The organism is Romboutsia maritimum, assembly GCF_002251085.2.
GTDB classification, from domain to species: Bacteria; Bacillota; Clostridia; order Peptostreptococcales; family Peptostreptococcaceae; genus Romboutsia_B; species Romboutsia_B maritimum.
In genome coordinates this window covers 1-46,869 of the sequence record NZ_NOJZ02000020.1, presented here as the reverse complement: position 1 = coordinate 46,869, position 46,869 = coordinate 1, and the positions used below count along the sequence as shown (strand labels likewise).

At 28.8% G+C, this 46,869-nt stretch carries 46 protein-coding genes, 1 rRNA gene and 1 pseudogene; 40 read left to right on the top strand and 8 right to left on the bottom strand.

The annotated features are described in order from the left end of the window. The 3 genes and pseudogenes from CHF27_RS10340 to CHF27_RS10330 form a co-directional block, all read left to right on the top strand. Window positions 1-225 (top strand): annotated as a pseudogene (locus tag CHF27_RS10340) (hypothetical protein); the annotation flags it as partial. A 158-nt stretch (window positions 226-383) separates the two neighbouring features. Next, window positions 384-1,934 (top strand): ABC-F family ATP-binding cassette domain-containing protein, encoded by a 1,551-nt coding sequence (locus CHF27_RS10335; protein ID WP_095406830.1) that lies wholly within the window; start codon window positions 384-386, stop codon window positions 1,932-1,934. A 143-nt stretch (window positions 1,935-2,077) separates the two neighbouring features. Then, window positions 2,078-2,713, top strand: a complete 636-nt coding sequence (locus CHF27_RS10330) for a TIGR01906 family membrane protein (RefSeq protein WP_095406829.1) — start codon at window positions 2,078-2,080, stop codon at window positions 2,711-2,713. A 126-nt stretch (window positions 2,714-2,839) separates the two neighbouring features. Here the strand turns inward: CHF27_RS10330 and CHF27_RS10325 are convergent, their stop codons facing one another. Continuing rightward, window positions 2,840-3,103, bottom strand: a complete 264-nt coding sequence (locus CHF27_RS10325; RefSeq protein WP_095406828.1) for a cysteine-rich small domain-containing protein — start codon at window positions 3,101-3,103, stop codon at window positions 2,840-2,842. Between the two features lie 160 nt (window positions 3,104-3,263). Here CHF27_RS10325 and hflX point away from each other — a divergent pair, with 160 nt between their 5' ends. The 4 genes from hflX to CHF27_RS10305 all read left to right on the top strand — a co-directional run bounded on the left by hflX (window position 3,264) and on the right by CHF27_RS10305 (window position 6,494). Then, window positions 3,264-4,547: a GTPase HflX gene (hflX, locus tag CHF27_RS10320; protein WP_095406827.1), complete on the top strand. Its 1,284-nt coding sequence runs from the start codon at window positions 3,264-3,266 to the stop codon at window positions 4,545-4,547. An 8-nt stretch (window positions 4,548-4,555) separates the two neighbouring features. Beyond that, on the top strand, window positions 4,556-5,221 hold the full coding sequence (locus CHF27_RS10315) for a HEAT repeat domain-containing protein (protein WP_095406826.1): 666 nt from the start codon (window positions 4,556-4,558) through the stop codon (window positions 5,219-5,221). 107 nt (window positions 5,222-5,328) lie between these two features. Continuing rightward, the gene (locus CHF27_RS10310) at window positions 5,329-5,766 is read left to right on the top strand and encodes an NUDIX domain-containing protein (RefSeq protein WP_095406825.1); all 438 of its coding nucleotides are present in this window, start codon (window positions 5,329-5,331) and stop codon (window positions 5,764-5,766) included. A gap of 83 nt (window positions 5,767-5,849) precedes the next feature. Beyond that, window positions 5,850-6,494 (top strand): YigZ family protein, encoded by a 645-nt coding sequence (locus CHF27_RS10305; protein WP_095406824.1) that lies wholly within the window; start codon window positions 5,850-5,852, stop codon window positions 6,492-6,494. Between the two features lie 134 nt (window positions 6,495-6,628). Here CHF27_RS10305 and CHF27_RS10300 read toward each other — a convergent pair whose 3' ends face one another. Together CHF27_RS10300 and CHF27_RS10295 are read right to left on the bottom strand one after the other, a co-directional pair. Beyond that, window positions 6,629-7,000 carry a sulfite exporter TauE/SafE family protein gene (locus tag CHF27_RS10300; RefSeq protein WP_095406823.1) on the bottom strand — a complete coding sequence of 124 codons (372 nt, stop codon included), beginning with the start codon at window positions 6,998-7,000 and terminating at the stop codon, window positions 6,629-6,631. Continuing rightward, the gene (locus CHF27_RS10295) at window positions 7,000-7,377 is read right to left on the bottom strand and encodes a sulfite exporter TauE/SafE family protein (RefSeq protein ID WP_095406822.1); all 378 of its coding nucleotides are present in this window, start codon (window positions 7,375-7,377) and stop codon (window positions 7,000-7,002) included. Before CHF27_RS10295 ends, CHF27_RS10300 begins: the two co-directional genes overlap by 1 nt. Before the next feature lie 117 nt (window positions 7,378-7,494). Here CHF27_RS10295 and nadE point away from each other — a divergent pair, with 117 nt between their 5' ends. The 3 genes from nadE to CHF27_RS10280 all read left to right on the top strand — a co-directional run bounded on the left by nadE (window position 7,495) and on the right by CHF27_RS10280 (window position 13,430). Next, entirely contained in the window at window positions 7,495-8,250 is a 756-nt protein-coding gene (gene nadE, locus CHF27_RS10290) for an NAD(+) synthase (RefSeq protein ID WP_095406821.1), read from the top strand. Window positions 8,251-8,392: 142 nt separating this feature from the next. Further along, on the top strand, window positions 8,393-9,115 hold the full coding sequence (locus CHF27_RS10285) for a YebC/PmpR family DNA-binding transcriptional regulator (protein WP_095406820.1): 723 nt from the start codon (window positions 8,393-8,395) through the stop codon (window positions 9,113-9,115). A 457-nt stretch (window positions 9,116-9,572) separates the two neighbouring features. Beyond that, complete coding sequence (locus CHF27_RS10280; RefSeq protein WP_095406819.1) at window positions 9,573-13,430, top strand: cell wall-binding repeat-containing protein; 3,858 nt, start codon at window positions 9,573-9,575, stop codon at window positions 13,428-13,430. 92 nt (window positions 13,431-13,522) lie between these two features. On the opposite strand, the gene CHF27_RS10275 is transcribed toward CHF27_RS10280, so the two are convergent. Further along, the gene (locus CHF27_RS10275) at window positions 13,523-13,873 is read right to left on the bottom strand and encodes a DUF1540 domain-containing protein (RefSeq protein ID WP_330409784.1); all 351 of its coding nucleotides are present in this window, start codon (window positions 13,871-13,873) and stop codon (window positions 13,523-13,525) included. Between the two features lie 133 nt (window positions 13,874-14,006). Continuing rightward, entirely contained in the window at window positions 14,007-14,327 is a 321-nt protein-coding gene (locus tag CHF27_RS10270; protein WP_095406817.1) for a hypothetical protein, read from the bottom strand. Between the two features lie 168 nt (window positions 14,328-14,495). Between CHF27_RS10270 and CHF27_RS10265 the strand changes: the two genes are divergently transcribed. From CHF27_RS10265 to CHF27_RS10130, 28 genes are all read left to right on the top strand, one after another. After that, window positions 14,496-15,092 (top strand): hypothetical protein, encoded by a 597-nt coding sequence (locus tag CHF27_RS10265; protein ID WP_095406816.1) that lies wholly within the window; start codon window positions 14,496-14,498, stop codon window positions 15,090-15,092. Between the two features lie 147 nt (window positions 15,093-15,239). Beyond that, window positions 15,240-15,749, top strand: a complete 510-nt coding sequence (gene ruvC, locus CHF27_RS10260; RefSeq protein WP_095406815.1) for a crossover junction endodeoxyribonuclease RuvC — start codon at window positions 15,240-15,242, stop codon at window positions 15,747-15,749. After that, on the top strand, window positions 15,742-16,344 hold the full coding sequence (gene ruvA / locus CHF27_RS10255; RefSeq protein ID WP_095406814.1) for a Holliday junction branch migration protein RuvA: 603 nt from the start codon (window positions 15,742-15,744) through the stop codon (window positions 16,342-16,344). The genes ruvC and ruvA overlap by 8 nt, the downstream gene beginning before the upstream one ends. A gap of 21 nt (window positions 16,345-16,365) precedes the next feature. After that, on the top strand, window positions 16,366-17,382 hold the full coding sequence (gene ruvB / locus CHF27_RS10250) for a Holliday junction branch migration DNA helicase RuvB (protein ID WP_095406813.1): 1,017 nt from the start codon (window positions 16,366-16,368) through the stop codon (window positions 17,380-17,382). A 134-nt stretch (window positions 17,383-17,516) separates the two neighbouring features. Further along, entirely contained in the window at window positions 17,517-18,542 is a 1,026-nt protein-coding gene (gene queA, locus CHF27_RS10245; RefSeq protein WP_095406812.1) for a tRNA preQ1(34) S-adenosylmethionine ribosyltransferase-isomerase QueA, read from the top strand. A 9-nt stretch (window positions 18,543-18,551) separates the two neighbouring features. Beyond that, window positions 18,552-19,022 carry a phosphate-starvation-inducible PsiE family protein gene (locus tag CHF27_RS10240; RefSeq protein ID WP_095406811.1) on the top strand — a complete coding sequence of 157 codons (471 nt, stop codon included), beginning with the start codon at window positions 18,552-18,554 and terminating at the stop codon, window positions 19,020-19,022. 19 nt (window positions 19,023-19,041) lie between these two features. Next, complete coding sequence (tgt, locus tag CHF27_RS10235; protein WP_115976162.1) at window positions 19,042-20,163, top strand: tRNA guanosine(34) transglycosylase Tgt; 1,122 nt, start codon at window positions 19,042-19,044, stop codon at window positions 20,161-20,163. Window positions 20,164-20,250: 87 nt separating this feature from the next. After that, entirely contained in the window at window positions 20,251-20,541 is a 291-nt protein-coding gene (yajC, locus tag CHF27_RS10230) for a preprotein translocase subunit YajC (RefSeq protein ID WP_115976158.1), read from the top strand. Between the two features lie 57 nt (window positions 20,542-20,598). Then, window positions 20,599-20,961: a TIGR04086 family membrane protein gene (locus CHF27_RS10225; RefSeq protein WP_115976156.1), complete on the top strand. Its 363-nt coding sequence runs from the start codon at window positions 20,599-20,601 to the stop codon at window positions 20,959-20,961. A 66-nt stretch (window positions 20,962-21,027) separates the two neighbouring features. Further along, window positions 21,028-21,171: a six-cysteine ranthipeptide SCIFF gene (scfA, locus tag CHF27_RS10220; RefSeq protein ID WP_092726719.1), complete on the top strand. Its 144-nt coding sequence runs from the start codon at window positions 21,028-21,030 to the stop codon at window positions 21,169-21,171. 183 nt (window positions 21,172-21,354) lie between these two features. After that, window positions 21,355-22,728: a thioether cross-link-forming SCIFF peptide maturase gene (scfB, locus tag CHF27_RS10215; RefSeq protein ID WP_115976153.1), complete on the top strand. Its 1,374-nt coding sequence runs from the start codon at window positions 21,355-21,357 to the stop codon at window positions 22,726-22,728. Between the two features lie 2 nt (window positions 22,729-22,730). Then, window positions 22,731-23,231 carry a gamma carbonic anhydrase family protein gene (locus CHF27_RS10210; RefSeq protein ID WP_115976150.1) on the top strand — a complete coding sequence of 167 codons (501 nt, stop codon included), beginning with the start codon at window positions 22,731-22,733 and terminating at the stop codon, window positions 23,229-23,231. A 75-nt stretch (window positions 23,232-23,306) separates the two neighbouring features. Continuing rightward, on the top strand, window positions 23,307-24,968 hold the full coding sequence (locus tag CHF27_RS10205; protein ID WP_243444999.1) for an ABC1 kinase family protein: 1,662 nt from the start codon (window positions 23,307-23,309) through the stop codon (window positions 24,966-24,968). Window positions 24,969-24,979: 11 nt separating this feature from the next. Beyond that, on the top strand, window positions 24,980-27,454 hold the full coding sequence (gene recJ, locus CHF27_RS10200; protein ID WP_115976143.1) for a single-stranded-DNA-specific exonuclease RecJ: 2,475 nt from the start codon (window positions 24,980-24,982) through the stop codon (window positions 27,452-27,454). Window positions 27,455-27,466: 12 nt separating this feature from the next. Next, window positions 27,467-27,979 (top strand): adenine phosphoribosyltransferase, encoded by a 513-nt coding sequence (locus CHF27_RS10195; protein ID WP_115976140.1) that lies wholly within the window; start codon window positions 27,467-27,469, stop codon window positions 27,977-27,979. 75 nt (window positions 27,980-28,054) lie between these two features. Beyond that, a complete protein-coding gene (locus CHF27_RS10190; protein WP_115976136.1) occupies window positions 28,055-30,262 on the top strand; it encodes a RelA/SpoT family protein in 2,208 nt (735 codons plus the stop codon). Between the two features lie 11 nt (window positions 30,263-30,273). Continuing rightward, entirely contained in the window at window positions 30,274-30,723 is a 450-nt protein-coding gene (dtd, locus tag CHF27_RS10185; RefSeq protein WP_115976133.1) for a D-aminoacyl-tRNA deacylase, read from the top strand. Between the two features lie 12 nt (window positions 30,724-30,735). Further along, window positions 30,736-31,350 (top strand): MBL fold metallo-hydrolase, encoded by a 615-nt coding sequence (locus tag CHF27_RS10180; RefSeq protein WP_115976130.1) that lies wholly within the window; start codon window positions 30,736-30,738, stop codon window positions 31,348-31,350. 51 nt (window positions 31,351-31,401) lie between these two features. Further along, window positions 31,402-32,874, top strand: a complete 1,473-nt coding sequence (gene hemZ, locus CHF27_RS10175; RefSeq protein ID WP_115976127.1) for a coproporphyrinogen dehydrogenase HemZ — start codon at window positions 31,402-31,404, stop codon at window positions 32,872-32,874. Then, window positions 32,864-34,126: a histidine--tRNA ligase gene (hisS, locus tag CHF27_RS10170; protein WP_115976124.1), complete on the top strand. Its 1,263-nt coding sequence runs from the start codon at window positions 32,864-32,866 to the stop codon at window positions 34,124-34,126. The genes hemZ and hisS overlap by 11 nt, the downstream gene beginning before the upstream one ends. 187 nt (window positions 34,127-34,313) lie before the next feature. Continuing rightward, the gene (aspS, locus tag CHF27_RS10165) at window positions 34,314-36,101 is read left to right on the top strand and encodes an aspartate--tRNA ligase (protein ID WP_115976120.1); all 1,788 of its coding nucleotides are present in this window, start codon (window positions 34,314-34,316) and stop codon (window positions 36,099-36,101) included. Between the two features lie 321 nt (window positions 36,102-36,422). Continuing rightward, window positions 36,423-36,752, top strand: a complete 330-nt coding sequence (locus CHF27_RS10160) for a DUF2325 domain-containing protein (RefSeq protein ID WP_095406758.1) — start codon at window positions 36,423-36,425, stop codon at window positions 36,750-36,752. Between the two features lie 322 nt (window positions 36,753-37,074). Then, a complete protein-coding gene (locus CHF27_RS10155; RefSeq protein WP_095406757.1) occupies window positions 37,075-38,013 on the top strand; it encodes a polysaccharide deacetylase family protein in 939 nt (312 codons plus the stop codon). A gap of 221 nt (window positions 38,014-38,234) precedes the next feature. Beyond that, window positions 38,235-39,005, top strand: a complete 771-nt coding sequence (locus tag CHF27_RS10150; protein WP_095406756.1) for a hypothetical protein — start codon at window positions 38,235-38,237, stop codon at window positions 39,003-39,005. A 75-nt stretch (window positions 39,006-39,080) separates the two neighbouring features. Then, window positions 39,081-40,580, top strand: coding sequence for a cell wall-binding repeat-containing protein (locus CHF27_RS10145; RefSeq protein ID WP_095406755.1), 1,500 nt, complete (start codon window positions 39,081-39,083; stop codon window positions 40,578-40,580). Between the two features lie 330 nt (window positions 40,581-40,910). Continuing rightward, a complete protein-coding gene (locus CHF27_RS10140) occupies window positions 40,911-41,120 on the top strand; it encodes a hypothetical protein (protein ID WP_095406754.1) in 210 nt (69 codons plus the stop codon). A 221-nt stretch (window positions 41,121-41,341) separates the two neighbouring features. After that, window positions 41,342-41,635, top strand: a complete 294-nt coding sequence (locus CHF27_RS10135; protein WP_095406753.1) for a metal-sensitive transcriptional regulator — start codon at window positions 41,342-41,344, stop codon at window positions 41,633-41,635. A gap of 12 nt (window positions 41,636-41,647) precedes the next feature. Beyond that, window positions 41,648-42,076 (top strand): SoxR reducing system RseC family protein, encoded by a 429-nt coding sequence (locus tag CHF27_RS10130; RefSeq protein ID WP_095406752.1) that lies wholly within the window; start codon window positions 41,648-41,650, stop codon window positions 42,074-42,076. A 101-nt stretch (window positions 42,077-42,177) separates the two neighbouring features. Here CHF27_RS10130 and CHF27_RS10125 read toward each other — a convergent pair whose 3' ends face one another. Continuing rightward, window positions 42,178-42,651, bottom strand: coding sequence for a threonine/serine exporter family protein (locus tag CHF27_RS10125; RefSeq protein WP_095406751.1), 474 nt, complete (start codon window positions 42,649-42,651; stop codon window positions 42,178-42,180). A gap of 18 nt (window positions 42,652-42,669) precedes the next feature. Beyond that, window positions 42,670-43,452, bottom strand: coding sequence for a threonine/serine exporter family protein (locus CHF27_RS10120; RefSeq protein WP_095406750.1), 783 nt, complete (start codon window positions 43,450-43,452; stop codon window positions 42,670-42,672). Window positions 43,453-43,821: 369 nt separating this feature from the next. On the opposite strand from CHF27_RS10120, the gene CHF27_RS10115 reads away from it, so the two are divergent. Then, window positions 43,822-45,192 (top strand): hypothetical protein, encoded by a 1,371-nt coding sequence (locus CHF27_RS10115; protein WP_095406749.1) that lies wholly within the window; start codon window positions 43,822-43,824, stop codon window positions 45,190-45,192. Between the two features lie 149 nt (window positions 45,193-45,341). On the opposite strand, the gene pdaA is transcribed toward CHF27_RS10115, so the two are convergent. Further along, window positions 45,342-46,265, bottom strand: a complete 924-nt coding sequence (pdaA, locus tag CHF27_RS10110; RefSeq protein WP_095406748.1) for a delta-lactam-biosynthetic de-N-acetylase — start codon at window positions 46,263-46,265, stop codon at window positions 45,342-45,344. Between the two features lie 354 nt (window positions 46,266-46,619). On the opposite strand from pdaA, the gene CHF27_RS10105 reads away from it, so the two are divergent. Continuing rightward, window positions 46,620-46,869 (top strand): 16S ribosomal RNA (locus CHF27_RS10105); the annotation flags it as partial.

Here is a 46,869-nt window from a genome sequence, read left to right as displayed (position 1 = left end):
ATACAAAAAAGATTTGTATCTCATGATTTACCTATAATGTTAAACAGTATAGATGAATATGTTGATTATAATTCAGAACAAGCATTGAAAATAGACTATATGTATAGAAATTTAACTGATTTAACTAGTAAATTTTATTTAACTGCAATTAAAAGTATAACATTGTCTCAAAAAAGTACGGCTGGTTGTATGATAATGTTTTTTAAAGACTTATTATATATGTAAAAATATTTTAATAATATAGCTGGGGTTGTCTCAAAATTATTTTGATTCATCCGCAGCTATATTAATTTGTAAGTATATAATAGGATACTTGATTTAAGTTAAAAAAGAATATATTATAGTATAGAATATAGACAATAAATTTATAAAGAGGTGTTAAGATGCTAGTAGTTGAAAATGTTAGTCATGGTTTCGGATCGAGAACAATACTAGAGAATGTTTCATTCAGGCTTAGAAGGGGTGAACATATAGCTTTAGTTGGAGCAAATGGAGAAGGAAAATCAACTTTTTTAAATATAGTAACAAAAAAACTTATGCCAGATGCAGGTGATATAAAGTGGTCTTCTAGAGCGACTGTTGGATATTTAGACCAACACACAGTGCTTAGTAAAGGTAAAACTATAAAAGATATATTAAGAGACGCATTTAAGTATATGTTTGATTTAGAGCAAGAAATGATAGGTATGTACGATAAAATGGGAGAAGCTGAAGAAGAAGAAATGAATAAACTTCTTGAAGAAACTGCCCAAATACAAACGATATTAGAAAATAGTGGGTTTTATATGATAGATGCTAAAATCCAAGAGGTAGCTAACGGATTAGGCCTTGGGGAAATAGGATTAGATAAAGATGTAACTGATTTAAGTGGAGGACAAAGAACAAAAGTACTTCTTACTAAATTATTACTTGAAAACCCTACTATACTTATACTGGACGAGCCTACAAACTATTTAGATGAAGAACATATAAATTGGTTAACTAGATATCTTCAAGAATACGAAAATAGTTTTATATTAGTATCACATGATATAGATTTCATAAACAATACTTGTAATGTAATATATCATATGGAAAATGGAGAATTAAATAGGTATAAAGGAAATTATGATGAATTTGTTAGACTTAACGATATAAAGAAACGTCAAGAAGAGCAAGCTTATGATAAGCAAGTAGAAGAAAGAAAGAAACTTGAAGATTTCGTGGCTAGAAATAAAGCAAGAGTTGCAACTCGTGGAATGGCAAACAGTAGACAAAAAATATTAGATAAGATGGAAATATTAGAAAGACCTAAAGAAAAAATAAAACCTACTTTTGGATTTAAAGAAGCTAGAGCAGCAAGTAGAATAATATTTGAAACAGAAGATTTAATATTAGGATACGATGAAGCTTTAACTAAGCCACTTAATTTCCAATTAGAAAGAGGTCAAAAAATAGCTTTAAAAGGTATGAATGGTATAGGAAAATCTACGCTATTAAGAACTTTACTTGGGATAATCAAGCCTTTTGGTGGAAAAGTTCATATGGGAGATTATTTAGAAGTAGGATATTTTGAACAAGAAAGTTCAAGAGATAACTATAATACTCCAATGGATGAAGTATGGGCAGAGTTCCCTGGACTTTCAAACTTTGAAGTAAGACAACACCTTGCTAAATGTGGACTTACTAATGAGCATATAACAAGTCAGATGAGGGTTTTAAGTGGAGGAGAAGCTGCGAAGGTTAGATTATGTAAAGTTATGCTTAAGAATATAAATCTATTAGTACTTGATGAGCCTACAAACCATTTAGACGTAGAAGCTAAAGATGAGCTTAAAAAAGCTATAAAAGAATTCAAAGGAACTGTACTTTTAGTATCACATGAACCTGAATTTTATAGTGATATAGTTGATAATGTATGGAATATAGAAGATTTCACTACTAAGATAGTATAGGATATATGTGGCATCTAATATTGTGAATCGTGTTTGTACTCATGCAAGATAAAGTGTATCTTGCAAATGAGTACTGAACTACGATGTCACAATATTGTATGCCTAGTCTTATAGATTTAGTTAGGGGTAGGAGAAAAGTTGATATGAAGAGGTTTTTGAATATTTTATTTTCTTTTTGTCTTAGTATTTTAATTATTGCTGGGGCGGTTAGGTTTACTATGGAGTTTAGAGAGCTTTATTATTTTGATATTGATTATTTGAATATACCTAGTTTTACGGGGATGTCTAGAGAAGATATAGTTCTTAATTATGACTATTTAATTGATTATAATTTGAGATGTGATGATTCTGAATTTAAAATGCCTACATTAAAGTCTTCTCCTAAGGGAAAAATTCATTTTGAAGAGGTAAGAAATATTTTTCAAAATGTTAACAAGGTATTATTTATTTTCTTTGTAATTTCTATAATTGGCATATTTGTAAGTTTTAAGAATAGGAATATAAAAATCTTAAGTTTAACTTCAAAAGTGTTACTTGTCATTCCTTTAGTTTTGTCGATTCCTATTATTTTAAATTTTGAAAAGAGCTTTATAGTTTTTCATAAGTTACTTTTTGAAAATGATTATTGGATTTTTGATCCTAATTTAGACCCAGTTATAAATATGTTACCAGAAGAGTTTTTTTTTCATTCAGGAATTATGATAATTATATTAATTTTATTATCTAGCGGTATTATTTATAGCATATATAGAATTTTAAATAAAAATAAGTTTTATTAATAGAAGGTCATTTATTAAAAATTAAAAAGTATAAACGATTCAAGTTATAAAAATAGTGGGAATATTTTATTTTTTATGTCAAAAAAGTTGTGTCAATATAGAAGTTATATTAACACAACTTTTTTATTATTCATTATTACTTGCAATTTTAACTATATCCTGGAATTTACTGATTATATATTCAAAGTTATTTTTATTATGAGGAAGGAAACAATTAGAACAATCCTTGATGCCTTTATCAGTATATCTAAAATTTCCACCACAATTTTTTCCTAAAGCATATAAAGGACAGTAACAGAATAAACAGTTGAATTCATCAGGTTTGTTTGTCTTATGACATGGAAAGTATTCACAAGATTTGTGATTAAAAAATTTATAATTTTCACTCATATGATTATCTCCTATTTTTTTAGTAATAATATAATTATACTAAAGATTTACATTAATGGTATAATAAAAAAAATAGTGAAGTAGTATACTCTAAACAGAGTTGAGTTATTTTATTAAAGAGGTTTAAATTAAAAAAAGTATTTAAAACGAGGTGTTAATAATGGAAGAAAAAAGAGAGAGAGCTTTCCTTGTAGGACTTAATATAACTTCTACAGCAAGAAGAATTGATGATATAGACATAAATGATTCAATGGAAGAATTAAAAGAATTAGCAAAGGCAGCAGGAGCAGAGGTTGTAGGAAGTATAGTTCAAAATAAACAAACTAGAGATGCAGCTTATTATTTAGGAAAAGGTAAGATTGAAGAAATAAAAGCATATTGTGCTTCGTTAGATGCTACTATGGTAATTTTTAATGATGAATTATCAGGAGCTCATATAAGGAATATAGAAGAAGTAGTTGGAATTAAAATTATAGATAGAACTACTTTAATATTAGATATATTTGCTCAAAGGGCATTAAGTAAAGAAGGTAAGTTACAGGTTGAGCTTGCCCAGTTGAAATATAGATTACCTAGATTATACGGTATGGGTGGAGCAATGAGTAGAACTGGTGCAGGTATCGGTACTAGAGGCCCAGGGGAACAAAAACTAGAAGTAGATAAAAGACATATACTTAATAAAGCAGCTGATATTAGACAAGAGCTTAGAGAAGTTAAAAAAAATAGAGAAACACAAAGGGTTCAACGTTTAAAATCTAATATACCAATAGTTGCACTTGTTGGGTATACAAATGCAGGAAAATCTACTTTATTGAACGAATTAATAAAGACACATAAAGATTATGATATACAAAAAGAAGTAATGGCAAAAGATATGTTGTTTGCTACATTAGATGTAACTTTAAGAAAAGCACTTTTACCAAATAAAAAAGAATTCTTAGTTGTAGATACTGTTGGGTTTGTAAGTAAGCTTCCTCATGACTTAGTAGAGGCATTTAAGGCTACGTTGGAAGAAGTTCAGTATGCAGATTTAATTTTACATGTAATAGATGCGACTAATGATAGTTATGAGTTACAAAAAAATACTACGGAAACTGTACTTAAAGAGCTAGGGGCACACGACAAAAATACTATACTTGTATACAATAAAATAGACAGATTAGAATTAGATATATACCCTAAAGATCAAGAAGATAAGATATATATATCTGCTAAAAAAGGCATAAACATGGATAAATTGTTAAACATGATACAAGATGCCATAATGGAAAGTACTTATCCAGTAAGTCTTTTATTACCTTATGATAAAGGTTATATATTTAGCAAAATTAAAGACAAATATAACGTAGAAAATTTTGAATATGGAGAAATTGGAATAACAGTTGATGTAAATTTAGACGAAGAAGATTATAATATATATAAAGAGTATATATTAGAGAAGTAGGTAATAATATGAATATAAATTGGGATAACATAGAACAATTAGAGGATTATTTTATAACCTATATTCTTTATAAAGAATCTAAAACAGTATCTCAAATCAGTAAAATAAGAAATTTATCAATCTCAGAAGTTAATGACCAATTAATAAAAGCAAAACTAGAAATAAAGTCAATGCTAAAAGATAAACTAGAAGCATCTAAAGATATTTTAGATAAGTTTTTAGAGCTAGACAAATCTAGAAGGCTTGAATTTATGGAAGGTTTACATGCAGAAAGGATGGTAGATTTTAAGAGGAAAATTTACAGAAGAATACTTACCGAAAAAAATGCAGAAGATTTAATGATTTTAATATGGGCAACAGGTGAGTTAAAAGATGATAGGTTTTTAAATTTATTACATCCTCTCACAGGTCATAGACATTCCGATGTAAGACGTATAACTTACTCAGCGCTTCGCAAAATAGAATCACCAAAGAGTAGAGATTATTTACAACGAGGACTATATGACACAAATGCTCAGACTAGACAATACTGTGCAAAAGCACTTGCAAAAATAGGAAATAAAAATAGCTTAAAGATGTTGATACAGTTAAAAAATAAAAAACAATTTGAAAAAGATTATGTATTGAGGGCATATAATGAAGCTATTGATACATTAGAAAAGGCAGATAAATAACATAAAGGATTTTAACTTAACATATAATTCAATAAACTAATTATTTACCTATAAATGTATCTCCAGAAGTTAACATAAAAAAAATAGTTAATAGGAGGGGTTTAAAAATGATATTAAGACATTGTGCAGGTGGAGTAGTATTTTATGCAAATAAGGTTCTTTTATTAAAAAATGATAGAAATGAATGGACGCTACCACAAGGAAGAATAACTGATGGTGGTCTTCCAAATGACAGTGCTGTTTTAACGGTAAAAGAAGAAACGGGTATAGATGCGAATGTTATAGAAGTAGCAGGCGATACTATGTATGAATTTTTCTCAAGAACTAGACAAAAACAAGTAACGAATGCTATTATATGGTATATTATGGACACAAAAGATACTAACTACATACTTAAAGATGAATTTATTGATGGTGGATTTTATAAAGTTAAAGATGCATTAGATATGTTAACACACAATAAGGAAAAATCATTAGTTGAAATATCTTATAAAAAATATAAAGATTTAAAGAAAAAGAGTTTAGAAGGCGAAATGTCTATATAAATTAGAAAATAACAAGGAGCTGTTTCAAGATATAAATTATTATTTTGAGGCAGCCCCTTTTTAGGGTATACAGGAGGATGAAAATGGGTAGCTATAAGACAGTACATGAGTTTAATAAAGATGAAATTATAATAGAAAAATCAACTTTTATTGGATATGCAAAACCTATAAAAACAGAAGAAGAAGCAGTAGCATTTGTAAATGAGATAAAGAAAAAGCATAAAGATGCTACTCATAATGTGTGGGCGTACACTGTTGGTCAAAATATGAATATTCAAAGATATAGTGACGATGGAGAGCCTCAAGGAACGGCGGGAATTCCTACATTAGAGGTTATAAAGAAAGAAGATTTAAGAGATATTGTAGTAGTTGTAACTAGATATTTTGGAGGAGTAAAATTAGGTGCAGGTGGTTTAGTTAGAGCATATACAAAGGGAGCTAAGGTAGGTATAGAAGCGGCTAAAGTAATTGAAAAAGTAATGTACCAAGAAGTTAGAATAAAAATAGACTACAATCAATTAGGGAAAATTCAAAATGAGATAATGAATATGGGATATTTTGTAAAAGATACTATTTATGAAGATAATGTTGAGATGATAGTTTATTCTAGATTAGAAGAAGTAGAAAATTTAACTTCTAGAATGACAGATATAACTAGCGCTACAGCAGTTATATCTTTAGGTGAGGAGTTTTATCTTTCAGAGCAAAATGGACAAATTTTAATATAAAGAATTTAACCAATAGTTAATATTTTGTAACTAATGTTTAACTATATCTCCATTGTTTGAGTGATAATGAGAAATAACCTAGCGAAGGGATGAAAATCTATATTCATCCCAAGCGGTAGGATAACCTTTTAAATTCACTTTTCTTTTTTACAAGGTTCACAGAATCCTTTTTTTATTTCAAATCCTCCAACAATAAGTAAAAATACACCAAATACTTTTCTTAATACTTCAGAAGAAATAAAATTAGCTAAGAATGAACCAAAAATTGCACCAAATATACCAAATAAAGCTATGGGTATAACTAATTTAAAGACTACATTTTTATTTTTCATATGAACAATAAGAGCTACTAAAGTCATGGGAATTGATGAAAGTAGGTTTACACTTTGAGCTATTTTAGGGTCTATACCTGCAAATAAAATTAAGGCAGGAATGAGTATAGTTCCTCCACCCATGCCCATTCCTCCAATTATACCAGCAAAAAATCCTATTAAAGCAAATAACATTAAAACACCATCCTTAACGCTGCGATAATCATTATAGTTCCAAAAGATAGCCTAAGAAATTTACCAGTTACTTTGCTTAGTAATTTAGCCCCAACAATGCCTCCAATGATACTTCCAATAGCTACTTTGATGGTTAGAGAAATATCATATGTACCTTTTGATATATAAATTACAGAACTTGCACTAGTTAAGAAGACTATTACAGCAAGGGCAGTTGCATGAGATTTATGTTCTTCTACCTTTAGAATATTATTTAATATTGGAACTAATATATTTCCTCCTCCAGAACCAAATAATCCATTTATAAATCCTGTGAAGGAACCAATTATTGTATTTTTTATATTAAAATCAAAATACTTATTTTTCAAATTAATCACCTTCTAGAAGTAGTGTTAACAGAAAGGATAAATTATATTTATAGAACTCATTAAAATTAAATTAATATGCTATAATAAACCTATAAAAACATGAAATCAAATAGAAAGGGGAAAAATATGACAGATATAAATGCAAAAATAGATAAAACAGTGAATTGGCTTAGAGAAAAAGTAAAAGAATCTAATACAAAGGGATTAGTTGTAGGGGTTTCAGGTGGAATTGATTCTGCTGTAGTTTGTTATTTAATAAAAAAGGCGTTTCCTAATAATTCTATGGGTGTGATTATGGAAATTAAGAGCAATCCAAAAGATAGGGAAGATGCTCTTAAAGTTATAAATGGATGTAATATAGAGTATCTTGATTTAGACTTAACTAAACCACAAGAAGATATATTAGATATAGTTACAAATGCTATGAAAAATAAAAATTTATATAAAGAAGAATATTTAAAAATGACAGATGCAAATTTAAGAGCGAGAGTAAGAATGAGCACTATTTATACAGTTGCTAATAATTTAGGATATTTAGTTGTAGGAACTGATAATGCAGCTGAAATACATACAGGATATTTTACTAAATATGGTGATGGAGGAGTAGATCTTGTGCCTCTTGCAAATCTTACGAAAAAAGAAGTTTATGAATGGGCAAAAGTACTAGGAGTTCATGATACTGTTATAAATAAAGCTCCATCAGCAGGTCTTTGGGAAGGACAAACTGATGAAAATGAAATGGGAACTACATACAATATGATTGATGCTGTTGTAGAAGGAAAATTAGAAGAAGTTCCTCAAAAAGATAAAGATATAATTGATAGACTTCACAGAATTAGTGAACATAAAAGACAAACACCTTCAAAGCCTCCTAAGTTCTAATTTACTAATTTTAAAATTTATGCTAAAATCTACGAGTGACGATAAATTTTCAAGTACTTTTAAATTAAATGGTTATATATGTAAAGTGATATAAACTTTAATATAATATATAAACTAATTATACGTATTAAGGAGTGGAATTATGGGACGTATAGGAAATATAATCAATAAAAAAGGTAAACAAGATGCCAAAAGAGCTAAAGTATTCACTAAACATGCAAGAGCAATAGCAGTTGCAGCTAAAGAAGGTGGAGGAAATCCAGAATACAATGCAGCATTAAAAACTGCTATAGACAAAGCTAAGGCAGATAATATGCCAAATGATAATATAGATAGAGCAGTAGCTAAAGGTGCAGGAGCTGGAGCTAATGAAAACTACGAAACTATAGTTTATGAAGGATATGGACCAGGAGGAGTTGCAGTTATAGTTGAGACTTTAACTGATAATAAAAACAGAACTGCTGGAAATGTAAGATACTACTTCGATAAAAATGGTGGTAACTTAGGAACTAGTGGATGTGTATCTTTCATGTTCGATAACAAAGGACAAATATTAATAGAAGCAGGAAACGGTGTTTCTGAAGAGGAATTAATGGATGCAGCTTTAGAAGCTGGAGCAGAAGATTTCATAACTGAAGAAGATGGATATGAAGTAGTAACTGCACCAGAAGATTTTGCAGCAGTTCGTGATGAATTACAAGCTAAGGGATATGAGTTTATATCAGCAAGCGTTAAGTTAATACCTCAAACTACTACAGAATTAACTGATGAAGAACAATTAAAGTTTATGAACAGATTAGTTGATATGTTAGAAGATGATGATGACGTTCAAAACGTAGCTCATAACTGGGAAATAGCTGAATAATAACTTAGTATAATATAAAAATGAGAAAAACCCCTTTATATAAATAATCAAATTTATATAAAGGGGTTTATTTTTATTAAAATAAATAAATCTTTTTATTTAGGGTTCCATCAAAGATAACAGAGCTCCTTTGCTTAGATTCAGGCGGATGGGGATGTGTAATAATAGGAATAATAGTACTTTACATAATGAATAGGATAGGGATACTTTTTATATAATGATTTTTATAAAGTAAGGAATAATGAATTAATGTGTGAAGTGAAAATAAAAAGTATTTTGATGTAGAAATTACCTAGTTTATTGACGAATGAAAATAATAGACAAGTTATACCAATTAAAATACTATTATTATATAGAATAATCCAGAAATACAGGAAAATAAATTTCAACATAGGATAATCAAGTTGGCTTTGTTAATCATTTGACTAAATTAATCTTAATATTGGAGGGGTATGAGATGAGTTTAAAGAAAAATAAAAGAAAAATGATTATAACATCGGTGATGTCAAGTGCTTTAGTAGTGAGTGCTACACCTGTTCAACTATTTGCAGAGGAACAAAAAAGCACAGATGTACAAGTAAATTCAGAGGAGATAAAAAGTGTAGAAGAAACACAAGAAGTTAAAGAGCCTCAAGAATCTATAGTACCTATAAGTCAAGAAGTAGAGGATGATAAACAAGTAGAATCAAAATTAAAAGTTAGCAAATCAACTTTATCTATGACAGCAGAAGATACTATAGAAATAGAAGCTACATTTGACCATGAAGTTAATAAAGATGATTTGAAAATTACTTTAGGTGATAAATCATTAGATGAATGGAAAACTTATGTCATAGATGATAAAGATTATACTGGAGAACCTTTTATAAAGATAGATGATACGATTGGAGAATGTGGATTCAAGATAGAAAATAAAGATGGAAAAAGCACAGTAAAAGCAACTCTTAAAGCAGGTCTTTTATATGGAAAAGAGGATTTGAGTGATAGAAAAATACGCGTTAAATTCCCTGAAAAATTAGGAAAATATGTATTAAAATTAAGTGATAAAAAAAGTAGTTTTGAAACAACTATGAAACTTAATGTTTATGATAGTTATAGAACTTACAATGAATTAAAACCAGAGATAGATAGAATATTTAAGGAAAATAAGAATAAAATACATTTATCTTATGAATCAATAGGTAAATCTATAGAAGGCAGAGATTTACACTTTGTAACTGTGGCAAAGGATAAAAAATCTGTAGATGAATATCTTAAAATGGTTCCTACTATGCTAGAAAATCCTAAATCACTTCAAGAAAAAATCAAAAATAATCAAATGGGAGATTACAAGGTACCAATATTTATAAATAATATACATCCAGATGAATCTCCAGGAATAGATGCACAATTAGATTTCTTAGAAAAATTAACAACTCAAAAACAGATTACATACAAAACTACAGATGAATCGAATAAGGAAATAGAGAAAACATTAGATGTTGAAGAACTTTTAGATCATGTAATATTCTTAATGGATATAACTGAAAATCCAGATGGTAGATATTATAATACAAGACCAAATGCTCTTGGATTTGATGTAAACCGTGATAATGCATATCAAACACAAAGAGAATCACAATCACTAACAGCGCAAATAGCTAAGTGGAACCCGATTTCATTTTTAGATTTACATGGGTTTGTGGAAAAATTTTTAATAGAACCTTGTTCACCACCTCATGACCCAAATTACGAATATGATTTAATTGCAAAAAATGTAAGTGCAGAGGCTCATGCAATGGGAAAAGCAGCTATAGCAAATAGTAAATATAAAAGCTATCAAATTCCATACGAGGATCAAGATGAATTTAAATATGGTGGATGGGATGATGCTGCACCAGCATATACAGCTACATATGCACTTCATCATGGAGCACTTTCACATACTATTGAAATGCCACAGTTAAATCAAGAATCTAATGATGCAGTAGTTCATGCTATATTAGGAGCATCATCTTTTGTATTAGAAAATAAAGATAAATTATTTAATGATCAATTAGAATATTTTAGACGTGGAGTAGAAGGTATAGACGATAGAAATATAGATAAATTTTTAGTGAATGGAGAATTAAAACAAGTAGGAAGACCAAGAGGACAAAATGAAAATTTCTTCCCAGAATATTATGTACTTCCTATAAATGAAGAATTACAAAAAAATAAAGCTCAAGTGTATGATACAGTAGAGTATCTTATAAGAAATGGAGTAAAAGTAAGTCAACTTAAATCTAATACAAACGTAGATGGTAAAACATATGCTAAGGGAAGTTATGTAATTGATATGCATCAAGCTAAAAGAGGATATGCAAATGCAATATTATATCAAGGTTCTGATGAATCTACATTTAGTCAGATGTATTCAGAGATAGTTTTAAATTTCCCAGATGTAAGAGGATTTAATGAATATGAAATAAGAAAAGCTAATGAATTTAAAGATCAGCTTACAGATGTTAAATCAGTTAAAAGAGATGGAACAGAAGTAGGAAGTTATAGAGAATATGTGATAAAAAACACTAATAATGATGCAATAAAAGCAGTAAATAAGTTACTAAAAGATAATAAAAAAGTACAAGTTTTAACTAAAGCAAATAAAGATTATGAAGAAGGAGATTTCTTAGTATCAGCAAACGATCTTAAATCAGTTTCAAGAGATTATTCCTTAAAAATAGTACCTTTAAAAGAAGCTGTAAATGCAAAAAAACTTGAAACTCCAAAAGTATATGTAAAAGGAACATACAGTGATTTTATATTAAAACAGCTAGGATTTAATATTGTAAATAATATAAATGAAAGTGATATAGTAGTAGATGAAAGTTGGGAAGATATAAATCCAAAAGATATAAAAGATGGAATAGATTATTTAGGTATAGGATATGGAGCTTTACAAAATGTTGGAACTAATTTAATAGAAGGATTAAAATTAGGAATACAAGAATCAAATAAATGGTGTATGTATGAAGGGCTTTTAAAAGCTGAATATGATAAAGAAGATATAAATACTAGTGGTTATGATGATGAACAATACATTTACACAGCAGAGGGAAGTTGGATAGAATCTGTACCTAAAGGTGTAAAGACTATTGCTACGGTTTCAAATAAAGATGATTATTATGTATCTGGATGGTGGCCAGAAAATAAAGTTGTAAAAGGTAAGGCAATGGGTGTAACTAAAGAAATAGGCGATACAAATGTTACATTATATGCAAATACAATAACAAATAAAGCTCATACTCAAGCATCATATAGATTACTTTCAAATCCTATTTATAACTCTATAGAAAGTAAAGAAGAAATCATTAAACCTTCATCAAAACCAAGTGGAGGAAGTTCAAGTAGTCATAGCTCAAGTAGTAGCTCTAAAGAGTTAAAAGTTATATCACTTGAAGGTAGTGATAGATATGATACAGCTATAAAATTAAGTAAATCTAAATTTGATAAATCAGATACTGTTATATTATCAAACTCAAAATCATTAGCAGATGGATTGACAGTTAGTCCACTTGCAACATATAAAAAAGCACCGATATTATTGACAGATGGAGTTAATTTAAGTAAACAAACAAAAGAAGAAATAGCTAGATTAGATGCTAAAAATGTAATAGTTATTGGTGGAAATGAAGTAATAAAAGATAGTGTTATAAATCAACTTAAATCTGAAGGTATAAGTAAAATAGAAAGATTAGGTGGACAAGATAGATATGAAACTTCATTACAAATAGCTAAATATATAGATGAAAATTGTTACAAAGTAAAAGATATAGTAGTTAGTGGAGGGGAAGGACAAGCAGATGCGTTATCTATATCATCAGTGGCAGGAAAACAAAAAATGCCTATAATATTAGTTGAAAAAAATAAAGTTACAGATAAAACATATGAATGGTTAGAATCTAAAAATTTACAAAATGCATACGTAATGGGTGGATTAAATGTAGTGGGAGAAAAAGCATTTAATGATATAAATAAAATAACATCTAAGGATATAAAAGATAACAGAATAGGTGGACAAGATAGATATGAAACAAATGCAAAAGTAATAGAAAAATTCTATGAAAAAGATTTAGATAAAGTATATGTAACAAAAGGTAGAGAACTAATAGATGCATTAACAGCAGGACCAGTAGCATCATTAGATGAAGCACCAGTAGTAATAACAGATAAAGAATTAAGTTCTCAACAAACAAAAGCATTAGAAAATAAAGAAGCAAATACTTTAGTAAGAGTTGGAGGTGGAATAGTACAAAAAGTCATTGATTCATTAAAATCATGCTTAAACAAATAGTTTATGTAAAAAATATTTAATATTAAAAAGGGTGTAAATTATAATTTACACCCTTTTGTTAGTAGTAACTATGTAATTATTATTAAAAAATATTATTTACATTTAAAACTAGAACAATATGTTTCAGAATAAAGATTAGCTTTGCCTACATTAGATGTTACAGCGATATTGTTAAGTGCACAGATGTTACCAGCATTGTGAGTACAAGTTTTAACATTGCAATTTACGATATTACAAGAACCCTCACCGTTAGTATTATTAGTTAAATTACTGTAGTTAGATTCATCTAAAAAAGAACCACAACAAGTATGGTTACTAGTACGAGCTTTTTTTCCACTTACATTTATTTTATTCGCAAAACAGATGCCACTGTCATTGTGAGAACAATTAATTACATTACAACTTATTTTTTCCATAATTTTACCTCCTAATAATATATTCATTAAGGAGTATTTCCATTTTAACAAAAAATATAGCCCTTTAAAAAAGAAAAGGAAAATTCGCTTTGCTTATAACGCTAACTAAAAAAGAAAAAGAAATTTGTTGGCGAAAACTTCTAAGCTAAGCGACTAAAATTTAATTTGAATATTTAAATAACGAATTAAAAATATCTTCATTTAAGAGAGCTTTTGCAACTAATTTGGAGGAACTAGGAAAAGATTTTATAGGAGCATATACTTCAAATAGTTCTTTTTCATAATCTGAAATACTAAGTTTTTCGCCAGCTTCTATTCTTAATTGAAAGTCATTAGTAAAATTACGTATATTTAAAAAATCTTCAAGTTCAATATTAATAAATACAGTAGCCTTATGTTGAGGCTCTTTAAGAAAAAGAATTTTTTGTTTGAATTCTAAAAAATCTAATTTATCGTAAATTAATCTTATATATGCACTCAAACTAAAACCTCCCTTCTATGGATTTTAAAATATACTCTATAATATGTATTAAATGAAAGAATGGCACAAAAAAATTACTTATATCTTATATAAAGTTACTAAATTTTACCTAAGTTGTATAAAAAAATATACTATGGCGAAAATAATGTGTAAAAGGAGGTAACTACTATGTTTGAAAAAAAAGATTCATTCCCTTGGAAAATACCAGTGTTAATTTTAACCGGGTTACTTGTATTAAGCAGTGGAATTTATATAGGAGTTAAGACTAGAGGAAATAACCAAGTGAAAGCTAGAACGAATATAGCGCAAACTAATGAAAAAACTAAAGAAGCACTTGGATTAAATAAAAACTGTGAAATATGGCTTCACCAAAAAAGTGAAGATGGAAGTGATCTAGCAACAGGACCATCCATGATAGGCGTAGTTCCAGAGTCATTATTAACAAAAACAGAAGGCGAAATAGTAAAATATTTTAAAGAAAAATATCCTAAAAGAACAGTAGAAAGTATTAATAAATATCAAATAATATTATCTGAAAAAGTTTCATTAAATGACCCTTCTAAAGCTAATAAATATTCAATTGAGAGTAATGAAGGAATTATAGGTCTTTATAAATACAATAATAAAGGAGATAGAGAATTGGTAGAACAAACACAAACAAAATTAGAATCTCTACCAAAGACTGTTCAAGATGAAATTAAAAAAGGTGTTTTAATAGAAACAGAAGATGAAGCATATTCTAGATTAGAGGATTTTGGAAGCTAAAAAACTGTCTCAAAATAATAGTTTGATTTTTATAAAAACTACTATTTTGAGACTTTTTAATTTCCAACAACTCATATATTCCCCACCAGAATAATTATTAATGATATAATAATACAGAACATAAGTTTTCTGAAAGGGTAGGTAAATATGATCATATTAGGCATAGACCCAGGAATAGCAATTGTGGGTTACGGAATAATAGAATATAAAAATAATAAATTTAGAGTCATAGATTATGGCGCAGTTACAACTCCTGCACATATGGATATGTTAAAAAGATTAGAACTTGTATATAAAGGAATTGACCTTCTTATAAAAAACTATAATATAGATGAAGTAGGAATTGAAGAATTATTCTTTAATAAAAATGTAAAGACAGCAATTACAGTTGCGCAAGCTAGAGGTGTTACCATGCTTGCTTGTGCTCATAATGATAAGCCAGTATATGAATATACACCTCTTCAAGTAAAACAAGGCGTGGTTGGATACGGTAGGGCTCAAAAAGCACAGGTACAGCAAATGGTAACATCATTTTTAAACTTAAAGCAAGTACCAAAGCCAGATGATGTAGCTGATGCATTAGCTGTAGCAATTTGTCATGCTCATGCAAATAAATTAGAAAAAACTTTAAAAAACATAGGGGGCAGATATGTATAGTTATATAAAAGGAACAATAGAAGAAATTCGTTTAGATAGTATAGTAATTGAAAATAATAACATAGGATATAAAATAAATGTATCTTCAAATACAATACAAGACTTACAAATGGGAAAATTGGCTAAAATATATACTAAGTTAATAGTAAGAGAAGATGATATGAGTCTTTGTGGATTTTTTAGTCAAGAAGAACTACAGATGTTTGAATTACTTACTTCAGTATCAAAAATAGGACCCAAAGTAGGACTAGGAATATTATCGTTTGCAAAACCAAAGCAACTAGGGGCATTTATATTAAGTGAAGATATAGCAAAATTATCAAAAGCTCCAGGTGTGGGTAAAAAAACAGCAGAAAGAATAATACTAGAATTAAAAGATAAAATAGATAAGCATAATGTGGAATTTGAACCAACATTATTAAGTAAGTCTCCAATAGGAGTATCACAAGATGAGGCAATAGATGCTTTAGCTGCATTAGGATATTCACTACAAGAAGCTAAAGAAGCAGTAGATAAATGTAAAAAAGATAATTTAAATACAGAGGATATAATCAAGAAGTCCTTAACATATATAATGAGTAAATCATTAAGATAATAAAAAGTAAGGGGGACAAGTATGTTTGATTTTGAAGATGAAAATAGAATAATAACATCTACAATGCAAAATGAAGATGTTGACATAGAAAATAATTTAAGACCTAAAACATTAGAAGATTATTTAGGACAAGAAAAGGCTAAAGAACAATTAAGCATTTTTATAGAAGCAGCAAAATCTAGAAATGAACCTTTAGACCATGTTTTATTATATGGACCTCCAGGACTTGGTAAGACTACATTATCAAGTATAATAGCTAATGAAATGGGTGTGAATTTAAGAATCACATCAGGACCAGCAATTGAAAGAGCAGGAGATTTAGCAGCGATACTTACAAATTTAAATGAAAATGATGTTTTATTTATAGATGAAATTCATCGTATAAATAGAAGTGTAGAAGAAGTTTTATATCCAGCTATGGAAGATTACTGTTTGGATATAATAATAGGTAAAGGGCCTTCAGCAAGAAGTATAAGACTAGATTTGCCTAAGTTCACATTAATAGGAGCTACTACTAGAGCAGGAATGCTTACTAACCCTTTAAGAGATAGATTTGGAGTTATATGCAAGTTAGATTATTATACAGTAGATGAACTAGCTCAAATAGTAATAAGATCAGCAAGTATTTTGGGAGCTGAAATTCAAGCTGGTGGAGCCATGGAAATTGCAAAACGTTCTAGAGGAACACCAAGAATTGCAAATAGATTATTAAAAAGAGTAAGAGATTATGCACAAGTAAGAGCTGATGGAAATATAACAGACGAAGTTGCAGACAAAGCGTTAGAACTTATAGGTGTGGACAGTTTAGGTCTTGATTATGTAGATGAAAAACTATTACTTACAATAATAGAAAAATTTAGAGGTGGACCTGTTGGACTAGATACATTAGCAGCATCTATAGGGGAAGACAGAAATACAATAGAAGATGTATATGAGCCATATTTGCTTCAATTAGGATTTTTAAATAGAAGTCCAAGGGGTAGAATTGCTATGCCATTAGCTTATGAACACTTGAATATACCTTATGAAAATAAGTAATTAAATAAAAATAAAAAATATAAAAACATTAAATATACAGTGGTACACATGTATTTATATACATATTGTATAGAAAAAAATTTGTTTTTTTGTTATCATTGTATTTGAATAATTTTTTGAAAGGGAGTTTAACATTGAAGACGAGTGACTTTTATTTCGATTTACCAGATGAATTAATAGCTCAAGTTCCCATTGAAGACAGATCTAGTTCAAAATTAATGGTTCTAGATAAAAATACAGGAGAAATAGAGCACAAGATATTTAAAGATGTAATAGAATACTTAAATCCAGGAGATTGCTTAGTACTTAATAATACTAGGGTTATACCAGCTAGATTAATAGGTGAAAAGGTAGATACTGGAGGAAAGATAGAATTTTTATTATTAAAAAGAACAGAAGAAGATACATGGCAAGCATTAGTTAAGCCAGGAAAAAGAGCAAAAGTTGGAACTAAGTTTTCTTTTGGAGAAGGAAAATTAATTGGAGAAGTAGTAGGACTTGCAGAGGAAGGGTCTAGAATTATAAAGTTCCATTACGAAGGAATTTTTGAACAAGTTTTAGATGAATTAGGAAACATGCCCCTACCTCCATATATAACAGCAAGATTAGAAGAAAAAGAAAGATACCAAACAGTTTATTCTAAGCATAACGGATCAGCAGCAGCTCCAACAGCAGGTCTTCATTTTACAGAAGAATTACTACAAAAAATAAAAGATAAGGGTGTAGAAATTGCTTTTGTAACATTACATGTAGGTCTTGGAACATTTAGACCAGTAAAAGTTGATGATGTTTTAAATCATGAAATGCATTCAGAATATTATATGGTTCATAAAGAAGCAGCTGATAAAATTAATACAGCAAAACAAAATGGTAATAAAGTAATTTGTGTAGGGACTACTAGTTGTAGAACGGTAGAATCTGCATGTGATGAAGATGGATTTGTAAAAGAAACTAGTGGATGGACAAATATATTTATATACCCAGGATATAAGTTTAAAGTAGTAGATAACCTTATAACTAATTTCCATTTACCAGAGTCTACTCTAATAATGTTAGTTAGTGCATTAGTAAACAAAGAAGCTGTTCTTAATGCTTATGATGTAGCAGTAAAAGAAAGATACAGATTCTTTAGCTTTGGAGATGCTATGATAATAAAATAGGGGGAATTCATGAAAAATATAGACAAAAGAAGCATATCGTTAAAAGTAGCATATATTTTTGAATCGGTTCTTGCAATAGTAGTTTTAATTGCAGTATTTTTAGGAACGATTGATGTTCTAAGAATGATATGGCAAGCCTATATTGTAGAATTTAAAACACCTGTACAATATAGTCAATTAAATGACTTATTAGGTCAGATACTACTTTTAGTTATAGCTGTTGAGCTTGTAGTAATGCTATCATTACATCTACCAGGTGCTGTACTGGAAGTCCTTTTATATGCTATAGCAAGGAAATTACTATTACTTCCTAAAAACTCAGGAATGGGAGATTTATTATTAGGTATAATCGCAATAGCAGGATTATTTGCAATTAAAAAATACTTATTAAGTAATGACAATAATACCATGAATGCAACCAGTATACACTATAATGGTGAAGGTGAAAATAATTTAGATGTTCAACATGAGAAACACTAAAGTTAAGGAGAAAAACAATATGTACGCAGTAAGATACGAACTTATAAAAACTTGTAAGCAAAGTGGAGCTAGACTAGGAAGATTACATACTCCACATGGAGTTATAGAAACACCTATATTTATGCCGGTTGGGACGCAAGCTACAGTAAAAGCTATGACACCAGAAGAGCTAAAAGAAATAGGTTCACAAATAATACTAAGTAATACTTATCATTTATACATGAGACCAGGTCATGACCTTGTAAAAGAAGCTGGTGGTCTTCATAAATTTATGAACTGGGATAAACCAATACTTACAGATAGTGGAGGATTCCAAGTATTCAGCTTAGGACCACTTAGAAAGATAACTGAAGAAGGTGTTAACTTTAGATCACATATAGATGGATCAAAACATTTTATAAGTCCAGAGAAAGCTATGGAAATTCAAAATGCATTAGGTTCAGATATAATGATGGCATTTGATGAGTGTGCTCCATATCCAGCTGATAGAGAATACGTAAAGAACTCTTTAGAGAGAACTACTAGATGGTTAAAGAGATGTAAAGAAGCTCATAAAAATACAGAAAATCAAGCATTATTTGGAATAATTCAAGGTGGAATGTACAAAGATTTAAGAGAGCAATCTGCTAAAGAAGTACTAGCTGTAGATTTACCTGGATATGCAATAGGAGGACTTAGTGTTGGAGAACCTAAGAAATTAATGTATGAAGTATTAGAATATACAACTCCATTAATGCCTGTAGATAAACCAAGATATTTAATGGGAGTAGGTAGCCCAGATGATCTTATAGAAGGAGTTATAAGAGGAGTAGACATGTTTGACTGTGTTTTACCAACTCGTATAGCTAGAAATGGTACAGCAATGACAAGTGAAGGGAAAGTAGTAGTTAGAAATGCAAAATATGCAAGAGACTTTACGCCTTTAGATCCTGAGTGTGACTGTTACTGCTGTAAGAATTACACAAGAGCATATATAAGACACTTAGTTAAAGCTAATGAAATATTAGCATCTAGACTTATATCTACTCACAACTTACATTTCCTATTAAAATTAATGGAACAAGTAAGACAAGCTATAATGGAAGATAGATTATTAGATTTTAGAGCAGAATTTTTCCAAAAGTATGGATATGAATTATAAGATTTAGACTATTATTTGTATTTATTTTAATATATAATAATTATGATACTTAAATGAAATATTAAACATATTAAAGGAGTGAAAATTATGCCAGGTGGACAATCAATGATAACAGTAGTACTTATGTATGTTGCTATATTTGCTATCTTTTATTTCTTATTTATAAGACCTCAAAAGAAAAAAGATAAGGCTTTAAAAGAAATGAGAGCAAACATATCTGTAGGGGATAAGGTTAGTACTATAGGTGGAATAGTTGCAAATGTAGCTAAAGTTGAAGAAGATGTAATAATATTAGAATTAGGACCAAACAGAACTAAAGTACCATTTGAAAAATGGGCTATAGGAACAGTTCAATCTAAAAAACAAGAAGTTGAATAAGTTGTAATGTAAGTACCTTTCCTAGAATATATATATTTCGAGGGGAGGTATTTTTTTATGGAAAAATCCAATTACGTTTTAAAAGGCTTAGGATATGCCTACATAATAACTTTAGCAACTTTACTTATATATAATTTGATACTTACTTTTACAAGTGTATCAGGTACATCAATAGCAATGGCAACATCATTTATAACTACTATATCATCAGCATTTGGGGGATTTTATGCATCCAAGCATATAAAAGAGAAGGGACTTATATATGGTCTTTTAGTAGGTGTTTTGTACATAGTATGTTTAATATTAATAGTTTATTTAGCTAAAGAAACTTTTGCATTTGAGATTGATGTACTGTATAAAATTTTATTAACATCTTTAGCTGGAGGCATTGGTGGAGTTCTAGGAGTGAACTTCAAATAAAGTTTCATATATGGAAATTTTATGATATAATCAATGGAGATTAATTAGAAATGGGAGGTAGTAAAAATGGAAAAGAAGCATATAAAAACTTTATCTAAAGCTACTTTAAAAAACAGCGCTGCTAAAGGTGGATGTGGAGAATGTCAAACTTCTTGTCAATCAGCTTGCAAAACTTCTTGTACAGTTGCTAACCAAGAATGCGAAAGATAGTTTAGTATTTCAAATGAAATTCTAATAGAGAATATGTAAATAAGGCGCCTTTAAGGCGCCTTATTTTATTAGGTTATTGCCTAGAATTTAAATAGACGATATAATGAAGAGTGGTATTTGATTACATTTTGGGAAAATGTATTGATATATATATAGATTATAAAATTTTTAGGAGGACATATTATGAGTATGATACATAAATTTTCTATGAACGGATATAATATCGTTTTAGACGTGAATGGGGGATCTGTTCATGTTGTAGATGACGTTGCTTATAGAGTGTTAGATTTGTATGAAGATAAAAATAAAGAAGAGATATTAAATGAGTTATCTAATGAGTACACGAAAGAACAATTAATAGAGGCTTATGAAGAAATATCTACTTTAGAAAAGGAAGGACTTTTATTTACTGAAGATACGTATCAGTTCCATCCAGCTTTTGTAAACAGAAAACCTGTTGTTAAGGCTTTATGCTTACATGTTGCTCATGACTGTAATTTAAAGTGTAAATACTGTTTTGCTGCACAAGGCGACTTTGGTGGAGAAAAAAAATTAATGAGTTATGAAGTTGGTAAGGCGGGAATAGATTACTTAATAGCTAATTCAGGAACTAGAAAAAATTTAGAAATAGATTTCTTTGGTGGAGAGCCTTTAATGAACTTTGAGGTAGTTAAACAATTAGTATCTTATGGAAGAAGCATAGAAAAAGAAAATAATAAAAATATAAGATTTACTATAACTACTAATGGAATATTATTAGATGATGAAAAGATAAAATATATAAATGAAAACATGCATAATGCAGTTTTAAGTTTAGATGGTAGAAAATCTGTAAATGATAATATGAGACTTACTTTAAATGATAAAGGAAGTTATGACATAATATTACCTAAATTTAAAAAGCTTGTAGAATCTAGACCAAAAGATAAGTACTATTATGTAAGAGGAACATTTACAAGGGATAACTTAGATTTTGCTAAGGATGTTATTCATTTTGCCGATCAAGGATTCAAACTTACTTCAGTAGAACCTGTTGTAGGAGAAGAAAGTAATACTTATGCACTTAGAAAAGAAGATATGCCAAGGGTATTTGAAGAATATGAAAAGTTAGCTATAGAATATGCGAATAAAAAAGTAAAAGGTGATGATTTTAAATTCTTCCATTTCATGATAGATTTAGATCAAGGACCTTGTGTAATAAAGAGAATTACAGGATGTGGAGCAGGTAATGAATACCTTTCTATAACTCCAGAGGGAGATATATATCCTTGTCACCAATTTGTTGGAAATGAAGAATACAAAATGGCTAATATATTAGATGAAGAAGTTATACTTCCAAGTGAAATGAGAGAAACATTTAGAAATGCTCATGTATACACTAAAGAAGATTGTAAAAAATGTTGGAATAAATTCTATTGTTCAGGTGGATGTCATGCAAATGCAATTAACTTTAATAATGATATAAAAAAACCATACGAGCTTGGATGCGAAATGCAAAAAAAACGTACAGAATGTTCAATAATGATACAAGCGAAAGTAATGTTAGAAGGTGAATAATAATGATTAAGGCATATCAAGGAATTGAGCCTAAAATTGATGAAACAGCGTTTATTGCACCATCAGCTGATATAATAGGTGAAGTTATCATAGAAAAAAATGCAAATATATGGTATAACGTAGTTATAAGATCAGAAGAACAAAAAATAGTAATTGGAGAAAATACTAACATTCAAGATGGTTCAGTTGTTCATATAGGATATGGATTTGATACCATAGTTGGTAAGAATGTGACAGTAGGTCATAAAGCAATTATACATGGATGTAAAATAGGAGATAATACTTTAATAGGTATGGGAGCTGTAGTGCTTGATGGAGCAGAAGTTGGAGAATTTACTTTGCTAGGAGCAGCAAGTTTAGTACCTCCAGGTAAAAAAATACCATCTGGAGTATTAGCAATGGGATCTCCTGCAAAAGTAGTAAGAGAACTTACAGAAGAAGAGAAAAAAAATCTTACTAATTCAGCAATGAAATACATCGAAACTGCAAATAATCATAGATAATAAAATTAAAGGGGGCGATATAATATATTGCCCCTTTGCTTTTTTTTCTAATAACTTCAGCAAGGAGGGATGGTTATGATAAGCTATAAAAATTTAAAAAGATACAGAGATATAGCTCATATATTAATAAAATATGGATTTAGCTTTATTGTAGAAAAACTTAATATAGAGGGTGTAGCCTATAGAATACCTATAACTAATCCTCCTGAAGAAATAAAGGCAATGTCTACAGGTGAAAAAATAAGGAGAGTTTTTGAAGAGTTAGGTCCTACATATGTAAAATTAGGTCAGATTTTAAGTACAAGAAAAGATTTATTAGATCAAGATATAATAGACGAACTTTCTAAACTTAGAGATAGTGTAGAAGAATTTAGTACATATACAGCAAGAGAAATATTTATAGAAGAATTAGGATTAAGTGTAGATGATGTATTTGCAGAGTTTAATAATGAGCCTATGGCAGCTGCATCAATTGGACAAGTATATGAAGCAGTTCTAAAATCAGGAGAGCAAGTAATTGTAAAAATACAAAGACCTAATATAGAAGAAACTATAAAGTCAGACTTAGAAATACTTCGAACAATAGTTAAAGGATTAAAAGATTTAAAAAAAGATATAGATATAGATTTAGGGCAAATAATAGAGGAATTTCAAATACAATTACTTAGAGAGTTAGATTATAATTTTGAAGCTATTAATGCTATAAAATTTAAACAGATGTTTAAAGATAGTGAAATGGTATATATACCACAAGTTTATTCACAGTTTACTACAAGAAGAGTTTTAGTAATGGAAAAAATAATAGGCGTTAAACTAAGTGATATTGATAAAATAAATAAAATGGGATGGGATACTAAGGCAATTAGTGAAATTGGTGTAAAATCATTTTTTAAACAAGTTTTTGAACATGGATTTTTTCATGCAGATCCTCATCCAGGGAATATTTTTGTCTTAAATAATAGATGTATATCATATATCGACTTTGGAATGATTGGAATTATTGATAAAAAAACCTTAAATATATTAAATGAAGTTGCATTAGCTGTAATAGATAAGAATGTTGATAAGATAATGTATCTTATGATGGAGATAGATGCAATTGATACGGAGGATGAAATAGCAGGGATTAGACAAGACTTGCTATATTTAATACATTATTATTATGATGTACCCCTAGAAAAAATAAGTATAGGTGATATACTAAATGAGATATTTAGATTCTTTAGAACTTATAAAGTAACAATGCCTTCTCAGTTAGCAACACTTGCAAAAACAGTTATTACGTTAGAAGGAACAGCTAGAGAATTAAACCCAGAGTTTTCCGTAAGCTCTATGGGAAAAGAATATATTAGGTATTATTATGTAAATAAATTTAGTCCAGAGAGAATATTTTTAAATTCTAAAAATAGCATGGAAGAAATTTTATTAGACTTAAAAACAATTCCGAGACAATTAAGAGTTATTTTAAGAAATTTAGAAAAAAACAAAGTGAAAATAAATATAGAAGATATAGAAGTTCCAAGGTTAGAAACTCGTATAGCTGACTTAGCAACACAGCTATCGTTAAGTTTAGTGTTAGCATCAATAGTTGTAGGATCTTCGTTAATAATTGCATCTCCAAATATAGAAAAAAATGTTTGGATAAAATACATGGCTATCATTGGTTTTTCTATTTCTTTTATAATAGGTATTTTATTAGTAATAAAAATCTTTAGAACTCAGTATAAGAAGAAATAGGGGGTTAAAGGATGCTATTTAACAAAAAATGGAAGTTAAAACATGCAGGAAAAATAGAAAAAACTGAATTAAGCAATAAAATTAAAATTTCCCCGGAAATTGGTCAAATTCTACAAAATAGAGATATATATACTGAAAAAGATGCAGAAATATTTATGAATCCATCATTAGAGTACCTTAGAGACCCATTTTTAATGAAGGATATGCAAAAGGCTGTAGATAGAATAAATTTAGCGATGAAAAATAATGAAAAGATATGTATTTATGGGGATTATGATGTAGATGGAGTATCTTCAACATCTGTATTATGTCTATATTTTGATTCTATTGATTATCCTGTGGATTATTATATACCAAATAGGCTAGAAGAAGGCTATGGAATAAATGAAGAAGCCATAAGAAAAATACATGAACAAGATACAAATTTAATTATAAGTGTTGACTGCGGGATTACGTCATTAAAAGAAGTTGAACTAGTAAATAAGCTAGATATGGACATTATAATAACAGATCATCATGAAGTTCAAGATGAAGTTCCAAATGCTTTTGCAGTTATAAACTGTAAGCAAGAAGAATGTAATTATCCATTTAAAGAACTATGTGGATGTGGAGTAGCATTTAAACTTATACAAGCATTAACACCAAAAGAAATTTTTAAGACTACTATGTATAATTATTTAGAAATAGTAACTTTGGCTACCATTTGTGATATTGTGCCATTAAAGGATGAAAACCGAATTATTGTAAAAAATGGTTTAAAATTAATGAAAGAAGGCAAAAATTTAGGATTAAAGGAACTTATAAAGGTTTGTGGAATTGAAAGTGAGAAAATAGGTTCATCGCATATAGGTTTTGCAATAGGTCCTAGAATTAATGCTTCTGGAAGATTAGGATTTTCATACTTAGGAGTTCAGCTTTTTACAACTAATGATTATTCAGAAGCACGTGAAATAGCGAATTTATTAGAAGAAAAAAATAATGAAAGACAGATGATAGAAGCTAAAATGTATCATGAAGCAGAAGAAATCATCCAGTCTAATGATAGATATAATAAAGATAAAGTGTTAGTAATAGCAAAAGAAGGATGGCAACACGGAATAATAGGAATAGTAGCTTCTAAATTAACAGAAAAATATTATAAGCCAACAATACTTTTAACTATAGAAGATGGTGAAGCTACAGGTTCTGCAAGGTCAATTAAAGGATTTAGTATATTTAAGTCCCTTACAAAGTGTAAGGATTTGTTGAATAAATTTGGAGGACATGATCAGGCAGCAGGTCTAGGGATAGATGCAGATAAAGTAGAAGATTTAGCAAATAGAATAAATGAAATTGCAGATTATAATTTAACTGATGAGGATATGGTAGAAATAGTTAATGTTGAATTTGAATTAGATGAAGAATCTGCAAATTTAGATTTAGTAAATGAATTACATAAATTAGAGCCTTTTGGTTTAAGTAATCCGAATCCAAGGTTTGTGATGAGAAACTTAAGCATAAGAGATATCAGAAAAATAGGCAAAAACCAACAGCATTTAAAATTGTCTTTGGAAAAAAATTCAATTTATGACAATATAGGATTTAATATGGCTTATTTAAAAGAAGGATATAATATAGGGGATAAGGTAGATGTATTATTTCAATTAGATGAAAATAATTATATGGGAAATAAAAAAGTTCAATTTTTATTAAAAGATATAAGACTAGCTCATCCTAAAAATGCTAGTAATGATAAAATTTCTATAGAATTATTTTCAAAAATAGTTCCTAAAGATATACATAGTTTATATACTATTAATGATGTAGATAAAAATGAGTATGATTTAGAGGTAGTAAAAGGAAATAAAGATATAAATATTTTTGAGTATATAAAAGAAGACACATTAATAATAGCAAATACAATAAATGGATTTTATAGAGCAATATCGGACATTTATCTTACAGAGTACGAAATTAATATAAATTATAATATTGTAGAAAAAATAAATTCAAAATGTGGTAAAGTTCAACTTATATTCTCACCTAATATTGATAAAATAGACTTAAAAAGATATAATAATATTATTCTTTATGATTATTTATATAATATGAGGGAATATTTATATCTAAACGAAAATACTGATGAAGATAATTTTATTATCAAGTATTATAATGAAATAGATTTATTATACTTAAAGAATATAATGGATAATATAATTCCAGAGAGAGATGAATTTATAACAGTTTATAAATGGGCATTAGTAAATAAAAAAATGCAGATTAAAATTGTATATATAAAAAAAGTGTTTAATTTAATACCTATAAAGCTATTTACTATATTAAATGTTTTTAGGGAATTATCACTACTTGACTTTAATATAGACTATGAAAATGAAGAGATTTTTATAAGTTTATTACCAAAGCCAGATAAAAAATTAAATTTAGATGAAAGTATGATACTTAATAATCTAAAAAAATTAAAAAAAGAATATTTGAATAGCTACTAGGAGGAGTTCTAAATGGATTTAAGAAAAACAATAAGAGAAATTGAAAATTTTCCAAAGCCAGGTATAAATTTTAAAGATATAACAACTTTAATGAAAGATGGCGATGCTTTTAGATATACAATTGATGAATTTATAAAAGCATTAAAGGATAAAAATGTTGATGTAATAGTAGGACCAGAAGCAAGAGGGTTTTTAATGGGAACACCAGTTGCCTATGGACTAGGAGTGGGATTTGTTCCAGTTAGAAAGCCAGGAAAATTACCAGCAGAGGTAGAGAGTTATGAATATGGATTAGAGTATGGAAGTGATACTTTAGAAATACATAAAGATGCGATAAAGCCAGGACAACGTGTAGCAATAGTGGATGATTTATTAGCTACTGGAGGAACTATGGAGGCTGCGGCTAAACTTATAGAAAATTTAGGTGGAGAAGTGGTTTCTATGCAATTTTTAATAGAGCTAGAATTTTTAGAGGGTAGAGATAAGTTAACTAAATATGAAGTTAATTCTCTTATAAAATACTAGTATTTTTCACAATAGTTGGTATAGAGCCAACTATTTTCATATATATTAAATTTCGTACTTAAAATAGGTGGTATTATGCATGACAAGGAATTGCAAGAAATAATTGAAAAAATAAAAGACTATGCTCCAAATGCAGAAACTAGTATAGTTGAAAAAGCTTATAACTTTGGTAAAAATGCACATGATGGGCAATTTAGAAAATCTGGAGAACCATATTTTATACATCCAGTAGCTGTTGCAAATATTCTTATCGACATGGAATTAGATATAGAAACTATATCAGCGGGATTTTTACATGATGTTGTTGAGGATACAGAGTATACTTATGAAGATATACAACACGAATTTGGAACAGAAATAGCAGATTTAGTAGATGGGGTAACAAAACTTGGACAGATTAAGTATCAATCTAAAGAAGAAACACAAGCCGAAAATTTAAGAAAAATGTTTTTAGCAATGGCTAAGGATATAAGGGTTATACTTATAAAACTAGCAGATAGATTGCATAATATGAGAACTCTAAAATATATGTCTCCAGAAAAAGCAAAAGCAAAAGCAAAAGAAACACTTGAAATTTATGGTGGAATTGCTCATAGGCTAGGTATATCTAAGATTAAATGGGAACTAGAAGATTTAGCTTTAAGATATATAGACCCAGAGGGATATTATGATTTAGTAGACAAGGTTGCTAAAAAAAGAAGTCAAAGAGAAGCTTATATAGAGCAAATAGTTAATTTACTTAGATATAAGTTTGAAGGTGTTCATATAAAATGTGAAGTATATGGAAGACCAAAACATTTCTTTAGTATTTATAGTAAGATGCAAAATAAACACAAAAATTTTGAAGAAATTTTTGATTTAACTGCTGTTAGAATTATAGTTGATACAGTTAAAGACTGTTATGCAGTTCTTGGTATGGTTCATACTTTATGGAAGCCAATACCAGGTAGATTTAAAGACTATATAGCAATGCCAAAACCTAATATGTATCAATCTCTTCACACTACTGTTATAGGACCAGATGGAGAGCCTTTGGAAATACAAATAAGAACAAAGGAAATGCATAACATCGCTGAATATGGTATAGCAGCCCACTGGAAGTATAAAGAAGGTAATGCTGATTTAAAAGAGAGTAAAGTAGAAGAAAAACTTCAATGGTTAAGACAAATGATGGAATGGGAAAAAGATTTAAAAGATCCTCAGGAGTTTATGAATGCCTTGAAGGAAGATGTATTTAGCAGTCAGGTTTATGTATTTACTCCAAAAGGTGATGTAATAGAAATGCCAGCAGGTGCAAGTACTATAGATTTTGCATACAGAGTTCATACTAATGTAGGGAATAAGTGTGTAGGAGCTAAGATAGATGGGAGAATAGTTCCTATTGATTATAAGCTTCAAAATGGAAATATAGTAGAGATATTAACATCGGTAAACTCTAATGGACCAAGTAGAGACTGGCTAGGCATAGTAAAAACGCCTAACGCTAAAAGTAGAATTAGACAGTGGTTTAAGAAGGAAAGAAGAGAAGAAAATGTTGAGCGTGGCAGTTTGATTTTAGAAAAAGAATTTAAAAAATATAATTTGCCTCAAAAAGATACTCTTATTGATAAATACATGTTGCAAATAGCTAAACAATTTAATCAACCAACAGTTGAAGATTTAATTGCTACTATTGGATATGGTGGAATAATGTCTTCGCAAGTGGTTTCTAAAGTAAGAGATTTATATGAAAAAGAAATTAAAAAAGTTAAAAAAGAACAACATCAAAATGAAGAGTTTGAAAAGCATAGTTTAACAGATGCAGAGTATACAAAAAAGAGAAAGAAAAATAATTCTCAGGGAATTACAGTAAAAGGATTAGATAATATACTAATTAGATTTGCTAAGTGTTGTAATCCTCTTCCAGGGGATGATATAGTAGGTTATATTACAAAAGGTAGAGGAGTAGCAATCCATAGAACAGACTGTCCAAATGCTAACTTAAATGGAGACTTTTTCAAAAATAGATTAGTTGATGTATCTTGGGGTATATCTAATAAATCTAAATTCGAAGCAGAGATACAAATAAAAGCAGCTGATAGAAAAGGAATTATAAATGATGTAACGCATATAGTAGCAATAGACAAGACAGGTTTAAATGGTATAAATGCTAGAAAAGGAAAAGAACAAATAGTAAGCATAAATCTACTAGTAGAAGTTAACGATATAGAAGAATTAAATGACTTAATGAAAAGAATAAAATCAATACCAGGTGTTGAGGATATTTTCAGAGTTATAAATTAAGGAGGAAGACCATGAGAGCAGTAGTACAAAGGGTGGCTTCTTCTAGAGTTACGGTAGATGAGTCTATTACAGGTCAAATAAACAAAGGACTACTTGTTTTACTTGGAGTAACTCATGAAGATACATCTAAAGATGTTGATTATATGATAGATAAAGTATTAAATTTAAGAATTTTTGAAGATGAAAATGAAAAAATGAATTTATCTTTAAAAGATGTAGGTGGAGAATTATTAGTGGTATCACAGTTTACTTTATATGGAGACTGTAGAAAGGGAAGAAGACCAAATTTCTCAAATGCAGCTAAGCCAGATATGGCAAACATTTTATATGAAGAATTTGTTGATAAAGCTAAATCTCATGGTATTAATGTAGGAACTGGAAAATTTGGAGCTCATATGATGGTTGATTTGACTAATGACGGTCCAGTTACAATATTATTAGAATCAAGTAAAACTTTCTAGGGGGTAAAATTTATGATTATAGAGAAAATAGTTGATGGATATTTTGGAGTTAACACATATGTGTTAGGGGATCTAAAGACTAGAAAATGTGCGATTATAGACCCTGGTGCAAGTATGATAGATATTTTAAGCGTTGTAAAAGACAAAGGTTTAAAGGTTGAGTATATAATACTTACACATGGTCATGGTGATCATATAGGTTCTGTTAAAAAAATAAAAGCAGAAACTAATGCTAAAGTGATAGCTCATAGTGATGAAAAAGAAATTTTATTAGATAAAAGAAAAAATTTAAGTGCTAGTATGCATTGTGGACCACAAGAGTTTGAAGCTGATATATATGTAAATGATAAAGATAAAATGTCTTTAGGAGATTTAAGATTAAGCTTTATACACACACCAGGTCATACTAAGGGATGTATGTGTATAAGAGTTGGAAATCATATGTTTACAGGAGATACATTATTTGCAGGAAGTATAGGAAGAACGGATCTTTATAGTGGTGACTATAAACAAATAGAAAAATCTCTTAAGAGAATATCTAAATTCGAGGATAATGTAGCTATTTATCCTGGACATGGACCAAACTCAACTATGGGCATAGAAAAATTAACTAATCCTTATATGTAAGGATTAGTTAATTAATTTGCAAGCTAGGTAAGTTAAGAAGGAGTAGTTGTAATGATAGGTATTATTTTAAAAGGTCATGATTATAAGTACGAAGTGGCCGAATTATTAAAGTTGTTTACTACTCAATTTAAGTTTATTGATGGTAAAGATGTTGGTATGATTATAGAAAATAGAGTCGTCTATTATAATGATAATGTATTTGCTAAGAGTGTATATTGTGAAAATTATCAAGCTAAATTTGACTGTTTAGACCATAGATCTATAAAAGGATTATCTGAGCAAGAAATAAGAAAAGTTACTAAGGAAACTATAAAGAGAAGTATGTTTAATGTACTTATGAAAAAATTTAATTCATATGTTCCTTGGGGAATTCTTACAGGTATAAGACCTGTTAAGATAGTTCATAATTTATTAGATAAAGGATTGTCTGATGAAATAATAAGAGAAAATTTAAAAGAAAATTATTTTATAAGTGATGAAAAGATAGATTTAGCTCTTGATATAGCAAAAAGAGAAAGGGTATTCATATATCCTATTGATAAAAATAAAATTTCTTTATATGTTAGTATACCATTTTGCCCAACAAGATGCTTATATTGCTCATTCCCAGCAAATCCTATAAAACAGTTCGGTCATTTAAAGAGAGAATATGTTTATAAATTAATAGAAGAAGTTAAGGGGCTTGCTAAATTACTTAAGGAAACTAATAAAGAAATAGAAACTCTTTATATAGGAGGGGGAACTCCTACAACTTTAGATGAAGAAGAATTAGATATACTTATAACTGCTTTATTTAAAGAATTAGACTTGACTAAGATAAAAGAGTTTACTGTAGAAGCTGGTAGACCAGATTCTATAACTAGAGGAAAGCTAGAGGTTTTAAAGAGACATAATGTAGGTAGAATTAGTATAAATCCTCAAACTATGAATGATGAAACTTTATCTAAAATAGGTAGAGACCATAAAGTATCAGAGATTGTTGATTGCTTCAATATGGCAAGAGAATTAGGATTTGATAATATAAATATGGACATTATACTTGGACTTATGGATGAAAATTTAGATATGGTTAGAAATACCTTAGAAGAAATTAAAAAACTTTCTCCAGAGAGTTTAACTGTTCATACTTTAGCGATAAAAAGAGCATCTAGTTTAAAAGAGAATATTGATAAATATCATTTGACTCAATACGAAGAAATGATTAAAATGATAGATTTATCAATGCAGTATGCGCATGATATGGGACTTAATCCATATTATATGTACAGACAAAAGCATATGCTAGGAAACTTAGAAAATATAGGTTATGCTAAAGAAGGATATGAATGTATATACAATATTCAAATCATGGAAGAAAAACAAAGTAACTATGCATTAGGTGCTGGTGCAATATCTAAGTTTGTATATGTTGATGAAGATAGAATAGAGAGAGTAGACAACGTCAAAAACGTTGAACAATACATAGACAGAGTAGACGAAATGATAAATAGAAAGGTAGAGGAGGTACATAAAAATGTTAACTAAAGCTCCTAGAGGAACAAAGGATATAACTCCAAAAGATGTATATAAATGGAATTACATAGAAAATAAATTTAAAGAAATGTGTGCGTTATTTGGATATGAAGAAATGAGAACACCAGTATTTGAACATACTGAACTTTTCAAAAGAAGCGTTGGAGATACTACAGACATAGTTCAAAAAGAAATGTACTCATTCCAAGATAAAGGTAAAAGAGATATAACTTTAAAACCAGAAGGAACTGCTGGTGCAGTTAGAGCATTTATAGAAAATAAATTATATGCTGATACTCAACCAACAAAGTTATTTTATATAACACCTTGCTTTAGATATGAAAGACCTCAAGCTGGAAGACAAAGACAATTCCACCAATTTGGTATAGAAGCATTAGGAAGTGATAGTCCTTCTATAGATGCAGAGGTTATAGCTTTAGCTGTTCAATTTTTTAATGAAGTTGGACTAAAAGAATTAGCTGTAAGTATAAATTCAGTTGGATGCCCAACTTGTAGAGCGGAGTATAATGCAAAATTAAAAGAATATCTTGATTCAAAAGTAGAAGTATTATGCGAAACTTGTTTAGAAAGAAAAGATAAAAATCCAATGAGAGTTATAGATTGTAAAAATCCTAATTGTCAAGAGAATCTAAAAGATGTACCATTAATGGCAGACTTCTTATGTGATGATTGTAAAAATCACTTTGAAAAATTACAACAATACCTAAAAGAAATGGATATAAACTTTGTGGTTGATAAAACTATAGTTAGAGGACTTGACTACTATAAAAAGACTGCTTTTGAAATAATATCTACTGATATAGGATCACAAAGCACAGTTTGTGGTGGTGGAAGATATGATGGACTAGTAGAACAACTAGGAGGGCCTAAAGGGGTTAGTGGTATAGGATTTGCACTAGGAGCTGAAAGACTATTATTAACTTTAGAAAACAATAACATAGAAATAGAAAATCCTAAAGCTACAGATATATTTATAGTAACAATAGGAGAAGAAGCAAATACAAAGAGCTTTAAATTATTAAATGACTTAAGAACAAACCACATAAGTGCAGACAAAGACCACTTAGATAGAAGTGTAAAAGCACAATTTAAATATTCAGATAAAATAAATGCGAAATTCACAGTAGTAATAGGTGATGATGAATTAGCAAATGATAGTGCAACACTTAAAAATATGAAAACATCAGAGCAAACAACAGTAAAACTAAGTGAATTAGTAGGAGAATTAAAAAATAGATTATAAAAAGTATAAGTTAACAAATAATAAAGAATATAATTTGATATAAATAGTGATAAATATTATAATTATTTAGTATGATAACAATTAGTTCTAAATAAGGACTATAAAATAAAATAGTGAAGACCCTATTAAAGTGAATTTTAACATATGTATGATTCACTAATTAAATAAAGGACCTGGAGGGAGAAATATGGAGACTCTAAATGGATTAAAGAGAACTCATTATTGTGGTGATTTAAGAGAATCAAACATTGATGAAGAAGTTGTACTTATGGGATGGGTACAAAAGAAAAGAAACTTAGGTGGATTAGTATTTGTTGACTTAAGAGATAGAAGCGGAATATGCCAAATAATATTTGACACAGACGTTAATGCAGAGGCTTTTGCAAAAGCTGAAAAATTAGGTTCTGAATTTGTTATAGCAGTAAAAGGTAAAGTAGCAGAAAGATCTTCTAAAAATCCTAACTTACCAACTGGAGATATAGAAATATTTGCAACTGAACTTAGAATATTAAACAAATCTGAAACACCACCAATCTACATAAAAGATGATGATAATGTTTCAGAAGAATTAAGATTAAAGTATAGATACTTAGATTTAAGAAAACCATCTATGCAAAAGAATTTAATATTAAGAAGTAAGGTAGCTAGTATAGTTAGAAATTATTTATCACAAAATAATTTCTGTGAAATAGAAACACCTTTCTTAATAAAACCAACTCCAGAAGGAGCAAGAGATTACCTTGTTCCAAGTAGAGTTAATGAAGGTAAATTCTACGCATTACCACAATCACCACAACTATTTAAACAATTATTAATGGTAAGTGGAATGGATAGATATTTCCAAATTGTTAAGTGTTTCAGAGATGAAGACTTAAGAGCTGACCGTCAACCAGAGTTTACACAAATAGACTGCGAAATGTCATTTGTTGAGCAAGAAGATGTTATGGAAATAATGGAAAAAATGGTACAAACTATATTTAAAGAAATATTAAATGTAGAAGTATCACTTCCACTTCCAAAAATGACTTATGCAGAAGCTATGGAAAGATATGGTTCAGATAAGCCAGATACTAGATTTGGATATGAACTTACTAATATATCAGATATAGTAGCAAACTGTGGATTTGGAGTATTTGCTAATGCTACAAAGGCAGGAATGAGTGTTAGGGGTATAAATGTAGAAGGTAAGGCTGATGACTTTACTAGAAAGCAAATAACACACTTAGAGGACCATGCTAAAACTTATAGAGCTAAAGGTTTAGCTTGGATGAAAGTTGGAGCAGATAGAGAAGTAACTTCTCCAATAGCTAAGTTCTTCACACCAGAAGAATTAACATCAATACTTGATAGAATGAATGCTAAAGAAGGCGACTTACTATTATTCGTAGCTGATAAAGATACAGTAGTATTTGATGCATTAGGACAAGTTAGACTTGAAGTTGCTAGAAGATTAGATTTATTAGATAACAGTACATACAAGATGCTATGGGTAACTGAATTCCCAGTATTTGAAGAAGATGAAGAAAATGGAAGATTCATAGCTAAGCATCACCCATTCACATCTCCTATGGATGAAGATATAGATAAATTAGAAAGTGGAGATAAGGCTTCTTTAAGAGCTAAAGCTTATGATATAGTTATAAATGGTTATGAAGTAGGTGGAGGAAGTGTTAGAATATTTAATGCTGATGTTCAACAAAAAATGTTTAAAGCATTAGGAATGACTGAAGAAGAAGCTAATGAAAAATTTGGTTTCTTAATAGATGCGTTTAAATACGGAACACCACCACATGCAGGGATAGCATTTGGTCTTGATAGACTTATAATGATACTTGCTGGAACTACTAACATTAAAGATGTTATAGCATTCCCTAAAAACCAAAGTGCAGTTTGTCCTATGACAAATGCTCCTGCACCAGCTGATGATACTCAATTACAAGAATTAAGTATAAGAGTAGCGTTAGAAGAAAAATAGTATACTAAAAATAATTAAATTAAATAAGCTACATAATCAAGTTAAATATAGACTTGATTATGTAGCTTATTTTAATTTAATCATTATTTAAATTAAAATAATAATTAAAAATGATAATTAATATCAATAAGTTCTTGACTATATATACTTAAAATAATATCATTTAAATATAAAGACGCAATTATTAGAATTAAAAAAGAATTATTTACATATTAAAAACTTAACTTAATTATAACGATTATTAATTCATAATTGAATTGAATACAAAGGGGTAGGCTTAAAGATTATTAGAAAAAGAGTTTATAGAAAGGAGAAGTAGTGATGAATTTAGTAGTTGTTGGTGGTAATGAAAAGATGAAAAGAGACTATATTAGTTTAGGTAAAGAAAGGGGGTATAAAACAAAGGTATTTTCTAATATGTCATCAAAAATGAATAAATCAATGGGGAATCCAGATGCAATAGTTATATTTACATCAGCAGTTTCACATAAGATGACTATTGCAGCTGAAACACATGCAAAGAAGTTAGACATTCCTATTATAAGACATAAAAGTAGCAGTAAGTTTGCGTTCAATCAATGTTTAGAAAAGATTGATGAATGTACAGGAAATTGTAAGGACTGCAAGTATAATAAATTAGAAAAGATATAATATATATTAATTTTTAATAGAAATTTAATATAATGAGATATAAAATAAAATTATAAAAAATAATCTTAGTTATTATTTGTGAGATTGATTTTTATGATTTAAATATCAAAATATTGCTATTTATGTCAAAAAGCAACTGTATTTAACATACAATAAATAACAATTTAGTAAAAATTATTACAATAAGTAATAAATTAACACGTATATGTAACTAATTTGTAATACCTATTCTCCTTTTTTTTCTAGTATAATTTATATGGCGATAAGATAATTGAAATTATATGACACATATAATTAAAATAGACGGTTAGGAGATAGGCTTATGAATAAAAGAAGAAAACCTACGTTTTACATAGGTAAGAAGAAAAAGAGATTAAATTTAAAAAAAGTAGCTATAGTAGCTATTATAGGGGTAGTTTGTATTGGTGGTTCTGTTAAAGCATGGTCGTTTGTTTCAGAGCAAAGACAGATAAAGCTAGAGCAAAAGAAACTTGAAGAGAAAAAAAGAATTGAAGAAGAAAAAAGACGTAAAGAAGAAGAAGAAAAGAAAAAATATATGATAGGGGTTAGTCATGAAGCTAAAAAAGATTCTTATGATGCAAAAATAATATCTGATAAGCTAAGTAAATATGATTATTCTAACGGTGGAAAAAAGGTAGTATTTTTAACTTTTGATGATGGGACATCTACGACAGTTACACCTAAAGTATTAAAAACATTAAAAGATGAAGGTGTAAAGGCAACATTCTTCTTAATGGGAAAAAATATAGAAGCTGGAGGAGATAGGGCAAAAGAACTTGTTAAACAAGAATTTAAAGAAGGACATGCAATAGCTAATCATTCATATAGTCATGATTATAAGTTATTATATCCTCAAAGAACAGTAAATTTAGATTCATTTAAGTCTGATTTTGAAAAGACAGATGGAATACTTAAAGAATTATTAGGAAAATACTTCTCAACAAGAGTATTAAGATGTCCAGGAGGCCATATGTCTTGGAAGGGTATGGATAAATTAGATGTTTATTTAAAAGAAAGTGGAAAAGCATCTATAGACTGGAATGCATTAAGTGCCGATGCACAAGGTAAAAAGAAAAACGCTCAAGAATTAGCTGAATATGCAATAAAAACATCTCAAGGTAAGGAAATGGTAGTTTTATTAATGCATGATACTTACGGAAAAGAAGAGACAGCAAAATCTCTTCCGCTAATAATAAAATACTTCAAAGATAATGGATATGCTTTTAAAACATTAGCATAGTTAAAAATAATTATTTAAGAAACTGTCTAAATGTAAAGCTTTAGTTTAAAGTTTTATAATTAAAGACAGTTTTTTTATATCAAAATATTATGAAAAATTAGGAATAAATATCAATATAAAAATATTAACCCAAAAATGGAGATTTAAGTTTATTTTTGGAGTATAATATGAAAATAGATTAAAAATTGCAAATAATTAGCGAAATATTGGGAGGGACTTGAATGAATGGCAATAGACAGCAAAAAAAATCTAATCCGATTAAGACTATTTTTTTACTTTTAAGCCTTATAGCATTAGGTTTGCAAATATTTACTTATTCAGGAGTATTATTAAAGACATTTAAAGTTATAAGTAAAGAGGAAGTACAAAGGTACTATATGGTATTAGGAATATACTTAATGACACTTGCTATTTTACTAGTAGGTTGGAGTATGTCTAATAAATCAAAATTATTTTGTAAGATAGGGATTATTTCATCTTGGATACCGTTAATGGTAGTTCCTTTTGTTATAGACTTAAACATTATAAAATCAATGTTTCCGAACAATCAGATTATTCAAGTCATATCTTTAATATCTTTAAGCCAAGGGGCTTTAAGTACAATAGGATATTTGATAGGAATTATCCATATAAATAAGAATTTAACTGATATAGAAAAGAAAATGTTAGAGCAGAAAAAAGCTAAAAAGCAAGCTAAAAAAGCAAATAAGAAGAAAAAGAAAGCTGAAAACAAAGTAAATAGAAAGAAAAAGAAAGCTGAAAATAAGGTTTCTAGAAAAGCTAAAAAAGAAACAAGAAAAGAAACTAAAAAAGAGAAGAAAAAAAATAAAAAATCAAATAAAGAAAAAAAGAAGGTAGAAAATAGAAAGAAAAAGGCAGCTAAGAAAAAGTCTAAACAAGTAGAAAAGCAAGCACAAAAAAATGCTAAAAAATCAGAAAAAACAAATAGCAAAAAAGGAAAAAATAAAAATAGCAATGCAAGAAGAAGGTAATACATTTATAATAAAAGAATAGGACAATAGAGAATAGATACAATTAAAAGCTAATTAATATTAAGGGGGAAAATTATGAAAAAATCAAAACTAATGACATCGGCATTATGTTTGACTATGGCATTTTCAGCAAGTAGTTTAGTATATGCTAATGAAGATGTTGATGTAGTTAAAGAAGAAAAGTTAGTTGGTTCAGACAGATATCAAACTGCTGTTGAGGTTAGTAAAAAAGGGTGGAGTACTGCAACGGATGCGATATTAGTAAAAAGTGATTCTATAGTAGATGCTTTATCAGTTACACCATTTGCAAAATTAATTAATGCACCAATATTATTGACTGATAAAGATAGTCTAAATGATAAAACAAAAACGGAGTTAGGAAGATTAGGGGTAAAGACCGTACATATAATTGGTTTAGAAGGTGCAATATCAGAAAATGTAAACGCACAGTTAGGAGCTATGGGTATAACTACAAATAGGATAGGCGGAAATGATAGATATCTGACTGCATTGAGTATAGCACAGAGAATTAATGAAAAGCAGAACATAACTGAAATAGCTGTCGTAAATGGACAAACAGGGTTAGCTGATGCAGTAAGTATTGCATCTGTAGCAGCAAATAGAGGGATGGCTATACTTCCTGCATCTAGTACTTTAGGTATAGCTCCTTTTGAAAGTTTTATAGCATCTAAAGATATACAAAAATCATTCGTAATTGGTTCAACAAAAGCTATACCAGAGAGTATTGCTAGTAAACTACCAAAATCAGAAAGACTTGGTGGTGTTGATAGAAATGATACTAATGCAAAAGTTATAGAGAAATTTTATTCATCAAATTCTTTAGAAAATGTTTTTGTAGCTAAAAATGGGATGACAAATTCAGATAAGCTTATAGATGCTTTATCTGTTGGAGTTTTAGCAGCTAAGGAAAATGCACCAGTTCTTATAGTAGGAGAAAATTTAGGAAAATCTCAAAAGAATATATTTGCAAATAAAAAGGCTAAAACTATAACTCAAGTAGGTAGTAGCGGAAATGAAAATGCGTTTAGTGAATTAAAGAAATTACACAGTAACAATATTAATAAGCCAGAAACTAATAAGCCCGAAACAAAACCGGAGACTAAACCTGAAACAAAACCTGAAACTAAGCCTGAAACTTCAAAACATATAATGTATGTAACAAATACACCATCTGTGAGAGTAAGAAGTGAAGCATCGGTGTTATCTGAACAAATAGGATCTTTGAAAAAAGGAGAATCAATAGAAGTTTTAGATATGGTTAATGGATGGGCAAAGATAAAATATAAAGGAAAAACTGGGTATGTTAGTAGTTCATATTTAACATCAAAGAGCCCAAATGACATAACTGAAAAGATCAATATAAAATATGTGAACTGTCAAGATGGACTAAAGGTTAGAAAAGGTCCAAGTACTGACGATGACGTAATAGGAAAACTTACTGATAAAACTAAAGTAGAGCAGGTTGAAATAACTATAACTGGATGGGTAAAGATAAAATATAATGGATCATATGGATACGTAAGTAATAAGTATTTAAGTAATAAAGCTATTTAATCAAAAATATATGAAATAAATAATTTATTTAAGAACTGTCTCAAATATAAATTTTGAGATAGTTCTTTTTTAAATTTCAAACCTTTAATCTTGAGCAATGGGCATACTTCTAAAGGTCGTTGTCGATATGAAGTGAATTTTTATTTTGAATGATTTATTGCAAAAATATTAAAAAAGACTATCAGAAAACTAATTTTTTAGATATACTATAAGTAGAAGGATATTTATATACTTCTATAGGTATAGACCTTTTAAAAATATCATCTAGGAAAACGTTATTCGAGTTTTAAGTACAGCAACATAGATAACCAAAGATGGGGGATGCTTGTTATGTATTTAAGTGGAATATTGGTTTTAGTATCTAGCATTAATATTTTTACTAATGAGAATAAAAATAAGTTGTTCAAATTCATAAATGTAATAATATTATTGCTAAATATAATAATATTATTATCTGGATTAAAAATTGCGGGGAATACAATACTGGATGTTACATTGCTTTTTTCAGCTTTAGGATTAATGTCATCTTATTTTATTTAAAATAAGAATGAGAAAAAAGTTACATATTATAAATAAATAAAAATTGAAAATAAATTTTGAGAGGTAAGATAATTGTCTTATCTCTTTTGTTATTATAGATAGAATATTTTATAGAGTTTGTAAAAAATATTGCAAATTTTTAAAACAAATATTTAACTACTATGTAAGAAGGTCCAAAAATAAGATATAATATATATATCATATAATATGAGGTGTACTTTATGGAAGAAAAAAAGTTATCTAAATCTAACGATAAAGATGCTCTTAATAGAAGACTTAAGAGAATAGAAGGACAAGTAAAAGGTATACAAAAGATGATAGACGAAGATCGTTATTGTGTAGATATTTTAGTTCAAGTTTCTGCAATTAGATCTGCTATAAATAAAGTGGGGTCGATTATTTTAGAAAATCATATAAAGGGATGTGTCTCAGAAAGCTTAAAACATGATGATGAACAAACATCACAAGAGATGATAGCTGAACTTATGGACACAGTAAATAAGTTTACTAAATAGGGGGAAATAAAAATGAATCAACAAGGATATATAGTTGAAATTGTTGATAAGAGAACTGCAAAGCTAAAAATGCAACGTCACTCTGCATGTGCAGCTTGTGGTAAATGTGTAACATCTTCTGAAAAAAAGGACATATTAGTAGAGGTTGACAATTCAATAGGGGCAAAAATTGGAGATCATGTAGAAGTTAATATGGAAAATGTAAATGTTTTAAAAGCAACAGCTATAGCATATATAATTCCATTGATAGGGTTGCTTGTGGGAACTATAATAACTTATTTTATATTAGATAAGCTATCAATAACATCAAATATAGAAGTTATAAGTGCAGTAGTAGGATTTATTTTAATGTCTTTAGTGTTTTTAGTAATTAAGAAAAATGATAAAAAATTTAGAGACAGTAGAAATTATATCCCAGTAGTAACAAAAATAATAATTTAAATAAAAAGTTAATATTAAAATAAAAAATTAGAGATTAAATTTAAATAATCTCTAATTTTTATTTGTATAAAGTTAACTTAAATAACTTTTTTAGAATTTAGTTATTTTTTAAATCCTTGTAGTTTTATTTGTTTTCTAAGTTGAACGATATTGAAAGTTTTAGATAGAGAAGTTATAACTAAAACTCCAAGTGATATAGATGCACTTATGAACAAAGTATCTGCACCTGTAGATATTGCTAAATTATAATCCTTTTGAACCATATATAACATGGTGTTATACATTCCAAGTCCAGGAACTAAAGGTAATATACCTGGTATTACAAATAATATAGCAGGCTGTTTCATCTTTCTAGCTAGAATTTCTCCCATTATAGAGACTAAGGCAGCTGCAATAAAGTTTGCAAATATCGAATTATAGCTGAGTTTAAATAGTAATACATATATAGTCCAACCTAGACCTCCGGTTATTCCAGCTGGAATAAGAGCACGTTTAGGAGAATTATAAAATACTGCAAATCCTATTGTAGCTAAGAAAGAAAATAAAAAACTTAGAGGAATAGGTATATCTATCATTAAAAAACACCTCCGAATTTAAACTATAAATCTATACCATAAATCTAATACAAAACCAACTCCAGATGCTATAGCAACAGCAGTCATACCTGCATCAAATGCAAGAGCAACTCCAGCTATTAAATCACCAGAAATTAAATCACGAAGTCCTTTAATAAAGGAAACTCCAGGAAGTAATGGCATTATAGAACCGACAATAAGCATTTTAGGAGTATCTAATATATTAAACTCAGCTAATAAAACTCCGAATACAGCAATGAAAAATGATGAAACTAAACTTGAAAAAGCAGGAATCGAACTTATTTTCATTGTTTTATCAAAAATAATTACCGCCAAAATAGCTATTATAAATGTAAATATAAAATCTAATACATGAGTCGCTCCAAGTAGACAACCGAATGAAGCTGAAGCAATACCTGTAGAACCGTAAATAAACCACTGAGGATAAGGCTTTAAATTACTTATATCTTTTAGTTCTTTAATAGCATCGTCAATAGATAAATCGGGATTATTTACGAACTCTCTAGAGAAGTTGTTAAGTAAAGCTATTTTATTTAAATTCATAGATCTGCTTTTAAGAGTTTTCATAAATGATAGACCATCGAACCTTTCATCAGAGATGATTATTACGGTAGGTGATGTAAAAACATTTATATGTTTAAACCCTCTAGATCTACAAATTCTAAGAATGCTGTCTTCTACACGATAAGTTTCAGCACCATTAGCAAGCATAAGTTCCCCTATAAATAAAGCTAATCTTAAAACATCTTTTTTATAATTTTGATTATATTCTAGATTCATAATACACACCTCCTGAAGAAATAATTAGTATAGACATTATATCAAATTTTCAGGGTAAAGTTTGTTATATATGTAAAATTTAAACAATACTTAACATTTAGGAAATTATGATATTTTTAACAGATAATAAATATGAAAATATATGCTTTCTACTTAATTATTATTATAGTAAAATAATCTATTTTGAAATCAAAAATGTATAAATTATATTTGTTTTTTTAAAATACATAAAGTTTTAAATATAACTTAGTTTACCTAAAAAATTTTCTTTTATTAATTAAATTAATGATACAAAAATGGTTAAGTAACAATTACATATAAAGATTCATATAATACAAGTATCTTACAAAAATAAAGGGGAAATAGAATATGGTTTTGACAGGAGCGCATTACATCTATATTTTATTTATGATCATTATTTTGATAACTATGATTATGAAAAAAGATACTATAGTACCGTGCATGTTAGGGGTATTCTGTTTAGGAATATTTTTCAAACATAGCTTATCAGGAGCAATAGTATCGGTATTTAATTCTCTGATTATTTCATTAAATGAATTAGGGCCTATTATTTTAATTATTGCCATAATGGTGGCACTATCAAAAGCTCTAGAAGAAAATAATTCTATACACTATATGGTTAAACCATTCTCTAGAATTATTAAAAACCCTACAACAGCATTCTTTGTAATAGGTATAGTTATGTTATTGCTTTCATGGTTCTTTTGGCCAACACCAGCAGTTGCATTAGTTGGAGCAATATTTTTACCAGTTGCAGCAGAAGTTGGATTACCAGCAATAGGAGTTGCAGTAGCACTTAATTTATTTGGGCATGGTCTTGCTTTATCTACAGACTTTGTAATTCAAGGAGCACCGAGTATAACAGCAGGAGCAGCGGGTATTGAAGTATCTCAAGTGATAAGTGATGGTATGATTTTATTCTGGGTAATGGCATTAGTAACTATTAGTATGGCATTTTATACATTAAGAAAAGATATGAAAAAGGGATTGTTTAGAGATGAAATTTTAGATAAAAAACATGTAAGAATTAAAACTTTTAATAAAAAAGCAAAGATAGCTACACTATTAGTAATACTAGGATTTTTTCTAGATATAGTAGCAATGTATAAATTTAATCTTAAAGGTTCAGATGCATCAGCACTTTTAGGTGGAACAGCAATATTCTTGATAATTATAATAGACATAATGAATTATAAAAAACACAGTCTAGATAAAATATGTGAAAATATAATCGATGGATTTGTATTTGGTATAAAAATATTTGGACCAATCATACCAATAGCAGCATTTTTCTATATGGGTGATGCACCAGTAACAGCTGTATTTGGAGAAGTTTTAGCTCCTAATTCACAAGGATTGTTAGCTGATATAGGTATGGCTTTATCTCAGGCAGTTCCATTTAATAATTTTGCAGCAGCAAGTATTGAAACCATAGTCGGAGCTATAACAGGTCTTGATGGCTCAGGATTTTCAGGAATGGCACTTGCAGGTTCTCTAGCTTCAGTATTTGGAAATGCTTTAAATGCAAGCATAGGTGCACTTTCAGCACTTGGTCAAATTGCAGCAATTTGGGTAGGTGGCGGATGTTTAGTTCCATGGGCACTAATTTCAGCAGCGGCAATTTGTGGAGTAAGTCCACTAGAATTAGCTAAAAGAAATTTAAAACCTGTAATAACAGGATTAATAGTGACAACAATAGTTGCGATGTTTATTATTTAAATAATTTTGTGGTTAACCTATCGCTGGGCTGAGTATAAATTCTCCTCCATGCAGGTAAAAACCATACCTGCAAATGTCGGTGGAATTTATATCTCACCCCTTCGCTAGGTCACTTCACAAAATTATTATACTTTTGAGAGCAAATTCCTTTAGCTTAAGAGCTTAAACTTATAGCCAGAATTTATAGCACTATCGATAACATCACTTAGAATCTTTGTGTTTGTTTTTGAAACTGCATGTAATAATAATATAGAACCATCATGGAAATTGCTTGTAATTTTTTCTTTAGCAAAATTGCACTCTGGTTGTTTATCTTGATCCCAATCTTGGTATGCAAAACTCCAAAATACAGATTTATATCCTAGATTTTTAGTCATAGCTAAACTTTTTTCAGAGTATTTGCCCATAGGAGGTCTAAACAGCTTAATCATAGTTTTATTAGTTAGCTTTTTATATTCATTTTCTACATATAAAAATTCATTATCAAAATCTTCTTGAGAAGATGTTTTATCAGGCATAGAAGGGTGGTTTTTACTATGATTGCCAACTATATGACCTTCATTTACTATTCTTTTTATAAGTTCTGGATTTGATTTTATGTAAGGTGCCGTTACAAAGAAGACTGCATTAACCTTTTTTTCTTTTAATATATCTAGTATTTTAGATGTATATCCATTTTCATAACCTTCATCAAAAGTTAGATATAAAGATTTTGATTTTCTATTTGTATTACCATTATAAATAGCATCATAATCGTTTAGATTGAAGTTAAGTTTGGTATTTACTTCAGGCGTTTTATGTTCTTTGTTAGGTTTAAAAAACCACTCTATAATTGTGTTATCTAAACTATTAGTATTTATAATGTTATTTTTTGAATTAGTAGAATTGATTTGATTATTATTTGTATTTTTTTTATTATGATCTGATGAATTATCAATTGATGCTTTTTTTAGGGGATTATCAGTAGAAGCTACTTCTTTACACTCATTAGAAGTTTCTTTAAAAATAGAACACCCTATAATCGATACAGATAATAAAACTAAAGATGAAAAATAAATTAATTTTCTTTGCATAATTTTATATCTCCTCTCATATAATATATATGTTATTAATTTTCAAACGAAATATACTATACATACATTATATACATTTTGAATAAGGTATAGTTTGAAATTTTGAAAAAATTATTGGTTATAAATTTGATGTAAAGTAAGAAATAATATTATAAAATGTAATTAAATACGAAAAAAAGTAAAAAAATGAAAAAAGTAGTTGACCAAATAAATTTTAAATGATAATATTATAAATGTGCTCGAGAGAGAACAATAAAAAATGAACTTTGAAAATTAAACAGTAGGTTAATTTATAGAATTTGAAACAACCAAACAAAGCCAGATATATAACAGTATCTGAGCCCATCAAAACTTTTATTTGAGAGTTTGATCCTGGCTCAGGATGAACGCTGGCGGCGTGCCTAACACATGCAAGTCGAGCGATTTCCTTCGGGAAAGAGCGGCGGACGGGTGAGTAACGCGTGGGTAACCTGCCCTGTACACACGGATAACATACCGAAAGGTATGCTAATACGAGATAAAGTGCTATGAAGACATCTTCGAAGCACCAAAGCTTTAGCGGTACAGGATGGACCCGCGTCTGATTAGCTAGTTGGTAAGGTAA

Coding starts and splice junctions, on each gene's coding strand:
- dtd (WP_115976133.1), top strand. CDS start 30,274: ATGAGAGCAGTAGTACAAAGGGTGGCTTCTTCTAGAGTTACGGTAGAT.
- hisS (WP_115976124.1), top strand. CDS start 32,864: ATGTTAACTAAAGCTCCTAGAGGAACAAAGGATATAACTCCAAAAGAT.
- CHF27_RS10125 (WP_095406751.1), bottom strand. CDS start 42,651: ATGATAGATATACCTATTCCTCTAAGTTTTTTATTTTCTTTCTTAGCT.
- ruvB (WP_095406813.1), top strand. CDS start 16,366: ATGTTTGATTTTGAAGATGAAAATAGAATAATAACATCTACAATGCAA.
- CHF27_RS10240 (WP_095406811.1), top strand. CDS start 18,552: ATGAAAAATATAGACAAAAGAAGCATATCGTTAAAAGTAGCATATATT.
- aspS (WP_115976120.1), top strand. CDS start 34,314: ATGGAGACTCTAAATGGATTAAAGAGAACTCATTATTGTGGTGATTTA.
- tgt (WP_115976162.1), top strand. CDS start 19,042: ATGTACGCAGTAAGATACGAACTTATAAAAACTTGTAAGCAAAGTGGA.
- CHF27_RS10335 (WP_095406830.1), top strand. CDS start 384: ATGCTAGTAGTTGAAAATGTTAGTCATGGTTTCGGATCGAGAACAATA.
- CHF27_RS10130 (WP_095406752.1), top strand. CDS start 41,648: ATGAATCAACAAGGATATATAGTTGAAATTGTTGATAAGAGAACTGCA.
- scfA (WP_092726719.1), top strand. CDS start 21,028: ATGGAAAAGAAGCATATAAAAACTTTATCTAAAGCTACTTTAAAAAAC.
- CHF27_RS10310 (WP_095406825.1), top strand. CDS start 5,329: ATGATATTAAGACATTGTGCAGGTGGAGTAGTATTTTATGCAAATAAG.
- CHF27_RS10305 (WP_095406824.1), top strand. CDS start 5,850: ATGGGTAGCTATAAGACAGTACATGAGTTTAATAAAGATGAAATTATA.
- CHF27_RS10150 (WP_095406756.1), top strand. CDS start 38,235: ATGAATGGCAATAGACAGCAAAAAAAATCTAATCCGATTAAGACTATT.
- CHF27_RS10135 (WP_095406753.1), top strand. CDS start 41,342: ATGGAAGAAAAAAAGTTATCTAAATCTAACGATAAAGATGCTCTTAAT.
- CHF27_RS10330 (WP_095406829.1), top strand. CDS start 2,078: ATGAAGAGGTTTTTGAATATTTTATTTTCTTTTTGTCTTAGTATTTTA.
- hemZ (WP_115976127.1), top strand. CDS start 31,402: ATGATAGGTATTATTTTAAAAGGTCATGATTATAAGTACGAAGTGGCC.
- CHF27_RS10160 (WP_095406758.1), top strand. CDS start 36,423: ATGAATTTAGTAGTTGTTGGTGGTAATGAAAAGATGAAAAGAGACTAT.
- scfB (WP_115976153.1), top strand. CDS start 21,355: ATGAGTATGATACATAAATTTTCTATGAACGGATATAATATCGTTTTA.
- CHF27_RS10190 (WP_115976136.1), top strand. CDS start 28,055: ATGCATGACAAGGAATTGCAAGAAATAATTGAAAAAATAAAAGACTAT.
- CHF27_RS10275 (WP_330409784.1), bottom strand. CDS start 13,873: ATGAATATATTATTAGGAGGTAAAATTATGGAAAAAATAAGTTGTAAT.
- ruvC (WP_095406815.1), top strand. CDS start 15,240: ATGATCATATTAGGCATAGACCCAGGAATAGCAATTGTGGGTTACGGA.
- CHF27_RS10155 (WP_095406757.1), top strand. CDS start 37,075: ATGAATAAAAGAAGAAAACCTACGTTTTACATAGGTAAGAAGAAAAAG.
- CHF27_RS10205 (WP_243444999.1), top strand. CDS start 23,307: ATGATAAGCTATAAAAATTTAAAAAGATACAGAGATATAGCTCATATA.
- CHF27_RS10315 (WP_095406826.1), top strand. CDS start 4,556: ATGAATATAAATTGGGATAACATAGAACAATTAGAGGATTATTTTATA.
- CHF27_RS10210 (WP_115976150.1), top strand. CDS start 22,731: ATGATTAAGGCATATCAAGGAATTGAGCCTAAAATTGATGAAACAGCG.
- CHF27_RS10115 (WP_095406749.1), top strand. CDS start 43,822: ATGGTTTTGACAGGAGCGCATTACATCTATATTTTATTTATGATCATT.
- CHF27_RS10265 (WP_095406816.1), top strand. CDS start 14,496: ATGTTTGAAAAAAAAGATTCATTCCCTTGGAAAATACCAGTGTTAATT.
- CHF27_RS10140 (WP_095406754.1), top strand. CDS start 40,911: ATGTATTTAAGTGGAATATTGGTTTTAGTATCTAGCATTAATATTTTT.
- CHF27_RS10285 (WP_095406820.1), top strand. CDS start 8,393: ATGGGACGTATAGGAAATATAATCAATAAAAAAGGTAAACAAGATGCC.
- ruvA (WP_095406814.1), top strand. CDS start 15,742: ATGTATAGTTATATAAAAGGAACAATAGAAGAAATTCGTTTAGATAGT.
- pdaA (WP_095406748.1), bottom strand. CDS start 46,265: ATGCAAAGAAAATTAATTTATTTTTCATCTTTAGTTTTATTATCTGTA.
- CHF27_RS10180 (WP_115976130.1), top strand. CDS start 30,736: ATGATTATAGAGAAAATAGTTGATGGATATTTTGGAGTTAACACATAT.
- CHF27_RS10325 (WP_095406828.1), bottom strand. CDS start 3,103: ATGAGTGAAAATTATAAATTTTTTAATCACAAATCTTGTGAATACTTT.
- CHF27_RS10120 (WP_095406750.1), bottom strand. CDS start 43,452: ATGAATCTAGAATATAATCAAAATTATAAAAAAGATGTTTTAAGATTA.
- recJ (WP_115976143.1), top strand. CDS start 24,980: ATGCTATTTAACAAAAAATGGAAGTTAAAACATGCAGGAAAAATAGAA.
- CHF27_RS10225 (WP_115976156.1), top strand. CDS start 20,599: ATGGAAAAATCCAATTACGTTTTAAAAGGCTTAGGATATGCCTACATA.
- CHF27_RS10300 (WP_095406823.1), bottom strand. CDS start 7,000: ATGTTATTTGCTTTAATAGGATTTTTTGCTGGTATAATTGGAGGAATG.
- CHF27_RS10195 (WP_115976140.1), top strand. CDS start 27,467: ATGGATTTAAGAAAAACAATAAGAGAAATTGAAAATTTTCCAAAGCCA.
- CHF27_RS10280 (WP_095406819.1), top strand. CDS start 9,573: ATGAGTTTAAAGAAAAATAAAAGAAAAATGATTATAACATCGGTGATG.
- CHF27_RS10145 (WP_095406755.1), top strand. CDS start 39,081: ATGAAAAAATCAAAACTAATGACATCGGCATTATGTTTGACTATGGCA.
- yajC (WP_115976158.1), top strand. CDS start 20,251: ATGCCAGGTGGACAATCAATGATAACAGTAGTACTTATGTATGTTGCT.
- hflX (WP_095406827.1), top strand. CDS start 3,264: ATGGAAGAAAAAAGAGAGAGAGCTTTCCTTGTAGGACTTAATATAACT.
- nadE (WP_095406821.1), top strand. CDS start 7,495: ATGACAGATATAAATGCAAAAATAGATAAAACAGTGAATTGGCTTAGA.